Origin of the sequence: Curtobacterium poinsettiae, assembly GCF_047226435.1 — a bacterium.
Lineage (GTDB): Bacteria > Actinomycetota > Actinomycetes > Actinomycetales > Microbacteriaceae > Curtobacterium > Curtobacterium poinsettiae.
This window is the reverse complement of the sequence record NZ_CP178434.1, coordinates 450,233-506,832: the sequence shown is the minus strand read 5'-3', so window position 1 is coordinate 506,832 and position 56,600 is coordinate 450,233. Positions and strand designations below refer to the sequence as shown.

54 protein-coding genes (2 of these 54 running past the window's edge) are annotated in these 56,600 nt (G+C 71.2%); 17 read left to right on the top strand and 37 right to left on the bottom strand.

Annotated elements, in window-relative coordinates:
- A protein-coding gene (locus ACL00U_RS02470) for a hypothetical protein (RefSeq protein ID WP_412873771.1) crosses the window boundary here: on the top strand, window positions 1-124 show its final stretch. The gene continues 1,544 nt to the left of window position 1, outside the view; only the last 124 of its 1,668 coding nucleotides appear in the window; its start codon lies beyond the left edge, outside the window; its stop codon occupies window positions 122-124.
- Between the two features lie 74 nt (window positions 125-198).
- Window positions 199-1,551: a M23 family metallopeptidase gene (locus ACL00U_RS02465; RefSeq protein WP_083389219.1), complete on the top strand. Its 1,353-nt coding sequence runs from the start codon at window positions 199-201 to the stop codon at window positions 1,549-1,551.
- Between the two features lie 20 nt (window positions 1,552-1,571).
- Here ACL00U_RS02465 and ACL00U_RS02460 read toward each other — a convergent pair whose 3' ends face one another.
- The 6 genes from ACL00U_RS02460 to ACL00U_RS02435 are packed head-to-tail and all read right to left on the bottom strand — an operon-like array spanning window position 1,572 to window position 4,677.
- Window positions 1,572-2,366, bottom strand: coding sequence for an aminoglycoside 3'-phosphotransferase (locus tag ACL00U_RS02460; protein WP_259495258.1), 795 nt, complete (start codon window positions 2,364-2,366; stop codon window positions 1,572-1,574).
- Between the two features lie 8 nt (window positions 2,367-2,374).
- Window positions 2,375-2,977 carry a hypothetical protein gene (locus tag ACL00U_RS02455; RefSeq protein ID WP_259495256.1) on the bottom strand — a complete coding sequence of 201 codons (603 nt, stop codon included), beginning with the start codon at window positions 2,975-2,977 and terminating at the stop codon, window positions 2,375-2,377.
- On the bottom strand, window positions 2,974-3,588 hold the full coding sequence (locus tag ACL00U_RS02450) for a hypothetical protein (RefSeq protein WP_071250528.1): 615 nt from the start codon (window positions 3,586-3,588) through the stop codon (window positions 2,974-2,976). The genes ACL00U_RS02455 and ACL00U_RS02450 overlap by 4 nt, the downstream gene beginning before the upstream one ends.
- A complete protein-coding gene (locus ACL00U_RS02445; RefSeq protein ID WP_159557232.1) occupies window positions 3,585-3,998 on the bottom strand; it encodes a hypothetical protein in 414 nt (137 codons plus the stop codon). Before ACL00U_RS02445 ends, ACL00U_RS02450 begins: the two co-directional genes overlap by 4 nt.
- A complete protein-coding gene (locus tag ACL00U_RS02440) occupies window positions 3,995-4,186 on the bottom strand; it encodes a DUF2273 domain-containing protein (protein WP_017886345.1) in 192 nt (63 codons plus the stop codon). Before ACL00U_RS02440 ends, ACL00U_RS02445 begins: the two co-directional genes overlap by 4 nt.
- Window positions 4,183-4,677: an Asp23/Gls24 family envelope stress response protein gene (locus tag ACL00U_RS02435; protein WP_140448277.1), complete on the bottom strand. Its 495-nt coding sequence runs from the start codon at window positions 4,675-4,677 to the stop codon at window positions 4,183-4,185. The genes ACL00U_RS02440 and ACL00U_RS02435 overlap by 4 nt, the downstream gene beginning before the upstream one ends.
- A 115-nt stretch (window positions 4,678-4,792) precedes the next feature.
- Here ACL00U_RS02435 and ACL00U_RS02430 point away from each other — a divergent pair, with 115 nt between their 5' ends.
- Window positions 4,793-5,629 carry an exodeoxyribonuclease III gene (locus ACL00U_RS02430; RefSeq protein ID WP_017886347.1) on the top strand — a complete coding sequence of 279 codons (837 nt, stop codon included), beginning with the start codon at window positions 4,793-4,795 and terminating at the stop codon, window positions 5,627-5,629.
- Window positions 5,630-5,757: 128 nt separating this feature from the next.
- Window positions 5,758-6,006, top strand: coding sequence for a hypothetical protein (locus tag ACL00U_RS02425; RefSeq protein ID WP_056069500.1), 249 nt, complete (start codon window positions 5,758-5,760; stop codon window positions 6,004-6,006).
- 44 nt (window positions 6,007-6,050) lie between these two features.
- Here ACL00U_RS02425 and ACL00U_RS02420 read toward each other — a convergent pair whose 3' ends face one another.
- Window positions 6,051-6,458, bottom strand: coding sequence for a hypothetical protein (locus ACL00U_RS02420; protein ID WP_042538723.1), 408 nt, complete (start codon window positions 6,456-6,458; stop codon window positions 6,051-6,053).
- A 407-nt stretch (window positions 6,459-6,865) separates the two neighbouring features.
- On the bottom strand, window positions 6,866-7,789 hold the full coding sequence (locus ACL00U_RS02415) for an AEC family transporter (protein ID WP_017886350.1): 924 nt from the start codon (window positions 7,787-7,789) through the stop codon (window positions 6,866-6,868).
- An 84-nt stretch (window positions 7,790-7,873) separates the two neighbouring features.
- Here ACL00U_RS02415 and ACL00U_RS02410 point away from each other — a divergent pair, with 84 nt between their 5' ends.
- From ACL00U_RS02410 to ACL00U_RS02400, 3 genes are all read left to right on the top strand, one after another.
- Complete coding sequence (locus ACL00U_RS02410) at window positions 7,874-8,470, top strand: nitroreductase family protein (RefSeq protein WP_412873770.1); 597 nt, start codon at window positions 7,874-7,876, stop codon at window positions 8,468-8,470.
- Between the two features lie 85 nt (window positions 8,471-8,555).
- Window positions 8,556-8,990, top strand: a complete 435-nt coding sequence (locus ACL00U_RS02405; RefSeq protein ID WP_017886352.1) for an acyl-CoA thioesterase — start codon at window positions 8,556-8,558, stop codon at window positions 8,988-8,990.
- A gap of 82 nt (window positions 8,991-9,072) precedes the next feature.
- Window positions 9,073-9,831 (top strand): HAD-IIB family hydrolase, encoded by a 759-nt coding sequence (locus tag ACL00U_RS02400; protein WP_017886353.1) that lies wholly within the window; start codon window positions 9,073-9,075, stop codon window positions 9,829-9,831.
- A gap of 233 nt (window positions 9,832-10,064) precedes the next feature.
- Here ACL00U_RS02400 and ACL00U_RS02395 read toward each other — a convergent pair whose 3' ends face one another.
- The gene (locus ACL00U_RS02395; RefSeq protein WP_412873769.1) at window positions 10,065-10,685 is read right to left on the bottom strand and encodes a phosphoribosylanthranilate isomerase; all 621 of its coding nucleotides are present in this window, start codon (window positions 10,683-10,685) and stop codon (window positions 10,065-10,067) included.
- A 76-nt stretch (window positions 10,686-10,761) separates the two neighbouring features.
- Entirely contained in the window at window positions 10,762-11,814 is a 1,053-nt protein-coding gene (locus ACL00U_RS02390; RefSeq protein WP_051067362.1) for a serine/threonine-protein kinase, read from the bottom strand.
- A 211-nt stretch (window positions 11,815-12,025) separates the two neighbouring features.
- On the opposite strand from ACL00U_RS02390, the gene ACL00U_RS02385 reads away from it, so the two are divergent.
- Window positions 12,026-12,229, top strand: coding sequence for a DUF2945 domain-containing protein (locus ACL00U_RS02385; RefSeq protein ID WP_017886355.1), 204 nt, complete (start codon window positions 12,026-12,028; stop codon window positions 12,227-12,229).
- Window positions 12,230-12,232: 3 nt separating this feature from the next.
- On the opposite strand, the gene ACL00U_RS02380 is transcribed toward ACL00U_RS02385, so the two are convergent.
- The 16 genes from ACL00U_RS02380 to ACL00U_RS02305 form a co-directional block, all read right to left on the bottom strand.
- Window positions 12,233-13,006 (bottom strand): DedA family protein, encoded by a 774-nt coding sequence (locus tag ACL00U_RS02380; protein WP_228499450.1) that lies wholly within the window; start codon window positions 13,004-13,006, stop codon window positions 12,233-12,235.
- 410 nt (window positions 13,007-13,416) lie between these two features.
- Window positions 13,417-15,525 carry a PTS fructose transporter subunit IIABC gene (locus tag ACL00U_RS02375; RefSeq protein WP_071250539.1) on the bottom strand — a complete coding sequence of 703 codons (2,109 nt, stop codon included), beginning with the start codon at window positions 15,523-15,525 and terminating at the stop codon, window positions 13,417-13,419.
- Window positions 15,526-15,598: 73 nt separating this feature from the next.
- Window positions 15,599-16,594, bottom strand: coding sequence for a 1-phosphofructokinase family hexose kinase (locus ACL00U_RS02370; protein WP_017886358.1), 996 nt, complete (start codon window positions 16,592-16,594; stop codon window positions 15,599-15,601).
- The gene (locus ACL00U_RS02365) at window positions 16,591-17,379 is read right to left on the bottom strand and encodes a DeoR/GlpR family DNA-binding transcription regulator (protein ID WP_056069518.1); all 789 of its coding nucleotides are present in this window, start codon (window positions 17,377-17,379) and stop codon (window positions 16,591-16,593) included. The genes ACL00U_RS02370 and ACL00U_RS02365 overlap by 4 nt, the downstream gene beginning before the upstream one ends.
- A 197-nt stretch (window positions 17,380-17,576) precedes the next feature.
- Entirely contained in the window at window positions 17,577-18,764 is a 1,188-nt protein-coding gene (locus ACL00U_RS02360; RefSeq protein ID WP_412873768.1) for an ABC transporter permease, read from the bottom strand.
- Window positions 18,761-19,522 (bottom strand): ABC transporter ATP-binding protein, encoded by a 762-nt coding sequence (locus ACL00U_RS02355; RefSeq protein ID WP_412873767.1) that lies wholly within the window; start codon window positions 19,520-19,522, stop codon window positions 18,761-18,763. The genes ACL00U_RS02360 and ACL00U_RS02355 overlap by 4 nt, the downstream gene beginning before the upstream one ends.
- On the bottom strand, window positions 19,519-20,673 hold the full coding sequence (locus ACL00U_RS02350; protein WP_262118358.1) for a peptidoglycan-binding protein: 1,155 nt from the start codon (window positions 20,671-20,673) through the stop codon (window positions 19,519-19,521). The genes ACL00U_RS02355 and ACL00U_RS02350 overlap by 4 nt, the downstream gene beginning before the upstream one ends.
- Window positions 20,670-21,188: a hypothetical protein gene (locus ACL00U_RS02345; RefSeq protein WP_056069528.1), complete on the bottom strand. Its 519-nt coding sequence runs from the start codon at window positions 21,186-21,188 to the stop codon at window positions 20,670-20,672. The genes ACL00U_RS02350 and ACL00U_RS02345 overlap by 4 nt, the downstream gene beginning before the upstream one ends.
- The gene (locus ACL00U_RS02340; protein WP_159557248.1) at window positions 21,185-22,405 is read right to left on the bottom strand and encodes a sensor histidine kinase; all 1,221 of its coding nucleotides are present in this window, start codon (window positions 22,403-22,405) and stop codon (window positions 21,185-21,187) included. The genes ACL00U_RS02345 and ACL00U_RS02340 overlap by 4 nt, the downstream gene beginning before the upstream one ends.
- Entirely contained in the window at window positions 22,402-23,055 is a 654-nt protein-coding gene (locus ACL00U_RS02335) for a response regulator transcription factor (RefSeq protein ID WP_159557250.1), read from the bottom strand. The genes ACL00U_RS02340 and ACL00U_RS02335 overlap by 4 nt, the downstream gene beginning before the upstream one ends.
- A 45-nt stretch (window positions 23,056-23,100) precedes the next feature.
- Entirely contained in the window at window positions 23,101-23,655 is a 555-nt protein-coding gene (locus tag ACL00U_RS02330) for a DUF2231 domain-containing protein (RefSeq protein WP_194590379.1), read from the bottom strand.
- A gap of 76 nt (window positions 23,656-23,731) precedes the next feature.
- Complete coding sequence (locus tag ACL00U_RS02325) at window positions 23,732-25,900, bottom strand: ATP-dependent Clp protease ATP-binding subunit (RefSeq protein ID WP_082046896.1); 2,169 nt, start codon at window positions 25,898-25,900, stop codon at window positions 23,732-23,734.
- Between the two features lie 53 nt (window positions 25,901-25,953).
- Window positions 25,954-27,360, bottom strand: coding sequence for an MFS transporter (locus ACL00U_RS02320; RefSeq protein WP_017886368.1), 1,407 nt, complete (start codon window positions 27,358-27,360; stop codon window positions 25,954-25,956).
- 104 nt (window positions 27,361-27,464) lie between these two features.
- Window positions 27,465-27,752, bottom strand: a complete 288-nt coding sequence (tatA, locus tag ACL00U_RS02315) for a twin-arginine translocase TatA/TatE family subunit (protein ID WP_017886369.1) — start codon at window positions 27,750-27,752, stop codon at window positions 27,465-27,467.
- A gap of 148 nt (window positions 27,753-27,900) precedes the next feature.
- Window positions 27,901-29,457 carry a sugar transferase gene (locus ACL00U_RS02310; RefSeq protein ID WP_017886370.1) on the bottom strand — a complete coding sequence of 519 codons (1,557 nt, stop codon included), beginning with the start codon at window positions 29,455-29,457 and terminating at the stop codon, window positions 27,901-27,903.
- Window positions 29,458-29,568: 111 nt separating this feature from the next.
- On the bottom strand, window positions 29,569-32,277 hold the full coding sequence (locus ACL00U_RS02305) for a glycoside hydrolase family 2 protein (protein ID WP_140448273.1): 2,709 nt from the start codon (window positions 32,275-32,277) through the stop codon (window positions 29,569-29,571).
- A gap of 237 nt (window positions 32,278-32,514) precedes the next feature.
- Here ACL00U_RS02305 and ACL00U_RS02300 point away from each other — a divergent pair, with 237 nt between their 5' ends.
- A complete protein-coding gene (locus ACL00U_RS02300) occupies window positions 32,515-32,934 on the top strand; it encodes a hypothetical protein (protein ID WP_042538705.1) in 420 nt (139 codons plus the stop codon).
- Between the two features lie 87 nt (window positions 32,935-33,021).
- Window positions 33,022-33,852, top strand: a complete 831-nt coding sequence (locus tag ACL00U_RS02295) for an aldo/keto reductase (protein WP_017886373.1) — start codon at window positions 33,022-33,024, stop codon at window positions 33,850-33,852.
- A 72-nt stretch (window positions 33,853-33,924) separates the two neighbouring features.
- On the opposite strand, the gene ACL00U_RS02290 is transcribed toward ACL00U_RS02295, so the two are convergent.
- Entirely contained in the window at window positions 33,925-35,070 is a 1,146-nt protein-coding gene (locus tag ACL00U_RS02290; protein WP_056069543.1) for a class I SAM-dependent methyltransferase, read from the bottom strand.
- 122 nt (window positions 35,071-35,192) lie between these two features.
- Between ACL00U_RS02290 and ACL00U_RS02285 the strand changes: the two genes are divergently transcribed.
- On the top strand, window positions 35,193-37,253 hold the full coding sequence (locus tag ACL00U_RS02285; RefSeq protein WP_412873766.1) for an Ig-like domain-containing protein: 2,061 nt from the start codon (window positions 35,193-35,195) through the stop codon (window positions 37,251-37,253).
- Between the two features lie 70 nt (window positions 37,254-37,323).
- Here the strand turns inward: ACL00U_RS02285 and ACL00U_RS02280 are convergent, their stop codons facing one another.
- From ACL00U_RS02280 to ACL00U_RS02260, 5 genes are all read right to left on the bottom strand, one after another.
- Window positions 37,324-37,734, bottom strand: coding sequence for a heat shock protein transcriptional repressor HspR (locus ACL00U_RS02280; protein WP_027464889.1), 411 nt, complete (start codon window positions 37,732-37,734; stop codon window positions 37,324-37,326).
- A 126-nt stretch (window positions 37,735-37,860) separates the two neighbouring features.
- A complete protein-coding gene (locus ACL00U_RS02275; RefSeq protein WP_017886377.1) occupies window positions 37,861-38,865 on the bottom strand; it encodes a DnaJ C-terminal domain-containing protein in 1,005 nt (334 codons plus the stop codon).
- Between the two features lie 41 nt (window positions 38,866-38,906).
- On the bottom strand, window positions 38,907-39,566 hold the full coding sequence (locus tag ACL00U_RS02270; RefSeq protein WP_082046895.1) for a nucleotide exchange factor GrpE: 660 nt from the start codon (window positions 39,564-39,566) through the stop codon (window positions 38,907-38,909).
- A 2-nt stretch (window positions 39,567-39,568) separates the two neighbouring features.
- Window positions 39,569-41,434 carry a molecular chaperone DnaK gene (gene dnaK, locus ACL00U_RS02265; RefSeq protein ID WP_017886379.1) on the bottom strand — a complete coding sequence of 622 codons (1,866 nt, stop codon included), beginning with the start codon at window positions 41,432-41,434 and terminating at the stop codon, window positions 39,569-39,571.
- Window positions 41,435-41,704: 270 nt separating this feature from the next.
- Complete coding sequence (locus tag ACL00U_RS02260; protein WP_139179641.1) at window positions 41,705-41,995, bottom strand: hypothetical protein; 291 nt, start codon at window positions 41,993-41,995, stop codon at window positions 41,705-41,707.
- A gap of 226 nt (window positions 41,996-42,221) precedes the next feature.
- Here ACL00U_RS02260 and ACL00U_RS02255 point away from each other — a divergent pair, with 226 nt between their 5' ends.
- Entirely contained in the window at window positions 42,222-46,025 is a 3,804-nt protein-coding gene (locus ACL00U_RS02255) for an Ig-like domain-containing protein (RefSeq protein WP_412873765.1), read from the top strand.
- Between the two features lie 151 nt (window positions 46,026-46,176).
- On the opposite strand, the gene ACL00U_RS02250 is transcribed toward ACL00U_RS02255, so the two are convergent.
- A complete protein-coding gene (locus ACL00U_RS02250) occupies window positions 46,177-46,638 on the bottom strand; it encodes a DUF3060 domain-containing protein (protein WP_156155317.1) in 462 nt (153 codons plus the stop codon).
- A gap of 97 nt (window positions 46,639-46,735) precedes the next feature.
- Here ACL00U_RS02250 and ACL00U_RS02245 point away from each other — a divergent pair, with 97 nt between their 5' ends.
- Window positions 46,736-47,881, top strand: a complete 1,146-nt coding sequence (locus ACL00U_RS02245) for a glycosyltransferase (RefSeq protein WP_412873764.1) — start codon at window positions 46,736-46,738, stop codon at window positions 47,879-47,881.
- 82 nt (window positions 47,882-47,963) lie between these two features.
- Here the strand turns inward: ACL00U_RS02245 and ACL00U_RS02240 are convergent, their stop codons facing one another.
- Genes ACL00U_RS02240 through ACL00U_RS02230 form a run of 3 tightly spaced genes read right to left on the bottom strand, consistent with a single transcriptional unit; the run spans window position 47,964 to window position 50,993 of the window.
- Window positions 47,964-49,088, bottom strand: coding sequence for a glycosyltransferase (locus ACL00U_RS02240; RefSeq protein WP_031259360.1), 1,125 nt, complete (start codon window positions 49,086-49,088; stop codon window positions 47,964-47,966).
- Complete coding sequence (locus tag ACL00U_RS02235) at window positions 49,066-49,659, bottom strand: hypothetical protein (RefSeq protein ID WP_017886384.1); 594 nt, start codon at window positions 49,657-49,659, stop codon at window positions 49,066-49,068. Before ACL00U_RS02235 ends, ACL00U_RS02240 begins: the two co-directional genes overlap by 23 nt.
- The gene (locus tag ACL00U_RS02230) at window positions 49,656-50,993 is read right to left on the bottom strand and encodes a hypothetical protein (protein ID WP_412873763.1); all 1,338 of its coding nucleotides are present in this window, start codon (window positions 50,991-50,993) and stop codon (window positions 49,656-49,658) included. Before ACL00U_RS02230 ends, ACL00U_RS02235 begins: the two co-directional genes overlap by 4 nt.
- Before the next feature lie 83 nt (window positions 50,994-51,076).
- Here ACL00U_RS02230 and ACL00U_RS02225 point away from each other — a divergent pair, with 83 nt between their 5' ends.
- From ACL00U_RS02225 to ACL00U_RS02215, 3 genes are read left to right on the top strand one after another with little or no spacing between them, the layout of a single operon-like run.
- Entirely contained in the window at window positions 51,077-52,486 is a 1,410-nt protein-coding gene (locus ACL00U_RS02225) for a polysaccharide biosynthesis tyrosine autokinase (protein ID WP_412873762.1), read from the top strand.
- The gene (locus tag ACL00U_RS02220) at window positions 52,486-53,562 is read left to right on the top strand and encodes a polysaccharide pyruvyl transferase family protein (RefSeq protein WP_263137085.1); all 1,077 of its coding nucleotides are present in this window, start codon (window positions 52,486-52,488) and stop codon (window positions 53,560-53,562) included. Before ACL00U_RS02225 ends, ACL00U_RS02220 begins: the two co-directional genes overlap by 1 nt.
- On the top strand, window positions 53,559-54,476 hold the full coding sequence (locus ACL00U_RS02215; protein ID WP_412873761.1) for a glycosyltransferase family 2 protein: 918 nt from the start codon (window positions 53,559-53,561) through the stop codon (window positions 54,474-54,476). Before ACL00U_RS02220 ends, ACL00U_RS02215 begins: the two co-directional genes overlap by 4 nt.
- A gap of 58 nt (window positions 54,477-54,534) precedes the next feature.
- Here ACL00U_RS02215 and ACL00U_RS02210 read toward each other — a convergent pair whose 3' ends face one another.
- Window positions 54,535-56,187, bottom strand: coding sequence for a GH39 family glycosyl hydrolase (locus tag ACL00U_RS02210; protein ID WP_412873760.1), 1,653 nt, complete (start codon window positions 56,185-56,187; stop codon window positions 54,535-54,537).
- A 154-nt stretch (window positions 56,188-56,341) separates the two neighbouring features.
- Here ACL00U_RS02210 and ACL00U_RS02205 point away from each other — a divergent pair, with 154 nt between their 5' ends.
- On the top strand, window positions 56,342-56,600 hold the beginning of the coding sequence (locus ACL00U_RS02205) for an acyltransferase family protein (protein WP_259551618.1). 809 nt of this gene lie beyond the right edge of the window; 259 of the gene's 1,068 nt are visible here — the first part of the coding sequence; the start codon lies at window positions 56,342-56,344; the stop codon falls past the right edge of the window.

Sequence of the window (56,600 nt, the reverse complement as noted above, 5' to 3'; positions counted from 1 at the left end):
GGCGACGATCACCCACTGCACCGGCTTCGACGTCTACGACTACGCCGGCACCGCGGGGCAGGCCCTCCTGCGGCGCGACGTCGTCGGGAGCGCCGACGTCATCCGCCGCGAGCGCGGCTTCTGATCCGCTGCTGAAGTTGTCCACAGCGGCGCGTTGCCGTCCGATGCTCGCTGTACGGATGTATAGGCTCGTGCTCGATGTCTCGCCCCTCACGCCTCCGCGTCCCCCGTGTCCCCGTGCGCCTGCGCCTCGCCGTCACCGGCCTGGCGCTCGCGGGCCTCGTCGGCACGGTCGTGGTCGATGCCCCGGCAGCCCAGGCGGTGACCTACCCCACGTGGGACGAAGTGAAGTCCGCCCGTGGCAAGGAATCCGCGAAGCAGGGGCAGATCACCGAGATCCGGGGCATCATCAGCGAACTCGACGCCAAGGTCGAGGCTGCCGAGGCGAAGGCGCAGAAGCTCGGTGACGTGTTCTACAAGGCGCAGCGCAAGGCCCAGACCGCCGCCGAGAAGGAACAGCAGCTCCGCGCCGACGCGAAGGAGCACGCGGAGGTCGCCGACCAGAGCGCCGCGCAGGCCGGCCAGTTCGCCGCACAGATGTCCCGCTCCGGTGGTGCCGACGTCACCACCTCGGTGATCACCCAGGGCAAGGACGCCAGCGACCTCCTCTACAACCTCGGCGCACTGAGCAAGCTCTCCGAGCAGGCCGAGCGTGTGCAGGCCGCCGCGAGCTCCGACGCCGCCGTCGCCAGCTCGCTCGAAGCGCAGGCAGACCGCGCCGCCGAAGCACTCGGCGACCTCGCCGCCGAAGCAGAAGACCGCATGCAGGAAGCCCAGACGGCGTCCGACGCCGTGCAGGCCGCCTACGACGAGCAGCAGTCGAACAAGGCACGACTCGACGCCCAGCTCGCGACGCTGACCTCGGGCCGGGTCCGGACCGAAGCCGAGTTCGCCAAGGGTGAGCGCATCCGCAAGGCGGCGGAAGAGAAGGCGGCACGCGAAGCTGCAGAGCGCGCAGCAGCCGCGCAGCGAGCGGCCGCCGCACAGGCTGCCGCGAACTCCGGCGGGGGCGCTCCGTCAGGCGGCGGCTCGACCGGCAGCAGCGGTTCGGGCGGCGGCGGTTCCGTCGGCGCGGGCTCGGGGACCGGCTGGGTCCGCCCCGCCAGCGGCTACGTCATCAGCCCCTACGGGTACCGCGTGCACCCGATCACCGGCGTCGTGACCATGCACGAGGGCACCGACCTGGCGAGCGGCTGCTACACGCCCATCGTCGCGGCCTCGGCCGGCACCGTCGACTACGTCGGCTGGTACGGCGGGTACGGCAACTACGTCCGGATCAACCACGGCGGCGGCGTGCAGACCGCGTACGGCCACATCGTCGACGGCGGCTTCCGGGTCGCCACCGGACAACAGGTCTCCGCGGGGCAGCTCATCGCACTCGTCGGCTCCACCGGGGCATCGACCGGCTGCCACAGCCACGTCGAGGTGCACATCAACGGCGCCACCACCGACCCGGTGCCGTTCATGTCCGCGCGGGGCGTCGCCTTCTAGCCGACCAGCCCGCCTCCGGCTCAGCCCTCGGCAGGCCCCACGTCGTCCACGTCCCCGTTCCACAGCGCCCGGTACCACGCGGTGCGCTCCGGGTCGTCCGGCAGCCCGTACGCCCGGTGGAACAGCGGCTCCCACCCGGGTCCGTAGTTCCAGCCGAGCGCCATCGTCGCCACCGCGATGTCGGCCCAGCGATCAGCGACGCCCATCGCATCCAGGTCGACGTGCCCGCTCCACCGCCGGTCCGCACCGATGAGCGTGTTCGGCGTGCACGGGTCACCGTGACAGACGACGATCCGGTCGGTCGGCGGCTCCGGACCGAGCGCGCCCGGCCCGCGGTCGGCGTCGGTGTCGGCCGCACGCGCGCGATCGAGCCGGTCCACCGTGGACCACGTGAACGGGCAGTCGTCGACCGGCAGGGCGTCGTGCAGCGCGCGCAGCCCCTCGCCCACCGCGACCACCGCCGTCCGGGGTTCGTCGTGCCAACGCGGGTCGACGGCGTTCCAGCCGGGCACCGCGCGGGTGTGCAGCCAGACGCCGTCCTCGTCGGCGCCGTGGTCGAGCACCTCCGGCACCCGGGCGTACAGGGACGCCCACGTCAGCCGCGCCGCCTCGCCGCCGACCCACGAACCGTAGGCGTGCGGCAAGACCTTCACGAACTCCTCGGCGTGCGCGTCCGGCCCGATGCGGAACGTCGTCCCGCCGATCTGGTTGTGCCAGACGAGCGCGACCTCACGCCCTCGGGCCGCCTGGGTGACCACGCGCGGCACCGGGACGGTCTCGCCCGGCCGGGGCAGTCCACCGATCGAGCCCACCACAGCGACGCTCAGTGCACGCGGTCCGGGCGGGAGGACCCCGACCCACCACGGGCGATCTCGAGCAGCACCGGCAGGCGTTCGCCGAGCAGGGCGTCCAGGTCGGCGACGACGGCCTCGACCCGTTCGGTGATCTCCCGCGGCGCGGCTCCCCGCCGCGGACGGACCCGCACCCGGATCGCCCGACCGCCACGGACCCGGTAGACGTCGACGGCGAGCGAGCCGACCTGGGGCAGGTCCCCGATGGCCGAGGAGAGCGCGTGCTGCACGGCGGTGGACTCGATGCGCACCGAACCGGCGACGCCGTCCGCTGAGCCGTCGCTGTCCACCACGGTGCTCTCGCGACCACCGCCGAGCGTCGTCAGCACCACGAGTGCGAGCACGCCGAGCACGACACCACCGCCGAGCACGCAGGTCCACGCGAACACCGAGTCGTCACGCGACGCTCCGGTGCCGAGTCCGGCGAGGGCATCGCCGACCACGCGCCACCACGATGCGACAAGGGGCACCCCCTGTGCGGTCTGCACCAGAATCGCGGCGACCCCGGCGACGAGCAGGACGAGCCCGAGCACGATCAGTGCCGTGCGTCCGAGTGCGCGGTTCGTGGCGTTCATCCGTCCACCCGCCCCGTCGGCTGCACCCGGACGCGCGCGGCGAGGGCCGGCTGCGCGTCGATCGCGGCGAACTCCCGCTCGACGGCCTCGGTCGCGGCCACCGCGGGGACGTCCACCCCGGCTGCGGGCCGGAGCACGACGTCGACCGTGCGACGGCCGACTGTGCCCACGGCGGCGTCGGCGCCCAGACGGGTCGCGGATCGGGCGGCGCGGGCCGCGGCGGAGGCCAGGACCTCGTCGTCGACGACCACGGCGAGCCGGTCGGACGACATCGTGTGGCGTGGGCGCCGCTGCGGCAGGATCCCCTGCAGCAGGAGCACCAGGCCGATCAGGGCGACGACGGCGCCGACACCGATCACGATCGTCGTGTCGAGGCCGTCCGGCGCGGCGAGGGCGGCGTCGACCACGGCACGGGGGTCGACACCGAGCACGTTCTGGTCGAGCAGGACGAGCGCCCCGGCGAAGACCGCAGCGGCGGCGAGCACCAGGGCGATGAGCATCGCGACGACGACGGCGCCCGAACGGGAGACGTGGGTCTCCCGACGCAGCAGGCGCCGGTAGGTGGCAGCGTGGTCCCCGGCGGGCGCGCCGACGAGGGGTGGGACGGTCACCGGACCCTCCGCGGGGTGTCCACCACCGACGACGCGAACGTCACCGTCACGCGGGCAACCTGTCGGCCGGTGATGGTCCGGAAGCGCTCGGCGATCGTGCCGCGAGCCCGGTGCGCCGTGGCGACGACCGGTTCGTCGGGGAGTGCGTGCGCGCCCAGCACCGGCAGGGCGAGCGGGGCCGTGATCTCGACCGCCAGCGCACCGCGGCCGTCGTCGGCGACGCGGGCACGGACCTCCCGGGCGGCAACGCGCAGCGCTTCGGCGGCGACCGCCTGCGCGGTCCGCACCAGCGCGTGGGCTCCGATCCTGTCGGAGCCGGGGACCCGGACACCGACGGGAGCAGCGCCAGGACCGGAACCGGGGACCCGGACGCCGCGGTCGCCGGTCGTGGCGACGGCGGCGTCGCTCACGACGAGCTCCGGCGTCCGCGCAGCACGTCGAGCAGGCGACGGAAGTCGACGTCGCCGGTGACGATGCGTGCGACCAGTGCGCCGAGCGCCATGCAGACGGCGACCACGACGAACGCCCAGAACCCGAGCGTCACGGCGACGATCGCGAGCAGGGCACCGACGCCCATCCCGACGACGGTGGCGTTCAACGGACCCGACCGTCCCGGGTGTCGAGCTCGTCCGCGACGCCGTTGAGGGCCGGGATGTTCACGTCGTTAATGGCGATGTTGACCTCGGTGACCTCGAGGCCGACGAGTTCGGTCACGGCGTTCGTGACGGCGGCGCGGACCGCGGAGGCGACCTCCATCATCGGCGTCGGGTAGTCGACGACGATCGTCAGGTCGACCGCCACCTGGGTCTCGCCGACCTCGACGCGGACGCCCTGGCCGAGCGCGCTCGAGCCGATGGCGTCGCGGATGGCGCCGAACGCGCGCGAGGCGTTGCCGCCGAGCGCGAAGACGCCCGGCACGTCGCGAGCGGCGATGCCCGCGACCTTCGCGACGACCGTGTCGTCGATGATGGTCTTGCCCTTGGCGGTGACCTGCGTCGTGGTGGTGCCTGCGGGCTGGGTGTTGCCTGCCCCGGCGCCGAGCGTGGCCCCGGTCGGGGTCCCGTCGACGCGGTTCGTCGTCGATGCCATTGCTGCCTCCGTGCGGTCGATTGCTGGCCTCCAGCGAACACCATCGTGCCGGACGCCGCACAGACGATGCACGTGCCGACCTCGTCGTCAGTCGGCACCGGTAGGTTCTTGTTCCATGCGCGTGGCGACCTGGAACGTGAACTCCGTCCGCACCCGAGTGGGTCGGATCGTCGACTGGCTGGTGCGTGAGGACGTCGACGTCCTCGGTATGCAGGAGATCAAGTGCAAGCCGGAGCAGTTCCCGGTCGAGCAGTTCGAGGCTGCGGGCTACCACGTCGAGGCCCACGGCCTGAACCAGTGGAACGGCGTCGCGTTCGCCAGCCGTCTGCCGCTGGAGGACGTCACCCGCGACTTCCCGGGCCAGCCCGGGTTCCTGAAGGGCCACGAGGGGCCGGACCTGCCGGTCGAGGCCCGCGCGATCGGCGTCACGGTCGACGGCGTGCGGCTCTGGAGCCTCTACGTGCCGAACGGCCGCGAGCTCGGCGACCCGCACTACACGTACAAGCTCGACTGGCTCGCGCAGCTGGCCGACCGCACGTCGGAGTGGATCGAGGCGTCGCCGGAGACCCCGCTCGCGCTGATGGGCGACTGGAACGTCGCACCGCTCGACCAGGACGTCTGGGACCTGCGGGTGTTCGAAGGGTCCACGCACGTCAGCGAGCCCGAGCGGGCAGCGTTCCGCGAGTTCGAGGCCCGGGGGCTGCAGGACGTCGTCCGCCCGATCGTGCCCGACGGGTACACCTACTGGGACTACAAGCAGCTGCGGTTCCCGCGCGACGAGGGCATGCGCATCGACTTCGTGCTCGGCTCGCAAGCCTTCGCCGACGTCGTCACCGACGCGTCGATCCACCGGAACGAGCGGAAGGGCGACGCCCCGAGCGACCACGTGCCCGTGGTGGTGGACCTCGACCTGGACACGTCGCTCGACGACGACCGCCCGATGATCTTCTGAGCGGAGCCGGGTCACCAGGCCGGAACGTCGGCACCCGCTCTGTTACGCCCGGCGTCCGCCGTCGCGCCGAGGACCGTCACGTCGACGTAGGTTTCCTGCACCGAACCCCTTCGAGAGCAGGTGAAGCCATGTCACGCACGACGATCCTTCCCATCCAGCGCCTCATGGCGACCGCGGCCCCCGCTGCGTGGCGCGACGGCATCGTCGTCGAGACCCGCGCAGCCGACGCCGTGGTGCTGTTCCTCGACGGGAGCATCACCCAGCTGCGGGTGGCGGACGCGGACGGCGTCCTGTCGGTCGGCGAACCGGTCGCCCACCACCCGGTCGCCGAGATCCTCAGCGCCGGCAGCCGGCAGACCACCGCGCGCGTCGCGTAGCGCAGCGCAGCGCAGCGCAGCCGGAGCGGCTCACGCGGAGCGGCTCACGCGGTCATCGCGTCGAGCATCGCCTGGCACTTCGACACCATCTCGTCGCAGGCCATCGCGCAGTAGCGGCACGACTCGTCCATGTCCTGGTGCGTGCGGCACTCGGCGGCGCACGCGGTGCCCATCGCGACGACGGCCATGAGCATCGCCTGCATCGCGGCCGTGTCCATGCCCATCGGACGCATCATCATCCGCATGCCGGTGTCGGCGAGCATCGCGGTGTTCGAGCACATCGCGGCGCAGGTGGCCATGTCGCCGCCCATGCGCATGTCGGCCGCGGAACACATCGTCGCGGCCATCGACGCGGCGTTCATCGCCATCATCGTGTCCTGCATCGTGCTCATGTCCATCTGCACGGGCATGTCCGTCGTCGACATGTTCTGCATCATCGCCATCGTGTCCATCGGAGGTCTCCTCGTCGTGGTCATCGGTCGCGAGGCGGTCCGCCCCGCGTGCCCGCCACCATACGCGCGCGCTGTTCCCACTTCGTGAGCAGGAACGGTCGGGTCGGCGGGCGCGACTCGACCGTTCCTGCGCACGGTCCGCGGTGGTCGCCACCACGTGACGGACGGGAGGCCCGGTGCAGCCCCGCCACGCGCCTCCCGTCCGTCCCGCCGCGCGTCCAGGGCGCGGAAGACGCCGGCGTGCGCGCACGACGCCCGCAAGTTCGCGAGACGCCGCCGAATGCGGCGGCGTCTCGGCGAAATCGAGGCGTCTCGGCAACACGACGGCGTCTTCCGGAAAGCCACACGCCGGCGTCTCGACAACACGACGGCGTCTTCCGCAAAGCCACACGCCGGCGTCTCGAGCGCTACGGGTGCAGCAGGGCGGCGATCGCGACCAGCACGGGCACCGAGCCGAGGGTCGAGATGAGCACGACGTCACGCGCCACCGGCACCGCGGCCCCGTAGCGCTGCGCGTAGTTGAAGACGTTCTGCGCCGCGGGCAGGGCGCCGAGCGTGGTGAGCACGAAGACGTCCTGGTCCCCGAGGCCGAACACGAACCGGGCGAACACGAACGCCACCGCCGGCATCACCACGAGCTTGATCGACGACGCCACGATGACGTCCGTCCGGATCGCCGGGTCCCGCAGCGGGGTCGCACCGTGCAGGCTCATCCCGAACGACAGCAGCACGACCGGCACCGCGGCAGCGCCGACGAGCGAGAACGGCTCGAGCACGGGGTCGGGCAGGGTGAGCCCCGTCGCCGAGCACACGAGCCCGACGAGCGAGGCGATGATGATCGGGTTCCGGAACGGCCCGGCGATCCGCCTGCCCCACCCGCCACCACCCGCGGTCGCGGCGTCGAGGATCGTCAGCGCGATCGGGGCCATCACGACGAGCTGCAGCAGGATCACCGGCACGACCGCGGTCGCCTGCCCCAGCACGTAGACGGCCACCGGCAGCCCGATGTTGTTCGCGTTGACGTAGCTCGAGGCCAGCGCTCCGACGGTGGTCGTGGTGACGGACCGCCGCAGCACGAAGCGGAACACCACGGCGGCGGCGAGGGCGACCACGGCAGCACTCAGCAGTGAGACCCAGAGCATCGACGACAGCAGCGACGCGATGTCGGCCGTCGCGATGGTGTGGAACAGCAGGCACGGCATGAGCACGAAGAACGCGAGCCGGCTCATCACGAACTGTGCGTGCGGGCCGAGCAGACCGATGCGTCCGACGACGTACCCACCGGCGATGATCACGCCGATGATCGCGAAGCCGGTCAACACGCCACCCATCCCCTCCATCCTGGCACCTGGAGGCGGGGATGTGACGTCACTCAGGTCGGAAATGCGTACGCATCGAATACCGTTGAGCGCACCATGACCTCGACGAACGCTGACACCCTGACCCGGTCCACCGACTCCAGCCAGCCGCTCGTGCCGCTGCTCGAGGAGCGCTGGAGCCCCCGCTCGTACGACGAGACCGCGACGATCTCGCACGACCAGCTCGACGCCGTCCTCGAGGCAGCTCGCTGGGCACCGTCGGCCATGAACTTCCAGCCCCGCCGCTTCATCGCTGGCCGCCGCGGTACCGAGACGTTCCGGAAGATCAACGAGAACCTGCTCGGCTTCAACGCCGCGTGGGCGTTCCGTGCCAGCGCCCTGGTCGTCGGTGTGCTCGAGACCGTGACCGCCGACGGCGACGAGCGTCCCTTCGCCCAGTACGACCTCGGCCAGTCGCTCGCCGCCCTGACGGTGCAGGCCCACGCCGAGGGGCTGCACGTGCACCAGATGGCGGGCATCGACGCCGCCGGACTGCGCACCGCGTTCGACCTGCCGGAGCGGTTCGTCCCGTACACCGTCACGGCAGTCGGCACCGTCGCGCACCCGTCGCAGCTCGACGAGAAGGCCGCCGAGCGCGAGGTCGCCCCGCGCAGCCGCATCGCCCTCGACGAGGTCGTCCTCGTCAAGGAGTGAGCGACGGCGGCACACCGCCGCCCCCGGATCGTCACGACGGCCGTGTCCCTGCGGGGGCGCGGCCGTCGGCGTACCATGACGTGACATGGATCAGCACCAGGACGACGCCCCGCCGGAGATGAACTTCTACACCCGGAAGTGGGTGCGACCGGAGGACCTCAACGCGAACGGCACCCTGTTCGGTGGCAGCCTGCTCCGCTGGATCGACGAGGAAGCCGCCGTCTACGCGATCATCCAGCTCGGCAACGGCAAGGTCGTCACGAAGTACATGTCGGAGATCAACTTCCTGTCCTCGGCGAAGGAGGGCGACATCGTCGAGATCGGCCTCGTCGCCACCCGGTTCGGCCGGACGTCGCTGACCATGCGGGCCGAGGCGCGCAACCTCTTCACGCACCGGAGCATCCTGACGATCGACGAGGTCGTGTTCGTGAACCTCGACGAGGACGGCAACCCCGCCCCGCACGGCTACACCGACATCACCTACGCCCGCGACCGGGTCCCTGCCACGCACCGCGCGTGACCCCGCAGACATCACGCAGCACCCGGCAACCCGGAGCACCGCACGCGGCATGTGATCGGCGGCCTCTGGCAGGATCAGGGGCATGACCACGCCCCGCCTCGTCGCCTTCGACCTGGACGACACGCTCGCCCCGTCGAAGTCCTCCCTCGACCCCCGCATGCTCGAGACCTTCGCGTCCCTGCTCGAGGTCGTGCCGGTCGCGGTCATCTCCGGCGGCAACTTCACGCAGTTCGAGCAGCAGCTGGTCACCCCGCTCCGGCAGCGCGACGGGCTGACGCTCGACGCCCTGCACCTCCTGCCGACCTGTGGCACCCGCTACTACCGGTGGCAGGACCAGGACTGGGCGCTGCAGTACGCCGAGGACCTCACCGACGAGCAGAAGGACCGCGCCCTCGCCGCGGTCGAGACCCGTGCGAAGGAAGCCGGGTACTGGGAGTCCGAGACCTGGGGCCCCATCCTCGAGGACCGCGGGTCGCAGATCACGTTCTCCGCCCTCGGCCAGTCGGCACCGGTGGACGTCAAGAAGCAGTGGGACCCGACGGGCGAGAAGAAGGACCACCTGCGCCGCCTGGTGCAGCAGGACCTCGCCGACCTCGAGGTCCGCTCGGGCGGTTCGACGAGCATCGACATCACCCGCAAGGGCATCGACAAGGCCTACGGCATGCAGCGCCTCGCCGAGATCACCGGCATCGCGCTCGACGACATGCTCTTCGTCGGGGACCGGCTCGACCCAGAGGGCAACGACTACCCGGTGAAGGCGCTGGGCGTCCCCTGCCACGCGGTCGAGGGCTGGGAGGACACCGACGCGTTCCTGACCGAGCTCATCCCCACCCTGCGCTGATCCCCGCGCGAGACGCCGGCGTCTCGCCAGGACGCCGCGGCGTCTCCGAGACGCCGCCGGATCCGGCGGCGTCTCGGACGCATCGCGGCGTCGACAGGACACGACGGCGTCTTCCGCGCCCGACACGGACGGCACGGCGGACGGGAGGCGCGGGGCGGGCCCGCCCCGCGCCTCCTGTCCGTCCGCGGTCGCGTCCAGAGCCGCGACTGCGGCCGATCGGCGCGAGCGCGCGCTCAGCCCAGGCTGCAGACGGCCTCGACGAAGGCGCGGATCTTCGCGGGGTCCTTGACGCCGCGCTCCGACTCGACGCCGCTCGACACGTCGACACCGTCGGGGTCGAGTGCCTCGACCGCGGCGACCACGTTCGCCGGGGTCAGCCCGCCTGCCAGGATCCAGGCCTCGTCGACGCCGTCGATCGTGGCCGGGTCGATCAGTCGGCCGCTGCCGGGCACAGCCGCGTCGAGCAGCAGCAGGTCGTGGTCGAACGCGGAACGCTGTTCGGGTGTCTCGCGCAGGTAGTCCTCGGCCGCGAGGGCCCGGATCGTGAAGAAGCCGGCGTCACGGGCCCGGGCGAAGTCGGACGGCGACTCGCCACCGTGCAGCTGCAGCGTGGTGAGCCCGACCTCGGACGCGATGCCGACGATCTCGTCGATCTTCTGGTCGCGGAAGACCCCGACGGCGTCGATGCCGTCCGGCACCCGCTCCACCAGTTCCTTCGCCAGGTCGGCGGTGACGGTGCGGGGGCTGCCCGCCGCGAAGACGAACCCGACGGCGTCGGCACCCGCGTCGACGGCGGCGTCCACGGTGTCGGGCGTCGACAGGCCGCAGATCTTGATCCAGCGCTGGTCGGTCATGCTTTCCATCTTGCCAGGGTGCCGCTGTCCGCAGCGCACCGGTCTCCGGAGTCCGGAGTCCGGATCCGCGGGTGGGTCAGTGCAGGGCGCCCGCGACGTAGGCGGCCACGCAGGCCGCGGTGACGCCGAACGCTGCGAAGGACCCCACCAGGACGTTCCGTCGCCGCCACCGGCGGACCGCCGAGAACGTGCCGCGCCGGGCGTGGCGGTGGGCAGCGCGGTGCATGCGGTGGTCGCGCTGGTGCTTCACGCGCTCCGGGCCGAGCGGCACGGGGCCGGTGATCTGGGTGGACCCACCGCGCAGCGCGTTGGCGATCGCGACCGCTGTGGGCCGGCGCTCGGGGTCGCGGGCGGTCATCCGGCTGAGCAGCTCGCGCCACTCGTCGGCGACGTCGTCCGGCACTTCGGGGTCACGGCGGAGCCGGGCGAGCGCTGCTTCGATCAGGGTGCCGGAGTACTCCTGCTTGCCGGTCAGCGCCTCGAGCAGGACGAGTCCGAGCGAGTACACGTCGGTGGCGAAGCTGATGGGCTCGCCGGCGACCTGCTCCGGGCTGAGGTACGCGGCGGTGCCGATGACCGTGCCGTCGTTCGTCAAGCGGGAGCCGTCGACGAAGTGGGCGACGCCGAAGTCGGTGAGCTTGACGGTGCGGGCGAACCCGGACGAGCCCTCGTCGCTGATCAGGATGTTGGCGGGCTTGACGTCGCGGTGCACGATGCCGCGCGAGTGCACGTAGGCCAGGGCGTCGGCGAGCTGTGCGCCGAGGTCGGCCACCTCGTAGTTGTGCAGCGCGCCCTCGGACAGGCGGCGCAGCAGCGTCGTGTCGGCGATGAGCTCCATCACGATGAACCGGTGCGGGCCGTCCTCGAACTCGTGGGTGCCGGCGTCGTACAGCGGGATCAGGCCGGGGTGGGAGAGCATGCTGAGCAGCCGGATCTCGCGCTCCTGGCGCACGCGGTCGGCGGTGGTCATCTTGTCCGGGGTGGCGAAGAGCTTCACGGCCACGGCGCGGTACGTGTGCTCGTCACGGGCTTCGTAGACGGATCCCATGCCGCCGGTGCCGATGAGCTTCACGAGCCGGTACCGCGCAGCGAGGACGGTGTCCGCCCGCGCGCTGTCCAGCAGGGTCATGGTGTCCGTCGTCCCGTCCAGAGCGCCGTGGTTCCGCGGCTGGTGCCGACGTGTGGTGCTCGTGGGAAACGGTACGCGTCCGACTCTTGATCCGCAGGGGCCGTTACGACATCGTGACCGCCGTACTTCCCCGGTTTTCCGGGGATCTCCGGGGATCTCCGGGGTACAGTCCGACACCCATCAGGAAGACCGAACGCGCAAGGAGGACAGCATGGCGCTGTCGAAGGGTGACGAGGTGCGCTGGAACACCTCGCAAGGCAAGACGACGGGCACGCTCGTGCGGAAGCGCACGAGCGACTTCGAGTTCGACGGACAGCACTTCAAGCCGACCGACGACGACCCGTACTGGATCGTCGAGTCGGGCAAGAGCGGCAAGCAGGCCGCCCACAAGGAGTCGGCGCTGACGAAGGCCTGAGGGTCAGTCGCGGGCGGGCTCGGCGCGACGACGACCCCGGGCACCGCTCGCGGCCGGGCTGCTGCTGCCGCGGTCGTCGTGGTCGTCGGACCCGCCCGCACGACGCTCGGCCCGCACCCGGCGGAGCCGCCGCACCACGAAGCTCACCACGACCACCGCGATGGCCACGTAGAGCACGCGGTCGATCCACTCCGTGTAGGCCTCGACCTTGTCGTACTGCGACCCGAACGCTGCACCGAGCAGCACGAGTGCACTGTTCCAGATGCCGCTCGCGATGATCGTGAACACCGAGAAGGTGCCGAGGTGCATGCGGTCGGCGCCGGCGGGCAGCGAGATCAGGCTGCGGACGATCGGGATGAACCGGCCGAAGAAGACCGCGCTCTTGCCGTGGCGGTGGAACCAGCCGGCCGCCTTGCGGAAGTCGTCCTCGTCGACGAGGGGCAGCTTGCCGAACCACCGCGTGGTGCGTTCGAACCCGATCTTCGCGCCGAGCCAGTACAGCACCAGGGCCCCGAGGTACGAGCCGATCGTCGCCAGCACGAGGACCAGCACCAGGTTCATCTGACCGGCACCTGCCAGGAACCCGGCCAGCGGCAGGATCACCTCGGACGGGATGGGCGGGAACACCGTCTCGACGAAGAGCATCAGCCCGACGCCCCACTCCCCCAGGGCGTCGATCAGCTGGAGCACCAGGCCGGAGAGCCCACCGAGGTCCGAGGGGGCGGTGGAGTCGCCACTGGCGACGGTCATGGCGCGGGCGGTCACGGCAGTCGTCATGCCCCCAGCATCCCTGAACGCCCTGTCAGGACCCGGCGCGCCACCTGGGTGTCGGCCGAGTTCGTGCAGAGCGACGACCTCGGTTTCGGCCTCGGTGGTGCCGCCCGGTCACGACACCCCGCTCAGCTCCGCGGACTGGTCAGCAAGTGTCGGATGGAACCGGCGCAGACGACGATCCGTGACCAGTCGTTGTGATTCGGCGCGCGTGGCGGGCGAAGGCGACGGGACGACGGACGGGAGGCCCGGTGCCAGCTGGCACCGGGCCTCCCGTCCGTCGAATGGTGGCGTTGACACCGCGAGACACCGTCGTCTTGCTGAAGCGCCCGTGCTCCCGCGAGACGCCCCCGAATCCGACGGCGTCTCGGCGACGCCACGGCGTCTCAGTCGGACGCCGGCGTCTCGCGGACGGACTACGCGGCGACCGGCGCGCGCTGGCCGATCGTCTCGCCGGCCACGGCAGCCTCGCTGCCCGCAGCGGCCTCGTCGACGGGGCGACGACGCACCCACTTCTTCAGGGCGACGAGCACCAGCGCGGACACCACGGTCCCAGCCAAGATCGCGACGACGAACATCAGGACGTCACCGATCGCGAAGAAGACGAAGATCCCGCCGTGCGGCGCTCGTGAGGTCACACCGGCAGCCATCGAGATCGCGCCCGTGATCGCGGCCCCGACCATCGACGCCGGGATGACGCGTAGCGGGTCGGCTGCGGCGAACGGGATCGCACCCTCGGAGATGAAGGACGCACCGAGCAGCCATGCAGCCTTGCCGTTCTCGCGCTCCGGCTTCGTGAAGCCCTTGCGGTAGAGCACGGTCGAGGCGAGCGCGAGTGCCAGCGGCGGCACCATGCCGGCGGCCATGACGGCGGCCATGATCTCGAACGGCACGACGTTCGTGGCGGTGCCGGCACCGAGCCCGGCGACGGCGAACGCGTACGCCACCTTGTTGACCGGACCACCGAGGTCGAAGGCCATCATCAGGCCGAGGATGATCCCGAGCAGCACGGCCGAGGCGCCGGACAGGGAGTTGAGCCAGGCGGTGAGCTCGGTCATGACCCAGGCGATCGGGCCACCGAGCACCAGGAGCATCAGCCCCGAGGCGATGATCGAGGCGAAGAGCGGGATGATCACGACGGGCATCAGGCCACGCAGCCAGCGCCAGGTCGGGATGCGCCCGATCCAGTAGGCGGCGGCACCGGCGATCAGGCCACCGACCAGACCACCGAGGAACCCGGCGTTCATGAAGACGGCGATCGACCCGGCGACGAAGCCCGGTGCGATGCCCGGGCGGTCGGCGATGGCGTAGGCGATGTACCCGGCGAGTGCTGCGACCAGGAACCCGAGCGACACCTGTCCGATCTGGAACGCGGCGGCGCCGAGGTAGTACCCGAGGCCCTCCGGCGGCAGGTTCAGCAGCGTGGAGTTCGTGAGCGTGTAGGCGGCGTTGCTCATCCCCGAGTCACCGTGGTCCAGCGCGATGCCGTACCCGGAGAGCAGGAAGCCGAGCGCGATGAGGAGCCCGCCGCCGGCCACGAACGGGATCATGTAGCTGACGCCGGTGAGCAGCCAGCGCTTGAGCGACTGGCCGAAGTGCTCGTTCTTGGCGGTGGACTCACCCTCGACGGCGGCACCACCCTGCACGCGTGCGGCGTGCGGGTCCTCCGAGGCGCGGATGGCCTCGGCGATCATCTTGTCGGGCTCGTCGACACCGCGCTTGACGGGGCCGGACACCAGCGGCTTGCCGGCAAACCGGCCGCGGTCGCGGACGTCGACGTCGACCGCGAACACGACGGCGTCGGCACGGGCGATGAGGGCTGGGTCGAGGGGCTCGACCTGCGAGGACCCCTGCGTCTCGATGTGCATCTCGGCACCGGCACGCTGGGCGGCGGCGACGAGGGCGTCGGCAGCCATGTAGGTGTGTGCGATGCCGGTCGGGCATGCGGTGACGCCGACGAAGACCTTGCGGTCGGCAGCGGGGGCCGCGGCGGTCGCGCTGCCTGTCGTCGCCGGAGCGGAGGCGCTGCTCGCCGTCCCGACGCCGGCCTCGGCCACTTCGCCGCTCACCTCGTCGTCGACCAACCGGACGATCTCGTCGGCCGTGGTCGCGGCGCGGAGCGCGGCGGTGAAGTCCTCACGGATGAGTGCGCGGGCCAGGGTCGAGAGGACCGTCAGGTGGTCCTTGTCCGCCCCCTCGGGCACGGCGATCATGAAGACGATGTCGGCGTCGCCGTCCGGAGCGCCGAACGGCACCTTCCGGGCCAGGCGCGAGAACGCCAGCGTCGGCTCGGACACCGACGCCGACCGGGCGTGCGGGATGGCGATGCCACCGGGGACGCCCGTGCCGACGCTCGCCTCGCGCTTGATGGCGTCGTCGGCGAGCGTGGCACCGTCGGCGGCGCGGCCGGTCGCGGCGACGCGGTCGGCGAGCACCCGGATCACGTCGGTCGACGTGGCGCCGAGGTCCTCGTCGAGGCCGACGAGCTGTGCGCTGATGAGGCGCGGACTCGAGTCTGCGGACATGTGCTTGCTCCTTCGCAATGGCGCTGATCGCGCGGTGGTGCGGTGTTCGTGGGGTGATCGGGTGGGGTGGGGATCAGGCGGGTTCCGGAGCCGGGTGCGTTTCGAGCACCCGGACGGAGACCGCCGTCGGGTCGGTGTGGTCGAGTGCCGGCACGTCACTGCCGGGCAGTGCTGCGGCCGCGGCCCCGGTGGCGACGGCCTGTGCGAGACGCTGCTCCGGCGACGCTCCCGCGACCTCGGCGAGCAGGTAGCCGGCGAGCGAGGAGTCCCCCGCGCCGACCGTCGAGCGGGCGATGATCTTCGGTGCGGCGGCGGCGAAGGCCCCCTCGTCCGAGACCAGCACGGCTCCGGCGCTGCCCAGGGTGAGCAGGACGGTGCCGACGTTCTTGCGCCGCAGCCGCTGGGCTCCGGCGACGGCGGCGTCGAGGTCGCGCTCGTACTCCTCGGGGTCACCGCCGACGACCTCGGCGAGTTCCTCGGCGTTCGGCTTCACCAGGTCGAGGTGTTCGCCGGACTGCAGCAGCGCGGTGAACGGCACCCCGGACGAGTCGACGGCGACCCGGACGTCCGCACCGTGGCGGGCACGGACGGCCCGGACGAGCACGGCGAGGGCGTCGTCCGGCAGACCGGGCGGCAGGGACCCGGCGACCACGACCCAGCGGGCGGCGGGGCCGGTGGCGGTCGCGGCGGCGGTGTCGGCCACCAGGGCGGCGAGGTCGTCGAGGCGCCCGGCGAGCGAGGGGCCGGGTTCGTTGAGCTTCGTGGTGGTGCCCGTCGGCTCGGTCACGGTGACGTTCGAGCGGAGCGGTGCCCCGATCGGCAGCGCGGCGGTCGGGATGCCGCGCGTGGCCAGGCCGAGCAGGACCGGGTCGAGCTCGTCGCCGGGCAGGACCGCGACGGTGTCCCCACCGCTCGCGACGACCACACGGGAGACGTTGACGCCCTTGCCGCCGGGCTCCGCCGTGGACCGGGTCGCGCGCTGGACGGCGCCGCGCTGCAGTTCACCGGCGAGCTCGATCGTGCGGTCGAGCGACGGGTTCGGGGTGACGGTGACGATGCGGGCGTTCATGCGACGACCACCTCGACGTCGGCGTCGGCGAGTGCTCCGGCGAGGTCGGCCGGGGGCTGGTCGTCGGTGACGAGCGTGTCGATCTCGTCCAGGCGTGCGAACCGCATCAACGCCTCGACGCCGTGCTTGGCGGCGTCGGCGAGCACCACGGCGCGTCGGGCGGCGAGCACGTAGGCACCCTTCACGGCGGCCTCGTACTCGTCGGGGGTGCTCAGGCCGAAGCCGGCGGACAGGCCGTTCGTGCCGATGAACGCCACGTCGGGGCGGAGCGCACCGATCTGCTCGACGGTGGCCGTGCCGACCGCCGCGCTCGTGACGCCGCGGACCCGGCCACCGAGCAGGTGCAGTTCGAGGTGCTCGCTGTGCTGCAGGGTCGCGGCGATCGGCACCGAGTTCGTGATGACGGTGATCGTCGAGCCGGCGACCTCGGGCTCCCAGCGGGCGAGTTCGGAGGCCACGGCGGCGCAGGTGGTGCCGGCGTCGAGGGCGATCGAGCCGGTGAAGGTGGGCGGCACCAGGCGCATCGCGGCGCGGGCGATGGCCGACTTCGCGGTGCCGTGCTGTCCCTCGCGCTCGGCGACGCTGAGTTCGACGACGCTCGAGCGGCCGACGGGCACCGCTCCCCCGTGCACCCGGCGCAGGACCCCGGCGGACTCGAGGGCGTCGAGGTCACGGCGCACGGTCTCGGTGGTGACGTCGAAGTGCTCGGCCAGGCCTGCGACGGACACGCGACCGGCGGACTGCAGCTCGGCGGCGATGGCGGTGTGCCGCTCGGTTGCGTACATGCCCGAACTCCTTCGTTCCGTTGGGTTTCGAGCACTGTACGTCGCAAACCCACAAGAACGCAACCGTTCCGTCCTGAAACCAACAGGTCCACAGGTGCCGGCCGTCACGCCCGCGGGGTCGCGGCGACCGCCTGGAGGCCCGGTGCCGGTCCGGCGGACCGGCACCGGCCCTCCTGTGCGGACGTCCACCGCACGCGTCAGACGGCCGCCAGGGCGGACGTCGGTGGGATCCTCGCGGCGCGGGCCGCCGGGTAGAGCCCGGAGACCCCGCCGATCACGACGGTGGCGCCGAGCCCGGCGACGACGGCCCAGACCGGCAGCGCGACCGGCCACCCCCGGGTGACGGCGAACACGATGGTCACCCCGACCCCGAGGACGACACCGGCCACCCCACCCAGGAACGACAGCAGCAACGACTCGACCAGGAACTGGTCGCGGACGTCCCGACGACGTGCGCCGAGGGCACGACGGACACCGACCTCGGCGCGGCGCTCCAGGACGGTGATCACCATCGTGTTCGCCACCCCGATGCCACCGACCAGCAGCGCCACCCCGCCGATGCCGACGAGCAGCCCGGTGAACGAGTCGTCGGTGGCGTCCTTCGCCGCCAGCGCGTCCGACGGCCGGGTGACGCCGACGTCCTGCGGGTCCCCCGGCCGGACCGCGCCGGCGAGCAGGTCCCGCGACCGTTCGACGTGCGCCGGGTCGACGCGTGTGTAGACGGCGGTCGGTGCCCCGTCGAAGCCCAGCTGCTCGGCGAACCCGCGGGGCACGAACACCCGCGAGTCCAGGTCCGCGGCGAGCGCCACGGGTTCGAGCACCCCGACCACCTGCACCCACTGCCCACCGAGCCAGACCCGGCTGTCCGGCCGTGGGTCGCCGATGCCGAGCACGACTGCGGCCCGCGCTCCCAGCACGACCTGCGGCGGGGCACCGGCGGCGTCGTCGATCCACCGTCCGGCTGCGAGCCGCCCGCCGAGCACCCGTGGCACGTCGCCCCACGCGGCGAGGACCCCGAGGCCCTTCGTCTGGGGTGCCGGGACGAAGTCGTTCCGGTACACCCCGGTGTCCGGCACGGTGCCGACCGCAGCAGCCGACTCGACGTCGTCCTGTCGCAGCACCGACTCGAGTGCGGTGGACGGCAACGGCACCGGTTCGCCGAGGCCCTGCGCCTGGGTGAGGGTGAGCACGTTCGTGCCGAGCGTGTCGAGCACCTGGTCGACCTTCGCCTTGCTCGACGACGAGATCCCGACGACCGCGAGCATCGCCGCGATGCCGATCGCGATGCCCAGCGCGGACAGCACGACGCGACCCGGTCTGGTCCGCAGCCCGAAGACGCCGAGGCGGAGCAGGTCGAGTCCGCCCACGGACCGACGGCGGCTCACGGGGCGACCTCGTCGACCGGCGCGACCTCGGGCTCGATCATGCCGTCGCGCATCCGGACCTGCCGGGGCAGCGATGCCGCCAGGTCCAGGTCGTGCGTGATGACCACCACCGTCGTGCCCGCAGCGTTGAGCTCGCGCAGCAGCTCGACGACCGTCGCACCGGACGCCGTGTCGAGCGCCCCGGTGGGTTCGTCGGCGAGCAGGATCGTCGGGTCGCCGACGACGGCCCGCGCGATGGCGACGCGTTGGCGCTCGCCGCCGGAGAGCTGGTGCGGTCGGTGGTCCACCCGGTGTGCCAGTCCCACGCGGCCCAGGGCCTCGACGGCCAGGCGGTGCCGCTCGCGCCGGGGGACCCCCCGGTAGAGCAGGCCGTCGGCGACGTTCTCGGCGGCGGTCGCCCCGGCCTGCAGGTGGAAGTGCTGGAAGACGAACCCGATGTGGTCGGCACGCAGGCCGGACAGATCATCGTCGGACATCGTCGCGACGTCGTTGCCGGCGATCGTCACCGTGCCCGAGGTGGGACGGTCGAGCGTGCCGACGACGTTGAGCATCGTCGACTTGCCCGAGCCCGACGGGCCGACGACCGCGACGAGCTCCCCCGCGCCGACCTCGAGCGAGACCCCGCGCAGGGCTCCGACGTCGCCGTGGGTCTTCGTGACGTCCCGGAGCGACAGGACGGCGACCGCCGGCAGGACGGCCGCGGCGGGCACGGCGGCCGTGACGGGCACGGCGGGAACGGCGGGAACGACGGCGCTCATCCGGGCACCACCACCCGGTCGCCCGCGGTCAGGGCGCCGGTGACCGCGACCCGCCCGTCGGCGCTGAAGCCGGGCTCGACCCGGACCCGCTCGGTCGTGCCGTCCCGCTGCACGACGTCGACGGCGTACCTGCCACCGGCACCCGCGACGAGGGCGGCGACCGGCACGGACAGGACGTCGTGCTCGGTGGCGCCCTCCGCGTCGACCTGCGCGGACGCGGCCTCGGGCAGGGACCGCTTGCCCGGGTCGAACGACACCGAGACGTCGACGGCCGTGCCGCCGTCCTCGCTCGTCGTCGGCTGCACGTCGACGACGGAACCGGGCATGGCCGCACCGGCGCCGTTCACCCGGACCTCGACGTCGGTGCCGACGGCGAGCCGCTCGGCATCGCGCTGCGGCACGGTCGCCGTGACGACCCGCCGGGTGCTCGTGACCTGCAGCACGTCGGTCGTCGCGCCCGCGCTGCCGATACCGGCGCCCGCTCCCGCCGGACCGTCGCCGGCCGCTGCACCAGCACCACCCGCGGCCGCTCCCGCACCACCGGCGATCCGCTCGCCGAGCCGCCCCTCGACCGAGGCGACCCGGACCGCGCCGTCCACGAAGGCGACGTCGTCCGCAGTGAGCACCCCGGTGCCCTCGTGTCCCCGGTCCTCGTGCCACTGCCGGACTGCTCGCTCGGTCCGCGGGCCGAACCGGTCGTCCACGGACACGTCGTACCCGAGCGCTGCCAGGTTCTCGTTGAGCTGCCTGACGTCCGCGCCCTGCAGCCCCCGCTCCAGGTCGCGCCAGAGCGGCACGGTGCCGTACATCGACCGGACGTCCCGCTCGTCGACGGCGTACAGCGCCCCGTCGCGTTCGACCACGTCACCGACCCGGGGCAGCCAGGTGATCGTGCCGGCGGCTGCACCGGCGACCCCCGAGGCCGCGCCGTACCCGAGCGTCCCGGCGAACACCTTCGAATCCGTCAGGTCACCGCGCGTGACGGTCCCGGTGGCTCCGGCGGGTGCAGTCCCGCCGCGCGACGCACTGCTGGCCGAGGCGCCCGCACCGCTCGGCGCCGCGACGAGGGCCCACGTCCCGACCCCCGCGGCCACCGCTGCGACGAGGCACCCCGACACGATCAGCCGGCGACGGGCGCGTCGGTGGGTCACGACCCGGCTCCGCCCTGGACAGCCTCGAACGCCGCGTCGGTGCACGGCCCGGCGGCCTCGTCGAACGCCTGTTGGTCGTCCGGCTGGAACCGCATCTGCGCGTCCTGGTCGTCCGGGTAGTCCGGGAACCCCTGCTCCCGCAGACACTCCGCCGTCCTCCGGGCGATCTCCTCGGTGCCGGGCATCGGTTGCGCGGCCTGCGCGTCACCCGCGGCCGCAGAGTCGTCGAGGCAGCCCTTGAGGTCGTCCTGGTACTGCTCGGGGTCGACGCCGTCCGGTGCGCTGAGCTGCATCGACCCGCCGCCGGTGCCGGGGTCCGGCATGTCGTAGCCGCGGTCGCGCATGCACTCGGCGAGGGCGACGCCGGGTGCCGCGCCCCCGGAGGCGGTCGTCGCGTCGTCGTCGGGTGCCGGGTCGGAGCAGCCGGCCAGCAGCAGGGGCAGCAGGACGACGGCCGCGGCCACGCTCATCAGGGACCGGGTGCGACGGGTGGTCGTCATCGTGGTGTGGTTCATGCCTCCAGCACAGCGGACGGGCTGTTTCGCCCCGCGTGCACGTCGGGTTGCACCGGCGAAACACCGACCCGGACGAGCAGCCCACCGGTCGGCCGTGCGGTGATCGACAGCGTCCACCCGTGCGCGTGCACGATCGCGGCCACGATCGACAGGCCCAGACCGCTGTGCTGCCCACGTCCGGCGTCCGCGCCGCCGCGACGGAAGGGCTCCACGAGCAACGCCGCCTCGTCCGCCGCGACCACCGGCCCGTCGTTCTCGACCACGAAGCCGTCCGGTTCCGTCGTCACCCGCACGGCACCGCCGGGTTCGTTGTACTCGACGGCGTTGCCGACGAGGTTGCCGAGCAGCTGCCGCAGCAGCGTCGGCTCGCCGGACACGACCAGGCTGCCAGGAGGCCCGGTCCGGCGTTCGTGGGTCAGCGTCACCCCCGCCTCGGCCGCGTCCCGGGCCGCGCTCGCGACGACCTCGTCGGTCACCTCGACGAGGTCGACGGCCCGTGTCGCGCCCGCCAGGCCGCGGTCGGCCTCGGCGAGCACGAGCAGCGACGCGACCAGCCGCTCGGTCCGGCGGTTCTGCTCGAGCAGCTCGGCGCGGACGGCACGCACCTCGGCCGGGTCGGCGTCGTCGTGCAGCCCGATCTGCACCGCGGCGCGTTGCACCGCGAGGGGCGTCCGGAGTTCGTGGGACGCCTGGGCGACGAACCGTCGCTGGCTCTCGAACGCGGTCTCCAAACGGGCCAGCAGGTCGTCGACCGTCCGCGAGAGCCGTCGGAGCTCGTCGTCGGGTCCGCCCAGGGCGATGCGCTCGTGCAGGTTCGACGCGGAGATCCGGTTCGCGGTCGCCGTGATCCGGTCGATGGGACGGAGCACCCGGCGGCTGACGATCCAACCGATGCCGCCGGCAGCGATCCCGGCACCGGCGGTCCCGATCGCGGACCACTGCCACTGCTGCACCGCGACGAGGCGGATCACCGCCACGGCACCGGTGCGCTCGTCCGCCGCCGCTGGGTCCACCGCGAGCGGGGCCGGAGCGGTCGTGGCGCTGTCCGATCCGGACGGTGGTCGCTCGACGGCCGCCGTGTCGAGACCCGCGCCGACGCCCGCCAGGGACATGGTGTTCGTGAAGACCACGACCCCGGTCGCGAGCGCCATGGCCGCCAGCGCGAACGTCAGGGCCGTCCGGGTCCGGATGCTCCAGCCTCGGGCCCACCGACTCACAGCGAGTAGCCCTGGCCGGGCACCGTCCGGATCGGGTCCGGGTCCCCGAGTTTCCGGCGCAGCTTCGACATCGTCACGCGGACCGCGGCGGTGAACGGGTCGGTGTTCACGTCCCAGACCTTCTCGAGCAGGTGCTCGGCGGAGACGATGCGACCGTCCGCGCGGAGCAGGGTCTCGAGCACCCCGAACTCCTTCGACGTCAGGTCGAGCGGGTGACCGTCACGCGTGGCCATCCGCCGGTTCGTGTCGACGACGAGTCCCGCGCGTTCGAGCACGGGGGCGACGGGTGGGACGCTCCGCCGACCGAGCGCGCGGACCCGGGCGACGAGTTCCGGGTACTCGAACGGCTTGGTCAGGTAGTCGTCCGCACCGAGCTCGAGCCCCTGCACCCGGTCGCGCAACGTGGTCGCTGCGGTGAGCAGGAGGATCCGTGTGAGTGCGCCACGAGCGGTGAGACGCCGTGCGACCTCGTCGCCGTGCAGCCCGGGGACGTCGCGGTCGAGCACGACGACGTCGTAGTCGTGCACCGCCAGCAGCTCGTCGGCGTCGTCGCCTCGGTAGGCGACGTCCACCGCCATGTCCTGTCGGGTCAGGCCCGTCGCGATCAGGTCGGCGAGGGCCCGTTCGTCGTCCACCACGAGTACGCGCATCGATACATCACACGTGACGTACCTGTACTGGACCTGGGAGGCAGATCAGGCGTCGAACGGCACCTCGCCGTGGTCGCTGACGCCGGCGCGCTGCCGGTAGGACAGGTGTCCGCCCAGGTACCCGCCGACACTCACGACGGCGAGCCCGGCGAAGCCGAGCATCTTGCCGGCACCGTGGTTGCCGCGCTTCCGCTGCAGCCACGACAGGCCGTACAGCGACAGCCCGGTCCAGTTCACGGCCTGGTGCACCCACCCGGTGCGGAGCTGCTCGCGGTCCAGTTCCGACCAGTCGACGTAGCCGGCGACCGAGGCGCTGCTCGCCGAGACGACCCCGACGCCGACCAGGGTCTTGGCGGCCTTCGCGTTGCCCTTCCCGCCGAGCAGGTCGAGCACCGCGGCGGAGATCCAGGCGCCGAGCGGCACCTGCACCATGAGCGGGTGGATCGGGTGACCGAACGGGACTCCGTGCAGCAGCTGACGCAGGGCCTTCGGCTTGGCCAGGGCATTCACGACGGCACGGTCGATGTCGACGGCCTTGTCGAGCACGCTGGCGTGCTCGACGGCGTCGGTGAGGCGGCGGAGCGCGCGGATCTCAGGCATGCTCTGCAGCCAACACCCTGGAGGCCCGGCACCGGTCTCAGGAACCGGTGGCGGGCCTCCCGTCCGTCTTGGTGGGCTACTCCTCGACGATCTCGGCCAGCTCGAAGGGCTCGACCGTCAGGCCGTCGCCGTCCGCGGCGACGTCCACCCGGACGGTGTCGCCGTCACGGACGTCACCCGACAGGATCGCGCGGGCCAACCGGTCGTCGATCTGCCGCTGCATCAGGCGACGCAGCGGCCGCGCACCGTAGAGCGGGTCGTACCCGCGTTCCGCGAGCCAGCCGCGCGCCTCGGGGGTGACCGCGAGCTCGAGCCGGCGGTCGGTCAGGCGACGAGCCAGCCGGTCGACGTAGAGCGACACGATCTGCCCGAGGTCCTCGGCCGTCAGAGCCTGGAACACCACGATGTCGTCGAGGCGGTTGATGAACTCGGGGCGGAACGCCTGCTGCACGAGCTCACGGACCGCCTCCTCCCGCTGCACGTCGCTCAGGGACAGGTCCGTCATGAACTGCGACCCGAGGTTCGACGTCAGCACCAGGATCGTGTTCCGGAAGTCGACCGTGCGGCCCTGGCCGTCGGTGAGCCGTCCGTCGTCGAGCACCTGGAGCAGCACGTCGAACACCTCGGGGTGGGCCTTCTCGATCTCGTCGAGCAGGATCACCGAGTACGGACGGCGCCGGACGGCCTCGGTGAGCTGCCCACCGGCCTCGTACCCGACGTACCCGGGCGGGGCACCGATCAGGCGGGCAACGGAGTGCTTCTCGCCGTACTCGCTCATGTCGATCCGGACGAGGGCCTTCTCGTCGTCGAACAGGAACTCGGCGAGCGCCTTGGCCAGCTCGGTCTTGCCGACGCCCGTCGGGCCGAGGAACAGGAACGAACCGGTCGGACGGTCCGGGTCGGAGATGCCGGCGCGGGTGCGCCGGACGGCCTCGGACACGGTGGTCACGGCCGTGCGCTGCCCGATGATCCGACGGCCGAGCTCGCTCTCCAGGTGCAGGAGCTTCTCGGTCTCGCCCTGCAGCAGTCGGCCGAGCGGGATGCCCGTCCACTGCGCGATGACGGCGGCGATGTCCTCGTCGGTGACGCTGTCGTTCACCATCCGGTCGGCGCTCTCGGCCTGTTCGGCGGCGGCGAGCTCGGCCTCGATGCGGGGCTTCTCGCCGTACTCCAAACGGGAGACGAGTTCGTAGTCGGCCTCGCGCTGGGCCCGCTGCGACCGCATGTTCAGGTCGTCGAGCTGCTGCTTGAGCTCACCGATGCGGTTCAGGCTCGCGCGCTCGGCCTGCCAGCGCTGCTCGAGCTCGGCCAGCCGGGCCCCGCGCGTGTGTAGCTCGTTGCGCAGGGTCTCGAGGCGGGCCTTGGAGGCGTCGTCCTTCTCCTGCTTGAGCGCGAACTCCTCGACGCGCAGACGGTCGACGTTCCGCTTCAGCTCGTCGATCTCGACGGGGCTGGAGTCGATCTCCATGCGGAGTCGACTGGCGGCCTCGTCGATCAGGTCGATGGCCTTGTCGGGCAGCTGGCGGCCGGAGATGTACCGGTTCGACAGGCTCGCGGCGGCGACCAGTGCGGAGTCGTTGATCGTCACCTTGTGGTGCGCCTCGTATCGTTCCTTGAGCCCGCGGAGGATCGCCACGGCGTCCTCGACGCTGGGCTCACCGACGTAGACCTGCTGGAAGCGACGCTCGAGGGCGGCGTCCTTCTCGATGTACTCGCGGTACTCGTCGAGGGTCGTCGCACCGATGAGCCGGAGCTCACCGCGGGCGAGCATCGGCTTGAGCATGTTCGACGCCGCGACGGACCCCTCGCCGCCACCGGCCCCCATCAGCGTGTGCAGCTCGTCGATGAACGTGATGACCTGCCCGTCGGAGTCGTTGATCTCCTTGAGCACGGCCTTCAGCCGCTCCTCGAACTCGCCGCGGTACTTCGCGCCGGCGATCAGGGCGGAGATGTCGAGCGAGATGAGCCGCTTGTCCTTGAGGGAGTCGGCGACGTCGCCGGCGACGATGCGCTGCGCGAGCCCCTCGACGACGGCGGTCTTGCCGACGCCGGGCTCGCCGATGAGCACCGGGTTGTTCTTGGTGCGGCGCGTGAGCACCTGGGACACGCGCCGGATCTCGGAGTCACGTCCGATCACGGGGTCGAGCTTGCCGCTGCGGGCGATCGCCGTGAGGTCGATGCCGTACTGCTCGAGGGCGGTCTTCTGTCGTTCTTGCGAGTCAGGAGCGCCCTGGAGGTTCGCCATGCGTTCCGTCCTTTCGTTGCGGTGGTCCTGGACTTGAGTCTACTCCACTCAACTTACGTCCGCGCGGGCGTATTCCGGATCCCGACCGCGCAGACGACGGCACCGGCCAGCAGCAGGAGCGCCATCACCACCATGGCCCGGTGCAGCCCCTCGACGCTCACCTCGCCGCCGAGCACGACGCCAGCGAGTGCCACCGTGACCAGGCCGGCGATCCGGGCGAAGGCGTTGTTGACCGCCGACCCGGAGCCGGCCTCGGACTGCGGGACCGAACCGAGCACCGCACTCGTCAGGGGTGTGACCATCAGCGCGATGCCCACGCCGATCAGCACCAGTCCGGGGAACACCGACCACCAGTAGCCGTCCGGGTCGTCGCCGGCGAACAGCAGCAGGAGCGCCCCGACCGCACCGACCGCCGGCCCCGCGGCCATGAACCAGCGCGGGCCGTACCGACCGGCGAACGACCCGACGGCGGTGGAGAGCACGAGCAACATGATCGTCGGCGGCAGCGTCGCGAGGCCGGCGAGCCAGGCCGGGAACCGCCAGACCTCCTGCAGGAAGAGCGTGACGACGAAGAAGACCATGCCGAGTGCGCCGTAGATGGACAGCGTCGCGAGGTTGCCGACGGTGAAGTTGCGCGCCCGGAACAGTTCGAGCGGCACGAGCGGCGACCCGGCCGTCCGGGTCACCCGCAGTTCCCACGGCACGAACGCCACGAGGGCAGCGGCCCCGAGCACGAGCGCGGCGACCACCACCGGGGAACCCCACCCCAGCCGCTCCTGCTCGATGAGCCCGAGCACGACACCGCCGACCCCGACCACGGCGAGCAGCGCCCCGACGACGTCGATGCGTGGGCGGACGACTGGGTGCACCTCGCCGGTGATGCGCAGGACCAGGGGGATCGTCACGGCGATCGGCACCGCGGTGAGCACGAAGATCCACCGCCACCCGATCCCGTCCACCACCAGGCCGCCGGCCACGGGCCCGAGGATGGTGGCTGCACTCGACCAGGCTGTCCACGTGCCGATCGCCTTCGCCTGCGCCGCCCCGCGGAACGCCGCCACGATCAGCGCGAGCGCACTCGGCATGACGAGCGCCCCGCCGACGCCCTGCAGCGCGCGGGCGACGATGAGCACCTCGCCGGTCGGGGCGACCGCGCACGCCACGGACGCGATGCCGAAGACCACGAGCCCCCACGTGATGATCCGCACCCGGCCGAACAGGTCGGACAGGCTCCCGGCGACCAGGATGAGCGAGCCCAGGGTGACGAGGTAGGCGTCGACGACCCACTGCTGCACGACGAGTCCGCCGCCGAGCTCCTGCCGGATCGCGGGGAGTGCGACGTTCACGACGCTCGAGTCGAGCCCGACGACGAACGACGCCAGGATCGCCACCACCAGCACGATGCGTCGGTCGCCCCGGAGCGGTGCGACGGCGTGCGGCGCGGGGACGGGAGCGGTCATGTGCTCATCCTGCGGCACGGGGTGCCCGGCGGTCGATCCCGCACGACGAAGCCCCCGCGACCGATGTGGTCGCGGGGGCTGCCGACAGGACGGGGCTGGGTGTCCTAACGCCGGGAGTCGGTGTTGGGCTGCGCGCTCGGCCCCGGGTTCAGGACCGGACCGGCGGCGGGCTCGGCGGGAGCGTTCTGGACGGTGCTGTTGTGCACCGTGCCGTCCGGCGCCGCACCGTTGGCCTGGGCCTTCTTCTCGTCGTCGGACATCTCCTTCTTGAAGATGTTGATCGACTGACCGAGGCCCTTGGCGAGCGCCGGGAGCTTGGTCGCGCCGAACAGCAGGATGACGATCCCGAGGATGATCAGCAGGTGAATGCCGCCGAGGTTTCCGAGCATCATGACTCCTTGTTGTGGAACTGGTCGCCGTCCGGTGATCGTCGTCGACCCACGCGGCGGAAGTCCGTGTGCCTCCATCGTAACTCCCCCGCCCCTGGAAGCCCAGGCCGGCCCCCGGAACGGACACCGTTCGTCCAGGGAAGCGCAGCGCTCAGTACGCGCCGCGGGACCGCAGCACCGACGGGACGGTGCGGGCGAGGATCACCAGGTCGTGCAGGAACGACCAGTTCTCGACGTAGTGCAGGTCGAGCCGCACCCCTTCGGCCCAGTCGAGGTCCGATCGGCCGCTGACCTGCCACAAGCCGGTGATCCCCGGGGTCACGAGGAGTCGGCGGTCGGCGAAGTCCTCGTACAGCGCGACTTCGCGGGGCAGGGCCGGTCGGGGGCCGACCAGGCTCATCGACCCGGTGAGCACGTTCCACAGCTGCGGCAGTTCGTCGAGCGAGGTCCGTCGCAGGAAGGCACCGACCCGGGTCACCCGCGGGTCGTCCTGCATCTTGAACAGCGGACCGGCGCCCTGGTTCTCGGACTGCAGAGCAGCCATGCGCGCCTCGGCGTCGACGCACATCGTCCGGAACTTCAGGATCGGGAACTCCGCGCCACCGCGACCGACGCGGACCTGCCGGAAGAACACCGGCCCGCCGTCGTCAGCGCGGACCGCCAGCGCGACCGCGGCCAGGACCGGGGAGAGCAACGCCAGGCCGAGCACGGCGCCGACGACGTCGAGCGCCCGCTTGCCCATCCGGCGGCGGTAGTCGGGGGTCTCGACGTGCATGAGCGGCAGCCCGTCGACCGGGCGCTCGTGCACCCGCCCGGCGGCGATGTCGGCCAGGGGGGAGGACACCACGAGCTCGACGCCGTGTTCCTCGAGCTGCCACCCGAGGCGACGGAGGCGGGCGTGCCCACCACGGACGGCACCCGCGACGACGACGGCGGAGACGCCCTCGGCCCGGGCGTGCGCGAGCACGTCATCGATGCCCCCGACGACCGGAGCCGTTGCCGCCCCCAGGTCGACACGGGCCCCGGCCGGAGCGCAGTCCGTGACGACGGCCCGCACGCGGTAGCCGGCACTCGGCGCAGCGGCGATCCGCGCACCCACGTACCGGACGTCCTCGGCGTCGCCGACGATCAGGACGTCCTGCAGGTGCTCGCCCCGGGCGCGACTCCGGGCGAGCACTGTGCGGACACCCTTGCGGCCGAGTGTCAGGAACGCGAGCCCCAGCGGGAACGCGATCGCGACGTACCCGCGGGCCAGGTCGAGCTGCGCCGCGTACGCGACGACCGCGACCCCGGCGATGGCGACGAGGCTCGCGGTGACGAGGCGGCGGTACTCCTCGCCGCCGATGCCCGCGATCCGGGGGTCGCGGGTGCGGAACACCGAGAGCAGGAGCATCCAGACCACGACGATGGCGGGGGCCACCACGAACTCGAACCAGCCCGAGCGTGGTCGGACGGATGCGAGCTCCCAGGGGAACCGCACGACGTGGGCGATGGCGAACGCGGTGAGCAGCAGCGCGAGGTCGAGCAACGCCACCGCGGGGACGAACCCCCGGCGCGCCCCCGCCGGAGCGACCGTCCGGAGTGACGCCGTGGCACCGACCGGCCCGGCGGACGTCGGCACCGTCGAGTTCAGCGCGGTCGGGTGGAGCACGGTCGAGTGGAGCACGGTGGGGACCGCTCCGGTGGGTGGGCGCATCGCGAACGACATCTGGGGCCTCCTGTCGACCGATCGACGAGGAGATCGATCGGACGCCGGAGTCGCTCAGGTCACGACATCGAGCGGCGCACCGTCAAATATATCACCGTGTCGTTCTGCATATCAACGGTCGAGCGCGCGGTCCAGACTCCAGAGCACGGGCGCCTCCCGGAGCGCGGGGACGTCGGCCTCGGTCACCCCGCGCAGCCGGAACACCACCCGTTCGCCGGGCAGCAGCGTCATGAACCCGCGGTCGACCGTGCCGCCGGCCGCCACACGGTCCGGCTGCACGAGCAGGTCGCGGACGAGCGAGTCAGCCTCGACGGTCAGGTCCACGCCGCCGTCGACCACCGCGAACGCGGTCCGGTAGCGCGCCGGCTCCCAGCGCATCGCAGCGTCGGGGCCGGGGGTCCAGACCGCACGGCGCCAGTCCATGTCCGCGACGATGAGCTCGTTCGCCGGGTCGTCGACGACGCCCACCGACTCGGGCAGCGACACCACCGCGACGCCGGCGCCGGACAACCGGACCGGCAGCGACACCTCGGCCAGGATCGTGCCGGCCGTGGTGATCCGGCGGACCCGGACGACGCTGTCGTGCCCGGTGCGGGTCGACCGGACGGCCACCTCGACGGGCGAGGACCCGAAGGCGCCGGGCGAGACGCCCAGCGAGAGCGTGTCCGCGAGCGCACCCAGATCGGCCGTCTCGCCGGCCGCAGGCGACGCACCCGGGTGATCCGGGCCTCCCGTCCGCTCCGCACCCGACGCACCCGACGCGCTGGTCGGAACGACCGCACCGGACGCGTCGGCCGCCCCAGGCGCCACCGACACCGACGACACCGGACGGATCGTCAGCAGCACGTCGTCGTACAGGCGGCGCAGCTCGTGCGCCAGCGGCTTCAGCCGCCCCGCCGAGTCGATCGCGGACCACGACGACACCGGCCACAGGTCGTTCAGCTGCCACACCACCACGCCGGTGTTCCGCGGCCAGTGCGTGCGCCAGTGCTCGATGCCGGTCGCGATCGCCCGTGCCTGCTGCAGCTGCGTCAGGTAGTGCCAGGCGTCGAACGCTGCCGGGTCGACCCCGCCGAAGCGCGGCTCCAGCCCGCGGGCCAGCTTGGCCATCCCGTCCGCCGCCTTCTGGTGGTGGACCACACCGGGCGAGTCGACCCGCAGCGGCGCGTCCGTGACCGCATCGCGCAGCGTGCGCCAAGCGGGCGGCGCCTGCCAGCCGAACTCGGACACGAAGCGCGGCACCGACTCGCGGTAGGCGGTGTCGGGCAGCCGGTTCCAGACGTCCCAGGAGTGGTGCGTCTCGTGGTCGACCTCGTTCGCGGGCAGCGACTCGGAACCGGACCACGGCGACGCGACCGTGTAGAAGCGCGACGGGTCGACGGCGTCGACGATGGTCGGCAACAGGTCGAGGTAGTAGTCGAGGCCCCAGCCCCGATCGCCCAGCTCGGCACCCCAGCCGTCGGCGTCGTGCAGCCAGATGTTCTCGTTGTTGCCGTTCCAGACCACCAGCGAGGGATGGCGGGCGAGCCGGGCGACGTTGTCCCGCGCCTCGGCGATGACCTCGCTGCGGATCGGCTCGACCTCCGGGTAAGCCGAGCACGCGAACGGGAAGTCCTGCCAGACGAGCAGTCCGAGTTCGTCGCAGACCTCGTAGAAGTCGCGCGATTCGTACACGCCGCCGCCCCAGACGCGCACGAGGTTCGTGCCGAGCGACGCCGCGGCACCCAGCCGGGACTCGAGCCGGGCGCGGTCCACGCGCGAGACGATGACGTCGTCGGGGATCCAGTTGACGCCACGGACGTCGACGAGGGTGCCGTTGACGTGCACCGCGAAGGGGCGACCGATGCCGTCCACCTGGGTCTCGATCCGGGTCGACCGGAAGCCGGTGCGGAACGTGTCGCGGTCGAGCACCTCGCCGTCGACGGTCTGCAGCTCGACCACGACGTCGTACTGCGGCTGCGCGCCGTAGCCGCGCGGCCACCAGCGTCGTGCCTCGGGAACGCGCACGGTGACGACCGTCTCGTCGTCCTTCGGGGTCAGCTGCGCGCGGGAGCGCTGACGCGTGGTGGCGCCGTCCTCGGTCTCGCCGCTCACGGTGACGACGAGCACCAGGTCGTCGTCCTCGCCGTCCTGGTCCAGGTCGTTCATCCCCGAACGCTCGACGGTGATGTGGGCGTCGAGCACGCCCTCACCGGCCTCGACGTCGACGAGCGGACGCACCTCGCGCAGGCGCGCGGTCGACCAGCGCTCGATCGCGACCGGCCGCCAGGGGCCGCTCGTGACCGCGGTCAGGCCCCAGTCCCAGCCGAAGTTCGACGCCATCTTGCGGATGTACGGGAACGGTTCGTCGTACGGGCCCGGCATGCTGCCGGCCTTCGCGGCCACCCGGCCGGCCTCGCGGTACGGCGACTCGAACAGGATCTCGAGGTCCTTCGTGGTGCCACCGGACCCCGTCTGCACCCGGGCGTCGAACCGGTAGCGGCGGTGCATGTTGCGGGTCGTGCCCACGACGACGCCGTCCAGGCTGAGCTCCGCGACGGTGTCCAGGCCGTCGCAGACCAGGTCGACGCGCTCGTGTCCGCGCGGGTCGACGTCGACCGTGCGGCGGTAGGCCCAGTCGGCGCGGCCGACCCACTTGGCGTCCTGCTCGTTCAGGTGGAACGTCGGGTCCGGCAGCAGGCCCTCCCGCTCCAGGTCGGTGTGGACCTGGCCCGGCACCGTCGCCGGGATGGTGCGGCCCACGACGCCGTCCGGCGCACCGGTTCCTCCGGCCATCGTCACGGTCCAGTGGTCGCGGAGTTCCTCGCGTTCGAGGGTCATGCGGGTCCTTCTCTTCGGCGGCAGGGTGTCCGTCAGCCTCGGTCGGGGACGCCGGCCGGCGGCCCGGCCCACGACCGGTCCCACGGCCTGGAGGCGCGGCACCGGTTGCCCGGGCGTCGTCACGCCGCGCGCGCGAACGGGGTGCGCTCGCGCGAGGGGTGCTCGGCGATGCTAGTACGGGATGCTTTCGGCAACCTAGGTGGTGACAGGGGCGGGTCGCGCGGGCAAGGTGGGAACGTGATCACCGTCGAACTCGCCAGGTCCCTCCGTGACGCCGGCCTCCGCTGGCACCCCGAGACCGGGGACCGGTTCGTGATCGACAAGCCCGGCATCGACGACGACGTCTACACGGTGTCCGAGATGACCGTCGAACGGCACGACTCCCCCACCGGCACGATCCTCGGCTTCAACGGCACCACGGAGTGGGCCCTCGACTCGGTCACCGCGTCGGAGTCGCTCTGGCTGCCCCGCGAGGACCAGCTGCGCGACCTGCTCGGGCCGTCGTTCATCGGGCTGACCCGGGTGCCGGTCGGCGGGCGCCTGGTCTTCACGGTGACGGCGACGATCGGGGGCGTCGACCGCAGCTTCGCGTCCGAGGTGCCCGCGATCGCGTACGGGCAGGCACTGCAGGCGTACATCACGGCTGCGCTCTCCTGAGCTGCGCAGCCCGAGCGGCGCGCCCGGGCTCGCCGTTCCTGGGTGTCGGCGGAATGCGCGCTGAGGGGCGTTTGGTTGCATGGGTCCATGACCGTTCCGAACATCACCCTGAACGACGGCAAGACCATCCCGCAGCTCGGCTTCGGTGTCTTCCAGATCGACCCCTCCGAGACGAAGGCCGCCACGCTGGCTGCGCTCGAGGTCGGCTACCGCCACATCGACACCGCCGAGATGTACGGCAACGAGAAGGAGGTCGGTGAGGCGATCGCTGCGTCCGGCATCCCGCGTGAGGAGATCTTCGTCACCTCGAAGCTCAACAACGGCTTCCACGACCCCGAGGCTGCGCTGGAGAACGGCAAGAAGTCGGCCGAGCTGCTCGGCGGCTACACCGACCTCTTCCTCATCCACTGGCCCCTGCCCACCGTCTCGGACTTCGTGCCGACGTGGAAGGCCTTCGAGGAGCTCTACGCCGCCGGTACCGCCCGGTCGATCGGTGTCTCGAACTTCCAGACCAACCACCTCAACCGCCTCGCCGCCGAGACGACCATCACCCCGGCCGTGAACCAGATCGAGGTGCACCCGTACCTGGCGCAGGACGAACTCCGCGCCTACAACCGTGAGCACGGCATCGCGACCGAGGCGTGGTCCCCGATCGCGCAGGGCCTCGTGCTCGACGACGAGACCATCACCCGCATCGCCTCGTCGGTCGGCAAGTCCCCGGCGCAGGTCGTCCTCCGTTGGCACATCCAGCGCGGCGACATCGTGTTCCCGAAGTCCGTCACGCGCGCCCGCGTCGAGGAGAACTTCGCGATCTTCGACTTCGAGCTCTCGGACGAGGACATGACGGACATCACCGGCCTCGACAAGGGCCACCGCACGGGTCCCGACCCCGACACGTTCGACTACGTGCCGGCCTGATCGATCCCAGCACAGCAGCACGTCGCGAGAGCCGTCCGGGTCAGCCCGGGCGGCTCTCGCCGTCCGTAGCCGTCAGCGGTTCGTCGCGACCGAGGCCGTCACGGTGAACTTCGGGGTCCTGACGACCTCGCGGGTCGGCCCGACCAGGCGCGAGAGGACCGGCCGGTAGCGCAGGTGCGTGTTCCAGACGCACCACAGTTCACCGCCGGCCTGGAGGATCGTGGCCGCGTTCCGGAACATCGCCTCGGCGGTGTCCGTGGTCACCGCCGTGTCCGCGTGGAACGGCGGGTTGCACAGCACCAGCTGCGCGGACCCCTCGGCGAGCTCGTCGCCCGCGTCGGTCCGCAGCACCGTCACCCGGTCGGCGACCCCGTTGGCCTCCGCCGTCGCGCGCGTCGACTCCACCGCGATCCGCGACACGTCGGTGGCGACCACGCGGACGTTCGGTCGGCGCAGCGCGGTCGCCGCTGCGATCACGCCGTTGCCACTCCCCAGGTCCACGACCGTGCGCGCGGTGGGGACCGCTCGGTCCATCGCGTCGAGGAGCACCCGCGTGCCCTGGTCGAGCGACGTCCCCGCGAACACGCCACCGTGCGCGACCAGGGTCATGCCGAGGTCGTCGACGTGCACCGACCGGGGCCAGGGGTTCGTGGTCGCGGCACGGGTGGCCTGGGCGCGGAGCGGGTCCTGCGCGATGAGCAGCCGCGACTTGCCCCGGCCACGCGAGGCAGTGACGTCGCCGAACGACCGGCGCAGCACGTCGTTCTGCGACAGGTTCATGTACTTGACGTTGCCGCCGCAGAGCAACACGACGTCGGGCGCGGCGAACCGGGCGACGGCGCGGGCGATCTCGTCCAGTCGGTCGTGCGACTTCGACAGCCGCAGCACGACCAGCCGGACGTCGCGGAACGCAGCCTCGAACGAGTCGGGGTGGTGGAACCCACGGAGTCCGAAGGTGCCGGCGTTGGCCTCGAGTGCGCGCTCCCCCACCAGGGAGTCCTGGACGACCCGGATGTCGCTCGCGCCGTACTGCGTGATGAGGCCGAGCGTCAGCACCCCGTGCCGATCATCGACGACCGCGACCTCGCCCGGCTGCCGGAGCGCGTCGCCGTGCACGTGCGGTGCCTCGTCGATGAGGAACCGGTCCGTGCCGTCGATCGCGATGAGGTCCGGCGCGGCGTCGTCGCGTCGGCGGAAGAAGTCGGCGAAGTCTGGCACCGCGTCAGCGTACCCGGCGACAGCCCGCGGCGAAGCGCATGGTGATTGCACTCGCGATATCAACAGCCTGTGTATTTCACATGTCAATACACTGGGAGTCCCCCCACCAGAAGGAGCCCTCAATGGCATCCACATCGTTCCGGAGCGCCGCGGTCGTCTGCGGCGTCCTCACCGCTTCCCTCGGCTTCGGCTTGCTGACGCCCGCGGCCGCCACCGCTGCCACCGCCACTCCCGCAGCCGCCTCGTCGTCGGACTCCACCGTGCAGGAGACTCTTCCGGACTTCGATTCCATCCCCGTCGATCCCTCGCTGGAGGCACTGCGCTTCTCCATCGACTGGAGCACCCCGTGGTCATCCCGCATCGTCGGCGGACGAGCCGGTGGTGGCGACGACGTCTGGCTCGTCAGCGGCAACCAGGTGTACGACCGGAGCACCACCGGCATCTTCTTCCTCGTCGTGCAGGACCGCCACAAGGACGAACCGCTCGAAGCGATCCGCGTCCACACCGCCGCCGACGGCACCCAGACCCGCGGCGAGCGCATCCCGATCCCGCGCACCATCAAGGTCGACGGACTGCAGCAGGAGCAGAACACGTTCACGCCCGGCACCAACCACTTCGCCGGCAGCGCGACTGCCGGCGCGACCATCGTGGCGGAGGACACCACGTCGGGCGCCACCCTGTTCACGACCGAGGTGAGCGGAGCCCGCAACGGGACCGGCACCTGGAGCGCCGACGCCGACCTCACCGACGCCGACCACGTGATCACCCTCACCCAGACGACGACCGACGGCCGGACGAACGAGCTCCGCGACGTCCGGTTCTCGCCGGCGGCATCGGACGCGCCGACCGCACCCACGGTCGTGCAGAAGGGGCGCGTCCTCGACGGGTCGTTCGTCGTGGCGGGTTCCGTCGCTGAGGACGTGGACTCGGTCGTCGTGCAGGACGAAGCCGGCTCCACCATCGCCGACGCCCGCCTCGGCGAGACCGGCTACTCTGCTCGGCTCCCGCAGGACCGCGTCGGCTCCACGGTCTACGTCGTCGGACGCACTGCCGACGGCACCTCGTCGCCCCGTGTGCCCGTCGCACTCGAGCAGCTGCCGATCGACCCGACTGCCGCCGCACCGTCCCTCCGGTCCGTGTTCGTCCACCCGGACGGGCGCGTCCAGGTGGTCGGGGAGCACGACGACGCTCCTGGACTCTGGATCCTCGACGGCGACCGGGTCGTCGGGCACGCCACCAGCGCCGATGCCGTGTGGAGCTACACGATCGCCGCCGCCGCGACCGGCAAGCAGCTCGACATGGTCAACCTGGTCTTCGACGGCCGCGACTTCAGCGGGACGTCCGAGCGCGTGGCGCTCCCCCGCCTCCTGCGGGTCGAGGGCCTCGCGGACGAGAACGACTACACACCGGGCAAGCGGGCGTTCGCCGGCACCGCCGAGGCGGGCGCGACGATCACCGCGACCGACCAGCGCGGCCAGCGACTCTTCGAGACGAAGGCAGACGGTGCCCGGTCGGGCGTGGGCACCTGGGACGCCACCGCGGACCTGACCAGCAAGGACGGGTACGAGGTCACGTTCACGCAGACCACCGCCGACGGACGCTCCTCGGTGATGCGCGACATCGCCTTCACCACCGAAGACGACGCCGTCGCACCGCTCGTGGTCACGTCCCCCGGGATGAACGGCACCGCCACCGGCCCCCGCCCCACCTTCACCGGCACGGGCCAGGCCGGGTCCACGATCGAGATCCGCGGCACCTCGCGCGTCGTCGGGACCGCCGAGGTCAACGCCGACGGCAAGTGGAGCGCCACGTCGAGCATCGACCTCGGCCGCGGCAGCTACGCCCTCACCGCGAAGCAGACCACCACCGGCAACGCCACCAGCGAAGCCCCCGTCCGCTTCTCCGTCACCGCCACGGCAGCGCCGTTGACGGTCACGTCCCCCGGGATGAACGGCACCACCACCGGACCCCGCCCCACCTTCACCGGCACCGGCCAGGCCGGCTCGACGATCGAGATCCGCGGCACCTCCCGCGTCGTCGCGACCGCCGAGGTCAACGCCGACGGCAAGTGGAGCGTGGCGTCGAACATCGACCTCGGCCGTGGCAGCTACGCCCTCACCGCGAAGCAGACCACGCCCGGCAACGCCACCAGCGAGCTCCCCGTCCGCTTCACCGTCAAGTAAGCCACACAGCCCACACAGAACGCCCCCGGTGACCACTCGGTCACCGGGGGCGTTCGCCTGTCGATCCCCGTCAGCGCGGTCCGCGGTACAGGACGATCTGCGTGTTCCGCTGCGGCCGCGACCCCGCCTTGAGCGAGATCGCCGCACCACTCGCGGTGGCGGCGAAGACCCGCGCACCGGGCCGGTTGATGAGCTGGTCGGCCAACGCCGACTCGAGTTCGCGCACCCGGTCGCGCAGCGCCTTGTTCTCGTTCTCCAGGTCGAGCACCCGCCGGATCCCCTCCAGCGACACCCCCTCGGAGCCGAGTCGCGCGATCTCGCGCAACTGCACGACATCGCGCATCGAGTACCGCCGCGACCCACCCCGGGTGCGACCCGGCACGACCAGGCCGAGCCGGTCGTACTGCCGCAGCGTCTGCGGGTGCATCTCGGCGAGCTCCGCAGCGACCGCGATCGCGAAGACGGGCGAGTTCTCGTCCATGTCGGTCATGGCGCGTTCCTTTCCGTCGTCCGCGTGGGGTGGAAACCAGCCTGGAGGAACGGCGAGCGTCCGTCAGGAAGCCGCGCCGTTCCTCCAGGCCGGGTCTACTGCATTGCGTGCGCGACGCTAGTCGCGCGCCTTGGCGAGGAGGTCCTCGCGGGGGTTCTCGTCGGGCAGCGCAGCCGCAAGTGCCTCGACGGCCTCGCGCTGCTTGTCCGACAGGTGCGACGGCACCGCGACCTGGACGGTCGCGAGCAGGTCGCCCGTGCCGTTCTTCGTCGTGACGCCGCGGCCCTTGACGCGCAGGACGCGACCCGACGGCGTGCCGGGGGCGACCTTGAGCTTCACGGGCGAACCGCCGAGCGTCGGGACCTCGATCGTCGCGCCGAGCGCTGCCTCGGTGAACGTCACGGGGACGTCCACGCGCAGGTTGAGCCCGTCGCGCTCGAACACCGGGTGCTTCCGCACCGACACGGCGACCACGAGGTCACCGGCCTCTCCGCCATCGGGCGAGGGCTCGCCGCGGCCGCGCAGACGGATCTTCTGACCGTCGGCGACGCCCGCGGGGATGCGGACGTTCACCGGTCGGCCGTTGCCCTGCGACAGCTTGACGGTGTCACCGGCGATCGCCGTGGTGAAGTCGAGGGTCGTCGACGCCGTGACGTCGCGGCCCTTCGTCGGCCCGCCGAAACCGCGGTAGCCGCCGGAGGTCTGGCCGAAGCCGCCACCTCCGCCGAACATCCCGCCGAGGATGTCCTCGAATCCACCGGCACCGCCGGGGCCACCCTGGCCGAAGCGGACACGCTGTCCGCCGCCGCCCTGCTGCCCGAACATCCCGCCGAAGACGTCCTCGAAGCCGCCCTGGCCCCCGCCGCCCGCTGTGAAGCGGGCGCCGGAGCCCATGGCGCGGACCTGGTCGTACTCCTGGCGCTGCTCCTTGTCGGAGAGCACCGAGTACGCCTCGCTGATCTCCTTGAAGCGGTTCTCGGCGGCGGCGTCACCCGGGTTGGAGTCCGGGTGGAACTGCCGCGCGAGCTTCCGGTACGTCTTCTTCAGCTCGGCGTCGGAGGCGTCCTTGGACACGCCGAGGACCTTGTAGAAGTCCTTGTCGAACCAATCCTGACTGGCCATGGATCACCTGCCTTCTTCTGTCGTCACCGTGGGGACCCGGCTCAGGCCGGGACCGCCACCGCGACCTTGGCCGCGCGGAGGACGCGCTCACCGAGCTTGTAGCCCGGCTCGACGACGTCCGCGACGGTCTGTCCGGTGGCGCCCGGGGTGGGGAGCTGGACGATCGCCTCGTGGATGTTCGGGTCGAACGCCTCGCCCTTCTCGCCGATCTGCACGAGCTTGAACTTCTCGAAGCCCCCGCGGATCTTCTGGCCGATGACCTGCATCGGCCCCTCGGCGAGGTCACCGTGGGCCTCGGCCCGGGTGAGGTCGTCGAGCGCCGGCAGCAGGGCCCGCACCACTTCGGCGATGGCGACCTCGCGGTTGGCCTCCCGGTCACGCTCGACGCGCTTCCGGAAGTTCACCAGCTCGGCCTGCGCACGGAGCATGTCCGCACGCATCTCCGCGACGAGGTCGCGGTCCTCGGTGCTGAGCTTGTCCTCGGCGATGCCGCGGGCCGCGTCGGCGAGCAGCGCTTCGTCCTCCGGGGAGAGGTCGTTCGCTGCATCGGCCGCCGGGCCCCCGGCGGCGGGGCCGTCCGTCGGTACTTCGACGTCGGGCCCCTCCGCCTCGATGAGGTCCTCGGGCTCGGCCGCGTTCGTGGCGTCGCCCTCGACCTGGGGCTCGTCCTCGTGGGGCGCGTTGTCCTTGGGATCCGTCATCGTTACTTCTTGTCCTTGTCGTCCTCGTCGTCCACGACCTCGGCGTCGACGATGTCCTCGTCGTCGGCCGGCTGCTCACCCGCGGGCTGCTCGCCACCGGCGGCGCCGGCTGCTGCGTCCTGCTGGCTGTAGATGGCCTGGCCGAGCTTGCCCTGCGACTCGTTGAGCTTGTCGAAGGCGGTCTTCACGGCGTCGTCGTCCTCGCCCGCAAGAGCGGACTTGAGCGCGTCGACATCGGCCTGCACCTCGGACTTGACGTCCGCGGGGAGCTTCTCGTCGTTCTCCTTGATGAGCTTCTCGATCGAGTAGACGAGCTGCTCGGCCTGGTTGCGACGCTCGTTGGCCTCGCGACGTGCCTTGTCCTCGGCGGCGTGCTCCTCGGCTTCGCGGACCATGCGCTCGATGTCCTCCTTCGGCAGCGACGAGCCGCCGGAGATGACCATCGACTGCTCCTTGCCGGTGCCCTTGTCCTTGGCGGACACGTGCACGATGCCGTTGGCGTCGATGTCGAAGGTGACCTCGACCTGCGGCACGCCACGGGGAGCCGGGGCGATGCCGGTGAGCTCGAAGGTGCCGAGCGGCTTGTTGTCGCGGGTGAACTCGCGCTCGCCCTGGAAGACCTGGATGGCGACCGACGGCTGGTTGTCGTCAGCGGTCGTGAAGGTCTCGCTCCGCTTGGTCGGGATCGCGGTGTTGCGGTCGATGAGCTTCGTCATCAGGCCGCCCTTGGTCTCGATGCCGAGCGACAGCGGCGTGACGTCGATGAGCAGGACGTCCTTGCGCTCGCCCTTCAGCACACCGGCCTGCAGCGCGGCACCGACTGCGACGACCTCGTCCGGGTTGACGCCCTGGTTCGGGGACTTGCCACCGGTCAGCGACTTGACGACCTCGGCCACGGCGGGCATACGGGTCGAGCCACCGACGAGCACCACGTGCGCGATGTCGTTGACCGAGACACCGGCTTCCTTGATGACGTCGTTGAACGGCTTCTTGGTGCGGTCGAGCAGGTCGGAGGTCATCTGCTCGAACTGTGCGCGCGAGATGGTCTCGTCCAGGTTCAGCGGGCCCTCGGCGGTGAGCGTCAGGTACGGGAGCTGGATGTTCGCCGACATCTGCGACGACAGCTCCTTCTTGGCCTGCTCAGCCGCTTCCTTCAGACGCTGCTTGGCGATCTTGTCCGTGGACAGGTCGACGCCGTGCTCGTCCTTGAACTTCTTGACCAGGTAGTCGACGATGCGCTGGTCCCAGTCGTCACCACCGAGGCGGTTGTCACCGGAGGTCGCGCGGACCTGGATCGTCGAGAAGTCATCGTCCTTGCCCACCTCGAGCAGGGAGACGTCGAACGTGCCGCCACCGAGGTCGAAGACCAGGATGAGCTCGTCTTCCTTGCCCTTGTCGAGGCCGTAGGCGAGAGCGGCGGCGGTCGGCTCGTTGATGATGCGGAGGACGTTGAGGCCGGCGATCTCACCGGCGTCCTTCGTGGCCTGGCGCTCGGCGTCGTTGAAGTACGCCGGCACGGTGATGACCGCGTCCGTGACGTCTTCGCCGAGGTACTGCTCGGCGTCGCGCTTGAGCTTGCCGAGGGTGCGGGCCGAGATCTCCTGCGGCGTGTACTTCTTGCCGTCGATCTCGGTGGTCCAGTCGGTGCCGACGTGACGCTTGACCGACGCGATGGTGCGGTCGACGTTCGTCACGGCCTGGCGCTTGGCGGTCTCGCCGACCAGGACCTCGCCGTCCTTCGTGAACGCCACGATCGACGGCGTGGTGCGCATGCCTTCGGCGTTGGCGATGACGGTGGGCTCGCCACCTTCGAGAACGGAGACGACGGAGTTGGTGGTTCCGAGGTCGATGCCTACTGCACGTCCCATGTGTTGCTCCTCTTGCTTGGGGGTAAGTCGTTGGACTTGCGTCCGATGGACTCAACCCTACTCCTGAGTCACCTGGAGTCAACTTCAGGGAGCACAAACCTGCGCCAGTCCCACTCAACTCCCAGTCGGGCGCAAGTGAGGTAGCACGTTCGTATGTTGGTATTTCACGTGATATTCTGAATACACATGCGCCGTTGGAGTCTGTCCACGGGCGTGCCCCCTTCCCGCACAGCCGCCGTCGCGCGGCCTGTCCTGAAAGATGCACATGTCTCACAAGAAGAGGGCATCGACTGCCCTCAAGTCCATGGGTGCGGCCGGGCTGGCCGCTGCCACCATCGTGTCCGGCCTGTCATTCGGTGCAGCAACGGCGATCGCTTCGCCCGAGCCCCGGTCGATCTCGACCCAGGCCACCGCCTCCGGCAAGTTCGTGATGAAGTCCAGATCTAACTCGACCTGGTGGGCTGTCGGATCCAATCTCAGCGCCACAGCCCATTCATCGCTCGCCGCCGCGAAAGCGGCTGCTGCGACTGCAACATTCACTACGGGTACTGGCGAGCTCAAGATCGGATCCTCGTGCATTGTCCCGGCACCGTCGGGCTTCACCCACGACTACACCGTTGGATCTTGCGGCAACGCGGTGCAGATCAACCTCAGTGGCGGCACCCTCTGGGAGGGTTCTTCCCGGATCGGTATCTGGCCGTACTCGAATGAGCCAGCATGGCTTGGGAAAGGCCAGACAGGTTACGAACTCGCGACGTACGATGAGATTTTCCCGAGCACCCGAGCCATGACCGCGCAGGTGACGAAGGTGAACAACATCGCGAGGACCGCTGAGGTGTCGGGTACGGCAACGCCGAACGGCACGGTGACGATCGGCAACAAGACCGTCGACGTCAACTCGAGCGGCAACTGGTCGATGACCGTCGAAGGGCTCTCAGTCGGGGCGAACTCCCTCACCGCGACGCAGCGCTTCAACAACGCGCGGGTCGACGAGAAGACTGTCACCGCGACGATCGTCGAGGGCGGCACGCTCGTCGGTGTCGACCAGGGCCCGATCGAGCTCGAGCGCGGCGAGAGCACCCCGGTGCCGTTCGTGGTCGAGAACCGCGAGGCGCGCACGAACACCGACGGCACGGTCACGCTCGACGCACCCGAAGGCACCACGTTCGACCAGCAGGCCACGGTCCAGGGCCAGATGCGTGACGTCGGAGAGGACGACTGGGCGAACACCACGTCCGTCCCGCTGACCGACGGTTCGCGGTCGAATGACGGCAAGACCATCACGTTCGATGCCGAGTGGGCCGCGAACCACCCCGCCGACGAGCAGTACCGCTTCATGGTCGGCGTGACCGCTGACGAGGACGCTCCCGCCGGTTCCGACGCAATGGAGTTCTCCATGCCGGGCACCAGCAGCAAGGGCGACTTCCTGGCTGAGGGCACGACGACCACCACCATCGAGACCAACGTCGTCGACCTCGTGGCCGACATCGCTTCGATCGACCACGCAGGCAAGTCCGCCGTGATCTCGGGTACCGCAACTCCGGGCGCGACGATCACGATCGGCGACGAGAGCACCGAGGCCGACGCCGAGACCGGTGCGTGGAGCATCACGGTCGACGGCCTCGAGCGCGGCACGAACGCACTCCACGTGGTGCAGGAGATCGAAGGCGAGGAGCACGACTCGAAGGACCTCGACGTCGTGATCAACGACGCCGCGATCTCTGGCCAGGCCGGCACCGCAGTCACGCTCGAACGTGGCGAGGTCACCTCGGTGGAATCCCTTTTCAAGACGAACGGTTCGATCAGCCGCCCGCAGGGCAAGGTCGAGTTCACCGCTCCCGAGGGCACCACCTTCGCCGCGGACCAGAGCACGATCGAGGGTTCGTTCAAGAAGCCGGGTGACGACGCCTGGACGAACTCGGCCATGACCCTGACCAACGGGGTCCGTTCCGCGGACGGCACGAAGTACACCTACGACTTCGCGACGACCACCACGACCTGGAACCTTCCCGACGCGTCCCTGATGCGCTGGAACATCGACGTGAACACGCCCGAGGACGCCGAGGCCGGCACCTTCCCGATGCGCACCGTGCTCAGCGGTACCGCCACCGAGGGAGCGTTCAACACCACCAGCACCACGCAGGCCACGGTCGAAGCCGCCGAGGTTCCCGCACCGGACGCGCTCGTCGTCACCACGCCGGCCGACGGCTCCACGGTCGACTCCAAGCGCCCGGTGTTCTCGGGTACCGGCGACGAGGGTGCCACGATCGAGATCCGCGACGCCGACGACAACCTCATCGCGACCACCGTCGTGAAGGACGGCGCCTGGAGCGTCCCCGCGACCGCGGACCTCGCAGACGGCTCCTACGAGTTCGACGTGATCCAGACCCCGCTCACCGGGGCACCGAGCACCGAGAAGGTCTCCTTCACGGTCGCGACGAACCCGCTCACGACCGAGCTGACCGCGGTCGGCGCGTTCGATGACGACGTCACCAAGCCCGCGACGATCTCCGGCGACGCCACCACGGGCGCGACCGTGATCGTCAAGGACAGCCTCGGCAACGAGGTCGGCCGCACCGAGGCAGTCGACGGGAAGTACTCGATCCCGGTCCCGCCGTCGTTCGCCCACACCGGCGTCAACGACTTCACCGTGACCCAGACGAAGAACGACACGACCTCGCCCGAGAAGGACGTCTCGCTCGACTACGGCATGCCGGCACCGATCCGCATCACCAGCCCGGCGAACGGCTCGACGGTCCAGAAGGACGGCCTGACCTTCACCGGTACCGGTGACGAGGGCGCCCGCATCGACGTCCGCGGTTCCGTCCGAGCCATCGCGACCGGTACCGTCACCGACGGTGTCTGGAACGCACCGGTGACGATCGACCTGTCGAACAACGTCTACAACCTGCGCGCCGTGCAGACCACCAAGGGCGGACTCACGACGCAGGTCCCGATCACGATCACGATCACCGACGAGGCGCCGGTTGCTCCGCTGACCGCGACCGCCGCGTTCAACACCACGGACGAGAACCTGCCCGCGACGATCACCGGCTCCGCCAACCCCGGCGCAACCGTCACCGTGAAGGACAGCAACGGCGACACCATCGGCACCGCCATCGCCACCAACGGCCGCTACACGATCACGATCCCCGCGAACAAGGCCCACTTCGGCGTCAACGACTTCACCGTCACCCAGACCGTCCGAGGCCAGGTCTCCGCACCACTCGACCGCTCCCTCGACTACGGCAACCCCGCAGCCCCGGTCATCCAGACCCCGGCCAACGGCGCCACCGTCACCAACGGCTCCATCCGCTTCACCGGCACCGGAGCCACCGGCGCCAAGCTCGACATGCGCGGCAACAGCTCCTCCGTCGGTGACACCAAGATCACCGACGGCGCCTGGACCGTGGACGTCACCCGCCAGCTCAACCCGGCGGTCTACGACCTCCACGCACTCCAGACCAGCAAGGGCGGCCTCACCCAGCGCGTCAACATCACCGTCACCGTCCGCAACGAGGCGCCGGTTGCTCCGCTGACCGCGACCGCCGCGTTCAACACCACGGACGAGAACCTGCCCGCCGCGATCACCGGCTCCGCCAACCCCGGCGCAACGGTCACCGTGAAGGACAGCAACGGCGACACCATCGGCACCGCCATCGCCACCAACGGCCGCTACACGATCACGATCCCCGCGAACAAGGCCCACTTCGGCGTCAACGACTTCACCGTCACCCAGACCGTCCGAGGCCAGGTCTCCGCACCACTGGACCGCTCCCTCGACTACGGCAACCCCGCAGCCCCGGTCATCCAGACCCCGGCCAACGGCGCCACCGTCACCAACGGCTCCATCCGCTTCACCGGCACCGGAGCCACCGGCGCCAAGCTCGACATGCGCGGCAACAGCTCCTCCGTCGGTGACACCAAGATCACCGACGGCGCCTGGACCGTGGACGTCACCCGCCAGCTCAACCCGGCGGTCTACGACCTCCACGCACTCCAGACCAGCAAGGGCGGCCTCACCCAGCGCGTCAACATCACCGTCACCGTCCGCAACGAGCAGATCACGGCGCTGACGGCCAACGGGGTCTTCGACCGTGACGTCGAGCAGAACGCCGTCGTCTCGGGCAACGCCCAGACCGGGGCGGACGTCATCGTCCGCGAAGGCACGACGATCATCGAGAGCGTCAAGGCCGTCGACGGGAAGTACTCCGTCACGATCCCCGCCACGGTCGCCGGCGTCCGCACCTTCACCGTCACCCAGACGGTCAACGGCACGGTCTCGGCGCCCAAGACGGCGACGCTCGACTACGGCACGCCCGCGGACCTCGTCATCGAGACCCCCGGCAACGGTGGGACCCTCCGAGGCGACCAGGTCGTCTTCACGGGGACCGGTGCCCCCGGCGCCAAGGTCGTCCTGAACGGCACCGTGAGCCGCCTGGGCTCCGCGACGGTGAACGGTCAGGGCGCCTGGACGATCTCCGTCGAGCGCACCCTCACCCCGCAGGCGTACACGCTGTTCACCAAGCAGATCACCAAGGGCAACCTCAACGGCCCTGCTGACCAGCGCACCATCAACGTCATCCGGTAACACCACCAGCACCACGCGACGGGCGCCCCTCCACCAGGAGGGGCGCCCGTTCCCGTGCGTCAACCGCGATGCGGGAGGAGAACAGCGGGACAGAACGACGAATGCCGCCGGCCTGGGGCCGGCGGCATTCGTCGTTCTGCGTGTGTGTCGATCAGCGCGTGCGGAACACGTTGTCCTTGCCGTCGTCGCTGATCTTCGGCTCGTTGTCACTGGTCAGGCGGTTGCCGTCGGTGGTCACCCGCACCGAGCCGACCTGCTTCGCGGCGATGTCGTTGATGGAACCGGAGACGACGAGTTCCTCGACGTTCCCGAGGTGCACGACCGCGTTGCCCGCGGTGATCTCCACCGACGCGCAGTCCCCGACGGTGACGTCCTTGTTGGCCTGGTCGACGACGGCCTTGCCGTCCTTGCACCCGGCCCGGACCTTCCCGATGTCGGCAGGCGGGTTCGAGAAGACCTGCTCGTCCGCCTGGGCCGTCGCGCTCGCACTCGGCTTCGGGGTCGGCTTGTCGTCGCCGGTGCCGGAGCACGCGGTCACTGCAGCGAGGATGCCGACGGCGGTCAGTCCGGTGACGAGCAAGCGGCGGACGGGAGGATGGGAGCTCAGGGCCATGGTGTGTTCCGATCTGGAGCGGGAGGTGTCGGGCGCGTCGTCGGACCCGCGGACATTTGTATGTCACGTTCTATACAATACTTGATATGCTGAATGCATGACAACTGATCGGTTGCCTCTGGTGGCCTTCCTCAGCCACTCCGCAGCCCTCTCCGGGGCAGAACTGCTCGTCGCCCGGGTGACCGCCTCGTGCACGAGGATCGAACCGATCGTGGTCCTCGGCGAACACGGCCCGCTCGAGGAACGCCTCGCCGACTCCGGGGTGCGCTGCCAGGTCGTTCCCCTCGATGCGACCGTCCGGCACCACACCGCCACCACGGGAGCTGGGCTCCTCGCGAAGACGGTCAGCACACTCCGCGCCACCCACGAACTCACCCGCGTCCTGCGCGCGCTCGGTGTCGACGTGCTGACGACCCACTCGGCGAAGGCACACATCTGGGGTGGACTCGCCGGGCGGCGGGCCGGGATCCCCGTGGTCGCCCACGCACACGACCTCGTCGGTGCCGATGGGTCGTCGCGAGTCAACGCAGCGCTGCTCCGGCTCGCGTTCGCGGTCCTCCCCCGGACGGTGGTCGCGAACTCCCGGACCACGGCCCGGTCGCTCGGTCGCCTGCCCCGGCCCGTCACCGTCGTCGCCTGCCCCGTGTCCGTCCCGGCGGAACCAACGCCGCACACCGCTCCGGTGTGCACGATCGGCATGGTCGGACGCCTCACGCCGTGGAAGGGTCAGGACGTCGCCCTCCGCGCCTTCGCGGCCGCCCGCGCGTCCGGTCTCGACCCCGACGCACGGCTCCGTCTCGTGGGCGCACCGCTGTTCGGCGCCGACGACGCGTTCGCCCGGTCGCTCCACACGCTCGCGTCCGAACTCGATGTGCAGGACTCCGTCGACTTCCGTGGGCACCAGCACGACGTCGCCGCCGAGATGTCCGCGTGTGACTTCGTCGTCCACGCCAGCACACGCGCGGAGCCGTTCGGACAGGTCGTCATCGAGGCCATGGCGCTGGGCAGGGCCGTGATCGCCAGCGATGCGGCTGGCCCCGCCGAGATCATCACCCACGATCAGGACGGCCTCCTCGTCCCGCCCGGCGACGTCGCAGCGCTCGCGTCCGCCATGGTGCGACTGGCAGACGGCCAGGAGGCCCGGGATCGGCTCGCCGACAACGGCCGTCGGACCGCCAGGCGGTTCGACCTCCCGCGCGTCGTCGCGCAGCTCGAGGCGATCCTGGTGGCGGCCGCCCGCTGACGCGGGACGGCGGCACTGCACGTGCGCGGCGCCTGCCGCGGGCCGACCCGGCGACGACTGGCGGGCCTCCTGGCCGGGCGCGTCAGGAACGGACCGCGCTCGGGATCCCGGTCCACGCGCCGATCTCGCGCCGGAAGCGTGTGGTGGAGAACGTGTCGGCCCGCGCTCGGCAGTCCGCACCGTCGAGTCCCGCAGCCGCCTCGACGGCCGACCGGATCGTCGACGGGGCGAAGTCGTGCAGGACGACACCGCTCCGACCGGGCTCCACCGAGTCGCACGCGCCGCCGACGGCGTTCACGACGACCGGCGTGCCGAGCGCCATCGCCTCGACCGGCATGATGCCGAAGTCCTCCACCGGTGGGAACACGTAGACGGCTGCACGCTGCAATAGTGCCGCCAGGAGCGCGTCGGACGGCCGGACGACGATGCGGACGTCGACGTCCGAGTCAGCGGCGAGCGCCCGGAGCCGTTCGAGGTCGGGTCCGTCACCGGCGAGCACCACCGGCCGCGCAGATGCCCGGCCGGCCTCGATCACCACGTCGAGTCGCTTGTACGGCACGAACCGGGACGCACCCAGCAGGAAGCCCGCGGGCAGCGACTCGAGCAGCGCACGCTCACGGTCGTCGAGCACCTGCGCCCAGTCGTCGACAGCGGTGAGTCGTTCGACCCCGACGGGCGGGTGGATCACGACCGCATCGACGTCCCAGCTCGCTCGGATGCGCTGCTGCACGAAACGGCTGTTGGCCGCGACGTGCCGGAGCGCCCCGCCCCGACGGCGGTCCACTGCACGGAGCGCGGGACCCGCGACCCGTGCGGCGACGGACGCGCCGCGGGCATCGAGCTCCGGGTTCCAGAGGTACCGCGCCGGTGTGTGCACGTAGGTGAACTGGCGCTCGGGATCGACACCGGGCACACGGGCCTGGTGCGCGAACAGGTGCGAACTGACGAGCGCCCAGTCGTACGGTCCGAGGTCGCGCAGCCCGTGCGACCACAGCGCGGGGAGGAAGGGGACGGCCAGGGCCTTGCGACCCCGCAGCGGCGTCGGCGCGAGGGCGCTCTCGATCACCCGCCGGCCGGGGTACCGGCCAGGGGCGTCGTTCCAGAGGCCGAAGAGATCGGCGTCCGGGTACTCGTCCGCCATGGCGTCGAGGACACGTTCGGCGCCGCCGACCGCTTCGATCCACTCATGCACGAGCAGTCCGCGCATCTCGAGCTCCTTCCGTCGCTCGTGCGGCACAGGCGACGACGGCGTCGATCGCCTCGTCGGCCAGCGCGCACATCCGGGCGTGGTCGGCGTCGTCCCCACGGACCGGGTCGGCGATGTCGTCCGCCTCCGGCTCGGTGGGGGCGGTGCCGAGTCGGGAACGTGCGACCAACCTGGGGAAGTCGTCCCAGAACCCTGCGCCGACGGCGTCCTGACCGAGGAGCGGACGGACGAGCCGTTCGAACTCGCGCAGCGTGAACGTCCGCCGCAACAGCGCGGGAGCGATGTCGAGCACCGCGGCACGGTGCTGGCGCTCCAGGGTGAGCACGAGCGCGGGGCCGTCGAGCACGCGTGCCGTCAGGGGCGTCCCTGCGAAGCCGGAGGGATCGGCACCGTGGCGCAGGACGGCGTCGGACGAGCGCGGGAACATCGCCGCCCCGTGCTCGGCGGCGGTCCCTGCGCTGGACACCCGGAACGTTCCCGGGGCGACGGCGTCCAGGCGGGCCCGGAGCACGCGTTCGACGTAGGGGGAACGACAGACGTTCCCTTCGCAGACGATGAGGATGGCGATCACGATCGAGTTCCTGTCAGTGCGGGGACGGTGGGCCAGAGGGTGGGAATCGTGGGCCGGAGGGCGGGGACGGCGGTCGGCACCCACGCCGGAGTCGCGCAGGCCGCGATGAGGACCCAGAGGACCGGGGTCGAGAAGTCGGGCGTCCCGACGACCTTGGCGACGAGCAACGCGACGAGTGCCGTTGCCGCCGCGATCGTGCCCGGACGCCGGATCGCGGTCGCGACGATGCCCAGGACGAGTGCAGCGAACGCCGCGGTGCCCGGGATGCCGACGGTGGACAGCAGGGACATGCCGAACGACGACGGCCGGTTGCTGCCGATGCCGGCGCCCATCCCGAGCGTGTCCGCGAGGACGCCCCAGCTGAACATGTCCGCCCCGGTCCGGGAGTCGTACGACTTGCTGTCCACCTTGTCGACGACGAGTTCCCGGATCGGCGCGAGCAGGTGGTCACCGGCGACGAGGGCGACCACGGCCACGGTGAGTACGGCGATGACGAGCCACGGGGTGCCGACACCGCCGCGGACGACGTACCGGACGGCCAGCACGACGATGCCCAACCCGATCACGACGGCGGATGCGACGACGGCGGTCCCCGAGGACGCCTGCAGCAGGTTGGAGCATGCGAGGGCAGCCGCCGTGGACCAGAGGAACCGGGCCCGGCCCGTCGAGCGCAGCGCCGCAACGACGAAGAACGCGACCGCCGGTAAGGAGAACGCGGCGAGCTCGCTCGGTTCGCTGAAGACCCCGCGCAACCGGTCCTCCGTCGTGGTCCAGGCGTACGCCACGTTCGGCAGGGTGTCGAAGAGGGGAGCCGTCACGTCCGCTCGGAACAGCAGGAGGAAGCCCCGGATGCTCGTCGTCACCGTCCCCACGACCAGCGCGACACCGACCGCGAGGACGGCACCCCGGACGCGCACCAGGTAGAGCGCGCAGCAGGCGGCGAGGAGCAGGTAGGCGAGCTGTGCCCCGTTGCTCACCGTGTAGGCGAGCACACCGGGGTCGGCCACCTGGTGATCGACTCCGCCGCGCGAGACGAGGACCCGGATGCCGCCGAACATCCACGGAGCCACCGCGGTGATCACCGTCGTCCACGCGAGGAAGACGGCGAACGCATTCGCTGTCCAGTGCGACGTCCCCAGCCGACGCGTCCCGAGGAGTGCGCAGGCGCTGGCTGCTGCCGCGACGGTGAACAGCGGCACGCCGTTCCCCCCGACGACGACGCCCGCCGAGTACGGCAGCCCTGCAGCCGCCCCGATGACCACTGGCAACCACTCGCGACGCACCGTCAGTCCGACGCCGAGCGCGACGAGGAGCAGGCTTCCGAGGACGGTCATCCGCGCTTCCTCCACTTGGTTGCGTAATATTTCATATCAACTACTATGAGTATCACACATCGAAACCCGAAGGAAAGGCTCGGATGACACTCGCGCAGTTCATCGACGTGCTCCGGCACCGCTGGATCTCCATCGCTGCGGTGCTGCTGCTCGCGACCGGACTCGCGGCGGCCTTCTCCGCGGTCCAGGCACCGCAGTACCGGGCGACGAGCGAGGTGTTCGTGTCCGTGGCGGGCGGGGCCTCGGTCGCCGACCTCAGTCAGGGCAACACCTTCTCGGCCGCCCGGGTCAAGTCATACGAGGAGCTGGCGGTCACGCCCCAGGTGCTCGGGCAGGCCGCGAAGCAGCTCGGGTTGCCGGGTGGCGGCGGCCTCGGGCGGGTGGTCACGGCGGAGTCGAAACGCGACACCGTGCTCATCTCGATCAGCGCCACCGACGAGTCCCCGACGCAGGCCGCCGCCATCGCGAACGCCGTCACGGAGCAGCTGGTGAAGGTGGTCGACCAGGTGGAGAACGAGGGAGCCGCCACCGACGGCCTCGTCCACCTCAGCGTCTTCCAGCCCGCCACCGCTCCGAGCACGCCGTTCTCGCCCCGACTGGCGGTCAACACCGCCATCGGTGTGCTCGCCGGACTCGCGCTCGGCATCGCCCAAGCCGTCCTCCGCGAGGTCCTGGACACCCGCCTCCGTTCGTTCGAGGCGCTGCGCCGACTCACCCACGCGAGCGTGCTGGGCGAGTTCGCCATGGACGAGACGATCGCGAAGGAGCCGCTCGTGTCGTTCGACAACCGCTACAGCACACGCGCCGAGGCGTTCCGCCAGCTCCGGACCCACCTGACCTACACGAACCTCGACGGAGACGCGCAGAGCATCGTCGTCACCAGTGCGACGCCGGGCGAGGGGAAGTCCTCGACCGCCGTGAACCTCGCGCTCATGCTCGCGCAGAACGGATCGCGCGTCGTCCTCGTCGACGCCGACCTCCGACGGCCGACCACCGGCACCTACCTGGGCATCGAGAGCCGCGTCGGACTCTCCACGGTGCTCACCCGGCAGGTCGCCCTCGACGACGCCACCCAACAGGTCGGCGCGGACACACCCCTCCACGTCCTCGCAGCGGGGCGCGTCCCCCCGAACCCGAGCGAACTCCTGAGCTCGAGCCGCATGGTCGACCTGGTCCGCGAACTCGAGTCCCGCTACGAGTACGTCATCGTCGACGCCCCTCCGATGCTTCCGGTGACCGACCCCGCTGTGCTGGGTGCGATCTGCAGCGGTGTCCTGCTCGTGGTGAGCGTGGACGGGCGGACCAGACGAGCAGACTTCACCGCGGCAGAGCGGACCGTGACCCAGGTCGGTGCGCGCCTGCTCGGCCTCGTCGTGAACCGTCTGCCGGTGCAGCGCCGCGCGAAGACCTACTACAACTACGAGCCGTCGGCGCCGGTCAGCGAGAGCCCTCGTCGATCGTCGCGAGCTCGTCGCACCCCGGAGGACCACTGATGAAGCCGCCCACACGCCGTTCCCTCGTCTACCTCGGGTGGCAGGGGAACGCCAACTTCGGCGACGACCTGCTGTACGAGACCTGGCGCGCTGCGCTCGACGACCCCCTCACGGTCCAGGCACCGCTCAACGCACGCGACTACCTCCGGACGGCGCCACGATTCGGGGTCGACCGGCTCCGCACGCTCGGCACGGAACGGGTCGTCCTGCTCGGCGGCGGGACGTCCGTCGGGTTCGCGTCGTGGGCCGAGCACGCACGGCTGGCGATCCGCAACTTCGGAGCGGACGGGCTGATCGGTGTGGGTCTCGGAGCGGCGTCGGCATCGGACACGTACTCGCTGGCGCAGCAGCGGCAACGCTGGGAAGCCTGGCGCACGCTCCAGCGGCTGCACATCGCCGGCGTTCGCGGTCCCCTCACCCAGGACGAGGTCTCCGCGCACCTGATGCCCGTCGACATCAGCGGTGACCCGGCGCTGCTCTACCCCCTCGTCCGGCACGTGCCCAGGCCCACCCGGGCTGCTCCGCGCATCGGCGTGAGCCTCGGGTCCGATCCACACTCCCGCTTCGACGTCGCCACCGTCGCCGCGGCCGTCGACGAACACGCACGTGACACCGGTGCGACCGAGGTGGTCGCGTTCGCCCTGTCGGCAGCCGACCAGGACGCCGCACGCCAGCTCGCAGGCCGTCTGACGACGGCGTCGGTCGTCCACGCCTCCACGGACGTCGCTGCGACGATGGCCGCGATCGGCGGTTGCGACCTCGTGGTGTCGGAACGGCTGCACGGAGCCGTCGCCGCGGTGTCGCTCGGCATCGCGACGGTCCCGCTGTCCTACGCCTCGAAGTGCGACGACTTCTGGTCGAGCGTCACCGGCCGTGCCGCCCCCGTCACGGTGGGCCACTCGGCGGACGACCTGGTCGACGCGATGCGCGCGGCCGAACAGGAGCGTGCGGGCATCGCCGAACGGGTCCGCGAACTGCAGGACCGCTTGCAACGGATCCGGGGCGAGCTGCTCGCCTGGAAGTCGGGGACGTGCTCGACGTCGGACCTGCTGACGACGAGCACGGTGTCGAAGTGAACGCCGTCACCGGGCCCGACCACCGCTTCCACCTGGTCATCTCGACGATCCGCTCGCCCGAACACATCGAACGCTGCCTCGACTCGATCCGCCGAGCACGTGTGCCGGTCTTCGTGACCGTGGTCGAGCAGCGCCCGAAGCCGGACGCGCTGCCGCTCCTGCGGGACCTGATCGAGGCCGGTCACGCCGAACACGTGCACGAGCCCGTCGTCCGTGGTGTCAGCCGTGGCCGGAACCGCGGGCTCGCCACGATCCGCGGGGACATCGTGGCGTTCCCCGACGACGACTGCTGGTTCGACGACGGCGTCCTCGAACTCCTGTCCGAGCGGATGGACGGTCGGGACCTCGACGGAGCAGCGATCCCCTGCCGTACGAGTGACGACAGCGGCACGATGCTCCGCTGGCGTCGACGACCATGCCGGGTCACGAGCTGGCGGGTTCCCCGGACGATCGTCGCCGCAGGCATCTTCCTGCGGCGAGAACTGCTCGAGACGCACGGGCTCTTCGACGTCGCCCTCGGGACCGGTTCGGCGACGCCGTTCGGCTCCGGCGAGGAGAACGACCTCGTCATCCGCGCACTCCGTCGCGGTGCCCGCATCGCCTACATGCCGGACGTGGCCGTGCGGCACGGCGACTTCCGGCACGACGGCATGACGGACGAGACCCTGGCCAAGGTGCTGCGGTACAACCGGGGGTTCGGGCGGGTGCTCCGGAAGCACCGGCTCCGCGGCCAGGCGGCTTACTGGGTCACCCGGTCGATGGCGGCCGTCCTCGTGGCACGGATCAAGCGGGACCACGATGCGACCCGGTTCCAACAGGCACAGCTCCGTGGCCGGTGGCAGGGGTGGCACGGAACCGACGACCACGGCGTGCACCACGCGTTCGACCGGGGCACGACGCCGCAGCACGGGTGACGCGAGTCGCCCCGCGGCGCACCAGGTGCACCGCGGGGCCACTCGGAGTCGCTCGGAGTCACTCGTCCCAGACGACGAACCGCGGGATCCACTTCGCGGACATGTCGAGCTTCCCGGCGGTGCCCCGCACGGCCTTGTCGGACCCGGTGGGTTCGACGATCCGGCCCGTTCCACGGAGTGAGACGCGCACGGACGTCGACAGGTGCTGCGCTTCCGACTGCCAGACGACACGGGCGTGGTGCTTGCCGTCCGGCGAGGTGAACCGCATGTGGCGGACCGGACCGATCCGGTGCTCCGCCACGTACCGCTTGCCGGCGAGGACCCGCTGCATGGTCGCCCAGGCCGCGGCGGAGGGCTTCGGCTCGTAGCCGCCGTCGGCGTTGCCGAGCAGACCGAACGTCCGTGCGGTGCCGTTCGCCAGGGCGGGCTCGGCCATCTCGAACAGGAAGAGCCGCTCGACGCCGTACTGCGCGGCGATGGCGTAGGTGCGCAGGACGTAGGCGGTCTGGTCCTCCGGTTGAACCCAGCCCGGTCCGGCGAACTGGGTCGGCCATCCGACCTCGGTGATCCAGATCGGCAAGGCGCTGCCGTCTGGGCGCGGGTACCGGTCGGCCGTCGTCCGGAGCCACGCGAGCGCGTCCTCGATGCACGGATTGGTCGGGACGCAGGTCTCGGGACCCCACGGGTTGCTGTACGGGTGGATGCTGACCGCGTCGACGTGGTCGGCGCCGCCGAGGCGGAACCACTCGCCGATCCAGGCGCGCTCGTCGTCGGACACCGCGTTCTGGGTCGGCCCGACGATCGTCGCCGCCGGGTCGGTCGCACGGATGACCTGTGCGGTGACCCGTGCGAGCTCGATGTAGGCGGCGGGCGTCGCGGGCAGCGGACCGTGGTTGTTCGTCCACTCGTTCCAGACCTCGTAGGACAGATCGGTGTCGGGGTGCCGGTCCCGCATGTGGGAAACGGTCTCCTTGACGTAGCGCTTCCAGGCGGCGGCCTGCGCGGGTTTGGAGACGTCCGGTGGTGCCATCGGGTCGTTCGTGTACGCGACGTTGCCGTAGTCGAGGACGAAGAGTGGGCTGACCCCCATGTCACGCACGACCGGGTCGATGCGGGCGTCCGTCGCCGTGAAGTCGAACCGTCCGGCGACCTTCTCGACCGCGCTCCACTGCAGGTCCTGTCGGTAGCTGCCGGCACCGAGTGCGGCGAGTGAGGGCAGCGCGCTCGCCACGGGGTTGACGCCGAGACCGAAGTACGGGTCCGAGCCGACCGGACCGGCGATGGTCCGCACGAACCGGGTCGACGCGGAGGTCGCGCCCGGCGTCTGCACGGTCAGCCGGTAGGTGCCGGACGGCAGGGCGCTCGTGGGGTGCACCTCGACCGATCGGGTCCCCGCCCGGCCGGTCCCCGAGTCGACGATCGTCCCCGTGGTGTCGTTGACCCGCCAGGTGACGTCCGCCGCACGCTCCACGCCGTCGACCGTGAACCGGGGGCGATCGTCGGGTCCGAACAGACCGCTCCCGCCGACCGGTCGGATCGTCGGCGTCGTCGAGGCCGTCGACGTGGTGCCCCGTGCGGACGAGGGCTGGGCGTGCTCGGACAGGATCGCCGCGAGGAGGACGCCCGTGACGGCAGCTGCGGTGAGGCCACGGCGGCGGGTGGAGGGGGGACGGGGAGCGGGGCGGCCAACGGAGGGCCCGACGTGTTCCATCGGGCCATCATCGACAGCACGGACGGGTGCTGGCGAGCAATCGGAATGCACGGCACCTGCGATGCGATGCGATCGGCTCGACCACGCTGCGAAACACGGAACTCGGAGTGCGAACTGCTGGCGATCGGCGAACCCGCCCGCCCACAGTTGCTCGATGCCAGCCGAACGACCGACCTTCACCGGCGTCCAGGTGCTGCGGTTCGTCGCCGCGCTCCTCGTCGTGTTCTCGCACCTGCCGACGTACCTGCACGCCCGTCTCGGCACACCCCTGGTCGACATCCCCGTCGGCCAGGTCGGGGTGACGGTGTTCTTCGCGATCAGCGGGTTCGTCGCGGTGCTCGTGACACAGCGGACCCCGAGGCCGACCTGGCGCGGGTTCCTCCGCCGTCGGCTGGTCCGCATCCTGCCGCTCG

Coding starts and splice junctions, on each gene's coding strand:
- ACL00U_RS02465 (WP_083389219.1), top strand. CDS start 199: ATGTCTCGCCCCTCACGCCTCCGCGTCCCCCGTGTCCCCGTGCGCCTG.
- ACL00U_RS02455 (WP_259495256.1), bottom strand. CDS start 2,977: ATGAACGCCACGAACCGCGCACTCGGACGCACGGCACTGATCGTGCTC.
- ACL00U_RS02435 (WP_140448277.1), bottom strand. CDS start 4,677: ATGGCATCGACGACGAACCGCGTCGACGGGACCCCGACCGGGGCCACG.
- ACL00U_RS02430 (WP_017886347.1), top strand. CDS start 4,793: ATGCGCGTGGCGACCTGGAACGTGAACTCCGTCCGCACCCGAGTGGGT.
- ACL00U_RS02425 (WP_056069500.1), top strand. CDS start 5,758: ATGTCACGCACGACGATCCTTCCCATCCAGCGCCTCATGGCGACCGCG.
- ACL00U_RS02420 (WP_042538723.1), bottom strand. CDS start 6,458: ATGGACACGATGGCGATGATGCAGAACATGTCGACGACGGACATGCCC.
- ACL00U_RS02415 (WP_017886350.1), bottom strand. CDS start 7,789: ATGGGTGGCGTGTTGACCGGCTTCGCGATCATCGGCGTGATCATCGCC.
- ACL00U_RS02410 (WP_412873770.1), top strand. CDS start 7,874: ATGACCTCGACGAACGCTGACACCCTGACCCGGTCCACCGACTCCAGC.
- ACL00U_RS02405 (WP_017886352.1), top strand. CDS start 8,556: ATGGATCAGCACCAGGACGACGCCCCGCCGGAGATGAACTTCTACACC.
- ACL00U_RS02400 (WP_017886353.1), top strand. CDS start 9,073: ATGACCACGCCCCGCCTCGTCGCCTTCGACCTGGACGACACGCTCGCC.
- ACL00U_RS02395 (WP_412873769.1), bottom strand. CDS start 10,685: ATGACCGACCAGCGCTGGATCAAGATCTGCGGCCTGTCGACGCCCGAC.
- ACL00U_RS02390 (WP_051067362.1), bottom strand. CDS start 11,814: ATGACCCTGCTGGACAGCGCGCGGGCGGACACCGTCCTCGCTGCGCGG.
- ACL00U_RS02385 (WP_017886355.1), top strand. CDS start 12,026: ATGGCGCTGTCGAAGGGTGACGAGGTGCGCTGGAACACCTCGCAAGGC.
- ACL00U_RS02380 (WP_228499450.1), bottom strand. CDS start 13,006: ATGACGACTGCCGTGACCGCCCGCGCCATGACCGTCGCCAGTGGCGAC.
- ACL00U_RS02375 (WP_071250539.1), bottom strand. CDS start 15,525: ATGTCCGCAGACTCGAGTCCGCGCCTCATCAGCGCACAGCTCGTCGGC.
- ACL00U_RS02370 (WP_017886358.1), bottom strand. CDS start 16,594: ATGAACGCCCGCATCGTCACCGTCACCCCGAACCCGTCGCTCGACCGC.
- ACL00U_RS02365 (WP_056069518.1), bottom strand. CDS start 17,379: ATGTACGCAACCGAGCGGCACACCGCCATCGCCGCCGAGCTGCAGTCC.
- ACL00U_RS02355 (WP_412873767.1), bottom strand. CDS start 19,522: ATGAGCGCCGTCGTTCCCGCCGTTCCCGCCGTGCCCGTCACGGCCGCC.
- ACL00U_RS02345 (WP_056069528.1), bottom strand. CDS start 21,188: ATGAACCACACCACGATGACGACCACCCGTCGCACCCGGTCCCTGATG.
- ACL00U_RS02335 (WP_159557250.1), bottom strand. CDS start 23,055: ATGCGCGTACTCGTGGTGGACGACGAACGGGCCCTCGCCGACCTGATC.
- ACL00U_RS02330 (WP_194590379.1), bottom strand. CDS start 23,655: ATGCCTGAGATCCGCGCGCTCCGCCGCCTCACCGACGCCGTCGAGCAC.
- ACL00U_RS02325 (WP_082046896.1), bottom strand. CDS start 25,900: ATGGCGAACCTCCAGGGCGCTCCTGACTCGCAAGAACGACAGAAGACC.
- ACL00U_RS02320 (WP_017886368.1), bottom strand. CDS start 27,360: ATGACCGCTCCCGTCCCCGCGCCGCACGCCGTCGCACCGCTCCGGGGC.
- tatA (WP_017886369.1), bottom strand. CDS start 27,752: ATGATGCTCGGAAACCTCGGCGGCATTCACCTGCTGATCATCCTCGGG.
- ACL00U_RS02310 (WP_017886370.1), bottom strand. CDS start 29,457: ATGTCGTTCGCGATGCGCCCACCCACCGGAGCGGTCCCCACCGTGCTC.
- ACL00U_RS02305 (WP_140448273.1), bottom strand. CDS start 32,277: ATGACCCTCGAACGCGAGGAACTCCGCGACCACTGGACCGTGACGATG.
- ACL00U_RS02295 (WP_017886373.1), top strand. CDS start 33,022: ATGACCGTTCCGAACATCACCCTGAACGACGGCAAGACCATCCCGCAG.
- ACL00U_RS02285 (WP_412873766.1), top strand. CDS start 35,193: ATGGCATCCACATCGTTCCGGAGCGCCGCGGTCGTCTGCGGCGTCCTC.
- ACL00U_RS02280 (WP_027464889.1), bottom strand. CDS start 37,734: ATGGACGAGAACTCGCCCGTCTTCGCGATCGCGGTCGCTGCGGAGCTC.
- ACL00U_RS02275 (WP_017886377.1), bottom strand. CDS start 38,865: ATGGCCAGTCAGGATTGGTTCGACAAGGACTTCTACAAGGTCCTCGGC.
- ACL00U_RS02270 (WP_082046895.1), bottom strand. CDS start 39,566: ATGACGGATCCCAAGGACAACGCGCCCCACGAGGACGAGCCCCAGGTC.
- dnaK (WP_017886379.1), bottom strand. CDS start 41,434: ATGGGACGTGCAGTAGGCATCGACCTCGGAACCACCAACTCCGTCGTC.
- ACL00U_RS02255 (WP_412873765.1), top strand. CDS start 42,222: ATGACCGCGCAGGTGACGAAGGTGAACAACATCGCGAGGACCGCTGAG.
- ACL00U_RS02250 (WP_156155317.1), bottom strand. CDS start 46,638: ATGGCCCTGAGCTCCCATCCTCCCGTCCGCCGCTTGCTCGTCACCGGA.
- ACL00U_RS02245 (WP_412873764.1), top strand. CDS start 46,736: ATGACAACTGATCGGTTGCCTCTGGTGGCCTTCCTCAGCCACTCCGCA.
- ACL00U_RS02240 (WP_031259360.1), bottom strand. CDS start 49,088: ATGCGCGGACTGCTCGTGCATGAGTGGATCGAAGCGGTCGGCGGCGCC.
- ACL00U_RS02230 (WP_412873763.1), bottom strand. CDS start 50,993: ATGACCGTCCTCGGAAGCCTGCTCCTCGTCGCGCTCGGCGTCGGACTG.
- ACL00U_RS02225 (WP_412873762.1), top strand. CDS start 51,077: ATGACACTCGCGCAGTTCATCGACGTGCTCCGGCACCGCTGGATCTCC.
- ACL00U_RS02220 (WP_263137085.1), top strand. CDS start 52,486: ATGAAGCCGCCCACACGCCGTTCCCTCGTCTACCTCGGGTGGCAGGGG.
- ACL00U_RS02210 (WP_412873760.1), bottom strand. CDS start 56,187: ATGGAACACGTCGGGCCCTCCGTTGGCCGCCCCGCTCCCCGTCCCCCC.